This is a genomic window from Mycobacteroides chelonae, from assembly GCF_016767715.1.
In the GTDB taxonomy this organism is placed as follows: domain Bacteria; phylum Actinomycetota; class Actinomycetes; order Mycobacteriales; family Mycobacteriaceae; genus Mycobacterium; species Mycobacterium gwanakae.
Genome location: NZ_CP050145.1, coordinates 4,906,602 through 4,963,312, shown reverse-complemented (window position 1 = coordinate 4,963,312; position 56,711 = coordinate 4,906,602). Strand labels below are relative to the sequence as shown.

Below are 56,711 nucleotides of genomic sequence, written 5' to 3'. Positions count from 1 at the left end.
CCGCGGCATACGCGGCGCCCAGCACTCGCGTGATGTGCGAGAGGGTCAACGAAGTCGGCGATTGCGAGGAACTCCCTCCCAACCAGCAGGACAGCGGAGACAACTGTGTACTGGTCAACGCGTTGGGCGCTTGTGAAGACAAGCAGGAAGTCGACGACCCTCCGCACACGATGGATAGATAGCGCAGATCGCTACTGGGCCGAATGGCGCTTGTTGTGGTGCTGAGGCTATTTTTCTGAGGTGATTTCCTCAGCTGCTGGTGTCCTCGCGCGACGGATCGCTCCCCTGCTGGCCGTGATGTGTCTGGGCCTTTTCGTGGGTCCGGTGGCGCGGGCGGACAACCCGTTGGACGGTCAAGGGTTCTACGTCAACCCGAACTCGGCGGCGATGCGTGCCGCGCAGAGCGCCGGGAGCCCCGAGTTGACGGCCATCGCCAACACGCCGCAGGCGTACTGGATGGACAATGTGTCGACTCCCAGCGTGGACGCGAAGTACATCAGCGCGGCGCAGGCCTCCGGCGCCACCCCGGTGCTGGCCCTCTACGCAATCCCCCACCGCGACTGTGGCAGTTTCGCCGCCGGCGGTTTCGGATCCGCCGATGCCTATCGGGGATGGATCGATGGCGTCGCATCGGCCGTGGGATCGGGGCCAGCGGTAATCATCCTCGAACCGGACGCCCTGGCCATGGCGGACTGCCTGTCTCCCGGCCAACGCCAGGAACGCTTCGAGCTGATGCGCTATGCCGTCGACACGCTGACCCGTAATCCGGCCACGGCCCTCTATGTCGACGGTGGTCACTCGCGGTGGGTGAGTGCCGACGTGATGGCGGCCAGACTCAACGATGTCGGCGTCGGAAAGGCCCGAGGCTTCAGCCTCAATACCGCGAACTTCTTCACCACGGATGAGGAAATCGGTTACGGCGACGCGATTTCGGGAATGACGAACGGCGCGCATTACGTGATCGATACCTCGCGTAATGGAGCGGGGCCGACCGCGGATGCCCTCTACTGGTGTAATCCCAGCGGCCGCGCATTGGGCACTCCGCCCACGACGGCCACCGCGAGCCCGAACGTCGATGCCTACCTGTGGGTCAAGCGTCCCGGGGAATCTGACGGTTCATGTGACCGCGGGGATCCTCGGGCCGGCACCTTCGTCAATCAGTTCGCGATCGACCTGGCGCGCAACGCCGGCCGGTAGGGGTCGCGAACTATCGACGTATGGGAGGCGCTCGAGTGACGGACGGGCAGCTTTCGCTTATCGACGTGTTGGCCGCCCGGTTGGCTACCGGTAGTCGCCCCGGTAATCGCCAGGACGGCCACCGTGTCGCGTTGGCGATCGAAGGCGGTGGTAACCGATCGGCCTACTCCGCCGGTATGTGCATCGCACTCGATGAGCTCGGCCTGACCAGTTGTTTCGACTCGGTCTACGGCACTTCGGGCGGCGCCCTGAACGGGGCTTGGCTGCTGACGGGGGAGGCGCAGCGGTGGCTGCCGTCGTGGGCGTGGCCAGAAGTGGCCGCTGCGAAGGTGAATGATCCGGCGCGGCTGCTGCGCGGCGGCCCGGTAGTTGATCTCAAGGCACTGGTCGGTAACGTCTACACCTCAATCACACCAATGAATTTCGATGCAATACTTGGCAATTCGATCACGTTTCACCCGATCGCCACCGATGCGCGGACCGGTGCGGCATGTGACTTGGCTCCATACGTCGTAGGCCAAGCGTCGTTGCAGACAGCGTTACGAGCGAGTGCGTGCCTGCCGCTGTTAGCAGGCCCGCCAGTGCAACTCGCGGGCCGTGCATTCGTCGACGGCGGCGTTGCCGAGGCAATTCCCTGGCCCTCGGCTGTCGCTCAGGGTGCCACGCATGTACTGGTGTTACGCACCCTGCGCGAGGACCAGACGGCATCCGTGGCCGGGCTCGAACTTCTCGCGTTGATGCCGTACTACCTGCGGCACGCGCGCGGTGCCGGTCGGAGCCACCTCAGTCGGCACCTCGTGTACCGGCGCGCTGACAACGCCCGGGCGCGAGGCGTGGAGTTTGTTCAGGTGCGTCCCCCTGTTGGCGCGCATGATGTGTCGGGGCTATCTCGGGACCTTGCCGCTATCGCGAGCGCCATCGAGATCGGGCGGGTCGCCCTCCGGGGCGTCATCGACGAAATGCGCTTGCAGGCGCAGCTGTGATCGATAAAGCACCCCGCTTGATCTCACGAATCTGATTGCGGCCCAGCTGGAGTGATCAGGTCGTCTCACTGCAACGCGGGCACAGTCGTGTGGACCTGGCTCTCGGATAATTGTTCGATCAGGAAATCGCGTATGGCTGTTTCGGTTTCGGCGGCATGGGTGATCATGGGCCAGTGGCCCGCCTTTTCCAAGAGGAGTATCCGTGCCGAAGGAAATGCAGCGAGCTGTTGATGAGCGTGCTTGACCGGCAGGAAGTGATCACGACGGCCCCAGATCACCAGCGCCGGTATGTCTTTCGTCTGTAGCAGGTAAGCGAGAGCGTCGCCGAACTCTGCGATGTGACGCGACGCACGGTACAGACGCAACACCGCATCGCGTGTACCCGCATCGAAGTCTTTGGCCATATGCGCAAGGAAATCAGCGGGCAACCGCACCGGCCAGGGCTTGAACGAGTAGGCGTGCTGGACAACAAGTTTGAATACTCGTGGCACAGTCAGGCGCATCGCTAGTTCACCCATTGGCCGCCTGACCCACTGCTGCGCGGGCCAGTGCCAGCGGTGTTCGACGATGGCTCCGGTGTTCATCAGCGTGACCGAAGCGACCTTATCCAGATGGGCGGCGGCCCAGGTCAGGCCCCAGAGCCCGCCGAAGTCGTGCAGGACGAGGTGAACATTGGTGATTCCAAGGTGGGCGAGGATGCCATCGAGATGTGTCGCATGTCCGACAGCGTTCTGTGGAAAGTCGCGGGGCTTGTCGGCTTGTCCGAAGCCGGGCATGTCGGGAGCGACGGCACGTACGTGCTCGCCGACCGCTCCCAGTAGTCCGCGAAAGTCGTGCGATGAGCCGGGGTTTCCGTGAATGAAGACCACCGCTGTAGACCCCTGCGCCGGCCCCGCAAGCAACAGCGGAGAGCGCACTCCGTCGATGATCACCTCGCCGGTTCGTATGTCCGACACATTGCCTCCTGGTCGCTTCGGTCGGGGCCATCTGTAATCAGCACCCATTTCATGAACATAACATATACTAGATACCATAATCTATATACTGTTGACGTTCCACGGGTGATCAAATGAAGGGCGGCTGATGGTCGGCGCAAAATCTGCGCAGAAGACAAGCAGGGGCGGGACCAAGGAGCGGATGCTGCAGACCGCCGTGGAACTCATGGCCGAGCGCAGCGCCGCCGGCGTCACGATCGACGAAGTGGTTACTCGCAGCGGTGCCCCACGCGGGTCGGTCTACTACTACTTTCCGGAGGGGCGCGCGCAGCTGATAGCGGAAGCTTTAGAGCGGGCCGGCCAGATCACCAACGCGATGATTGCCGAGGCGTTCTCCGAAGGGCCAGCTCGCGGGATCCAGCTCTACGTGAAGTACTGGACAAACATCTTGCAGCACAAAGATTTCGGTGCCGGTTGTCCCATCGCGTCGGCGGCGATCGGCGGCGGAGAGATTGACAGCAGCCTTATCCCACAAGCCGACACCGTCTTTCGTGCCTGGCAAGAACTCATTACGTCGGGCCTGGTTGGCATCGGTATCACGCAGGCCCGCGCGGGGGGACTGGCCACACTGATCGTCACCTCGATCGAGGGTGGCCTGATCCTGGCGCGCGCCAATCGCGACACCGCGCCACTGGAGCGAGTGCAAGGAGAGCTGGAACGGATACTCGAGCAGGCACTCAACGAGAAGTGGTGACGGCTGCTGCTAGATTTTGCTGCTCAGCGGGCGTATTTCCTTTCTTTGCCTAACAAGGGCAGTGGCCCGTATCGACAAAATCCACAGTCATCCAGTACCGCGTGGGCAAGAGCAACCTCTTCCGTGTGCGGCTCCGGTGGCGCATGCCGGTGGATGAGTAGCGCGTGCGGGATCTGGCGGCGATCCGGACGAACTACTTGTGCGGGTCGCTCTCCGGAGGGGTTCCACAGCCGAACGGCGGGATGAGATTCTGCTGGGCAACTGCTAGAACAGCGCAAACGCGCTGGAACTGTTGCAGGAGTGGGTAACTAAGCCATGCGGTGAGTTCGGTGTCGGCGGCATCGATGAACCTGACGCACGGCTGTGGGTGGCACTGATGAGCGTTGTACTGAGGGGTGTCGCTAGCCAGCGCTATCTACCGCACATGCTTGTTGTGGTGGCCGCCAGCGACGACGAGATGCTCGCGTGGACGACCCCGTTTTGAGGGCGCTTATCTCCCCCGAAAACACCTCCCGAAGTGCGGATATTTGGGGTGCGCATGAGATCAGTTAGCGGGCCAGATCTGCTGCTGTTTTCGTTATCAAACCGTGGGGAACGCGTTATCGAAACGGCAAGCGCGCCCGCTACTTCGGCCGTTGACACGTCCTTACGATCACATCGTTCATGACGAAGTGGTCATCCCAGAGGGGTCGGTCGATGAGGGCAATTCTTCACATTGTTGTAGCGGTGTCCGTCGTCGGCGCGACACTGGCTGGGCACCCGGATGGTGTTGACACCACAGCTGTCAGCCGGCCGCTCGAATGGGATATCAGGTCGATCGCGCCCGCGCCGGATAAGGCAGTAGGCATCGCGCACCCCGTGGTGGTGACCTTCAATGGTCCGATTGCCGATCGCCCGGCAGCCGAGCGAAGTCTGAGTATCACATCGACGCCGGCCATGACGGGAAAGTACGAATGGCTCGATAGCAATGTCGTGCAATGGATCCCCGATCGTTTCTGGCCGTCGCACAGCACCGTGAAGCTCATGGTGGGCGGTAGGCCTGCGGAGATCTCGACAGGCCCTGCCCTTATCGGTATCGCCAGTATCTCTCGGCACACGTTCACCGTGTCCTATGAGGGAGTGTGGAGAAGGCCATCGGACGGGATATCAGGATTGCCTGCGCCGCATCATCTTCCGCGCCTGGGGGAAGAAGGGGTGTTCCCGGCTTCAATGGGCCGCCCGGAGTATCCGACGCCCATCGGCACCTACGCGGTCCTGGGAAAGGAGCGCTCCGTGCTGATGGATTCCAGTAGTGTCGGAATCCCGGTCACCGCCGCCGATGGCTACAAGATCGATGTGGAGTACGCCGTCCGCTTTACCAGTCGCGGTCTGTTCGTGCACGCGGCTCCGTGGGCCGTACCGGCAATGGGCTACGAGAATGTCAGCCACGGCTGCATCAGCCTGAGCCCGGCGGCCGCCGAGTGGTACTTCGACAATGTCAATGTCGGCGATCCGGTGGTCGTGCAGGAGTAGCAGCTTGCTCTTGTGGAATCTGCCGCAGTACAACCGATGTAGTGCGCGCGATGACCTTGGCGCCGCCTTCCTCACGACATGAAAAAGCCCGTATTCCCTTACTGGTAAAGGAATACGGGCGATTGCTGGTAAGCCCGAGCGCTCAGCCTTGCGGACCGGCGGGGGTCGGAACACCCGGCGTCGGCGCGCCCGGGACCGTGGAACCGACCGGGACGCCCTTTCCGGCCACGGGGCCTGCGGCCAGGGCACCATCAAGGGGCGCGGCCGCAGGGACCACGGCAGGTGCGGCCGGAACTACCGGTGCGGCCGGAACTACCGGTGCGGCCGGAACCACTGGCGCCGCAGGAACAATCGGTGCGGCCGGGATGATGGGCGCTGCCGGTACGACAGGTGCCGCAACAGGGCCCGGCAGTATCGGCACCCCGGCCACGGGCGCGGCGCCTGCGGCGGGGGCACCGACTAACGCACCCTTGCCGGAGCCTCCGGGGCCGTCTTCAACCGCGTGGTGCGCGCTCCCGGATGACTCTGCGACTGCGGATGGCGCCCATACGAACGCGGCCGCACATAAACCAGCGCTGGCAATTACCTGAATAGCCATTCGATCAAAGATGATGATCGCCACCGACCCGACTCCCTAGCTTGAGCGTGTAAATCACGCTGGTGAAATTCGATGGCTGAACTTTATAACGCTCCAAAATTGACGTCCAGCTGACGTTCAGGTTGGTTATGAAGTTGATGCGGAATATGAACTGTGGCTGTGACCTAACGGGCGCACGGCGGTAATCAGTTGCCTCCCAGATGTCCGGCTAATCGCCATGTCAGAAGGCGCATACCGATGAGGCCGAGGGTATTTTCAGGCGAGATGGAACTGTGACGGAATGGTATTCGATATGAGTCGGTAGTCACGTAAAAGCCCAGGTATCTGAATAAATGAAGATCACTCGGTTTATGGGGGCGAATGTGATTAATTAGCAATGCCTAAGAATGGCGCACGAACTGAACCAGAAATGCGAATTTCTACTCTGGAATTCAAAATACGTTCGTGACTCAAATAGTCTTGGTTTTCTATGCTTTCCCGGCCGCACCCCGGCGCGCCACTTCCCGGCGTGCGCCGTCGACGAGGCTCGACATTGATTTACGCAGGACCCACACCATCGCGGTATCGGGTACCGGAATCAGTGGGGTGGACTCCATGGAATAGCGCACGGCCGTTCCCTGCGGGTGGTCGGTGAGGGTGATGGTTCCGATGTGCGAGCGCACCGGCAGTCCACCGACGACGCGATACTGAATGCGTTCCCCGGCAACAAGTTCGAGGATCTCTTCCTTGACGCCGACCGGGCCTACACCGATTCGGTGAATCGCCCCCACACCCTGCCGTTCGGTGGTACCAGGCCGGACCAGCGTGACTGTGAAGGGCAGAAATTCGTTGTACCCTTCGCGGTCGGCGAACAATTCATACACAGTCGTTCGGGGTGCCTCGAAGATTGTTTCCTCGATGTACTGCGCCATGTGATGTCCTTTCCTATCCGTCAAAATCATGGGGTCGTTATGAGCGTTTGCGGGTTCGCAAGACATGCGAACCCAACCGGGAGAACCCCTTGACGCGCACGCCGCGCAGGTGACGGAGAACGAACTCGTCGTCGTCTCCCAGTGCCGCCGCGGCGGCGTCGTCGAGAAGGATCGTTCCGGGCCGGGCCACGCCGGTCAGTCGTGCGGCGACGTTGACCACGGTGCCGTAGAGATCGCCGAAGCGTACGAGCACCTGTCCGTAGGCCAGGCCCACCCGGATCTGCGGCATATCCGGAATGTCCTGTGCTGCTGCAATAATCGCTGCATTCATGGCAACGGCGATGCGCGCGCCGGCCCCGGCGCTCGCGGCGGCGAACATGACTTCGTCGCCGACGTTCTTGATCACCCAGCCGCCGTGGGTGGTGACTGCCTCGGTGAGTGCGGTCTCGAAGGTCTCGAGCAGATTGGTCAGTTCGTCGAGGTCCAGATGGCGGGAGAGGCGGGTATAGCCAACCATGTCGGCGAAACCAACAAGCAATTGTCTTGTGGTGCTACCAGATTCATTCGACCGAGTGAGTGCTGCAGCCAAATGTCGCTGCCAGGCATAGTCCTGCAAGTCAGTCAGTGTGGAGATTGTGCGTGTAACCGCGTCGACGCTTGACCCGGTTGTGAACGCGTCGCCATCGTTGGCAATGCGATCTTCGACCTCGCGGGTCAGTAGGTCTGCCTGCCATTCGGCCAGCCGCGCCATGGCCTGGCCGAGGGTGCGGGCCGCGGTGACCTGGCTCTGCTCGTTGGCTGCGGTAGCCGTTCCCAATGCGGCGAAGGTGCGGATCGCGGCGACGTCGGCATCGGTGAACACGACCTCGTCGTCGCTTTCCGCTGCGGCGAAGCCCAGTGCCACCCATAGCTTGCGGGCGCGTTCGACCGGGACGCCGGACAGCTCGGACACCTGAGACCGGGTGTACTTGCGGGGGCCACCGAGGAGCGACTGCTCGATCGCGGCGTCCACCACCTCGTTGAGCTCGCGAGACTCGGCCATCTCGCCAGTACAACACACCTACAACCCGGTGTCGGCAGAACCCTGTGAGCCGCAGGCAGTGTCAGGAACCTTGACTTGATTCAGAGAAACCCCGAGTATCTCCAGGGAGATTCCTCGATGGCGGGGCAAAGGGACGGTGCGATGAACTGGAACTTCTTGGGGCACAACTGGCACCTCTTCGGGTACCTGGCGATTCTCGCTTTTGTGGCCCTGCTGACCTTCGCGACGTGCATGTTCGTGTACATCACTCGCTTGAGGAAGCAGGTGTCGTCACCACTGGCGGACCGGATCGGTGGCTATCCATTGGTCTTGAGGAAGGTACGCAAACGGGAGCCGATGTCGCCCGATGAGCTCACCTTTGCACGGCAGGCCATCGCCGATCGCGGATCGTTGTGGGCCTTATCCATTCCGGCGACCATCTTCAGCCTGGGCTGCTTCTATGTGCTCGGCAGCCTGGAGCAGCTACATGGAGCCACCCCCTCCGAGCGGACGTTCCTCGGGGTCATTCCGATGATCTCGTCGATCAACATCACGGCGCAGGTGCTGCGGATGCGGCGGCTGAAGGGGCGGCTGCCGCGCGCGTCGTGATGCCGATCTGACGGATTGTCGGGGCCGGCGAAAGTTGCCGCTCGCATTCCCAGGTTTGGCTGATAGCATTTCCGACCGTACTTATGTCAGCTTCATTGACATGCACGCGGCGCGAGGTCCGGGAGGGTGGTCGGGTGAGCCGACGTTCGGTTGGCAGGACGTTCCTGGCACGCGCCTGGATGCCGCTCGTCGCCGTCATTGCGCTGGGAGTGGCCGGTGGCTCGATGCTGAAGGTGCACGAACTGTCCGCTCCCGGACCGGTGCTCACCGTCAATCCGCCGCAGGCGCCACCGGAGTTCACGCCCAAGACGCTCACCTACGAGGTCTTCGGCACGGTCGGGAATGGCGGGATGCTGAGTTATGTCGATATCGATGGTCATCCGCACCAGGTGGACGTGACTGCGCTGCCGTGGTCACACACGGAGACGACGACTCTCACCGTGGTTTCGGGCAGCATTTCGGTACAGGTGCGTGGGGGGCAGGTCGGTTGCCGGATACGGGTGAATGACGTTGTCCGCGACGAGATGTCCGATGACCATGCCGACGCGAACGTCATGTGCAGGGTGAAGTCCGCATGAGCGAGCACCGGGTGAAGAGGCCCTTCGTTCCCAGGATGGTTCGCATCCTGGCGGTGCCGATCATCGTCTTCTGGGCCATTGTCGCGGTGACGACGAATACGTTCGTGCCGCACGTGGAAGACGTTGCCGCCGAGCTCGCCGGTCCGATGATCCCGCACTACGCGCCGTCGCAGCGGGCGATGCTGCAAATCGGGGAGAAGTTTCACGAGTCGACGTCCACCAGCCTGACCATGCTTGTGCTGGAGGCCGATCGGCCACTCGGCGCCGCTGATCACGACTATTACGACGAGTTGGTGCGCCGGCTCAAGAACGACACCGAGCATGTGCAGTACGTGATGGACACCTGGGGAAAGCCGATCACGGCAGCCGGGGCTCAGAGTCTCGATGGCAAGTCCGCGTTCGTATTGCTACGTCTGGCCGGCGATATCGGCCAGATGCAGGCGAACAAGTCCGTTGACGCGGTCAAGGACCTGATCGATAAGGACACTCCGCCACCGGGACTCAAGGTCTATGTCAGCGGTGCGGCACCGCTGGCCTCGGACACGTTGAGCGTCGCGAACTCGAGCCTGAACAACATCACGATCGTCACGATCTTCCTCATCATCTTCATGCTGCTCATGGTGTACCGGTCGGTCACCACGATGCTGGTGCCGTTGTTCGGAGTTCTGGTCGAGATGCTGGTCGCCAGAGGAGTTGTCGCGACCCTCGGACATTTCGGATATATCGAGCTGTCCTCATTCGCCGTCAATATCGTCATTTCGCTGACGCTGGGCGCGGGCACCGACTACGGCATCTTCTTGCTGGGGCGCTATCACGAAGCGCGCAACGCGGGATTGAGCCGGGAGGACGCGTTCTATGCGGCGTACCGCGGCGTTTCTCATGTCATCATCGGCTCGGGTCTGACGATCGCGGGCGCTGGTCTATGCCTGAGCTTCGCTCGCCTCAACTACTTCCACACGATGGGCCCGGCGGTCGCCATCGGCATGCTCTTGACCATCGCAGCAGCGCTCACCCTCGGGCCGGCAATGCTGCATCTGGGCAGCCTGTTCGGGCTCTTCGATCCCAAGCAGAAGGCCAAGGCGCATCTGTATCGGCGTATCGGGGCCAGTGTGGTGCGTTGGCCCAAGCCGATCCTTGTGGCAAGTGCGGCAGCGGTTCTCGTGGGCGCGGTCTTCGTGCCCACCTATCAGGTGAGCTATGACGATCGGGCCTATCAGCCGTCCGACGCCCCCGCGAAGGAAGGTTTTGCGGCGGCAGACCGGCATTTCCCGCCGAGCAAGTTGTTCACCGAGATGCTCATGGTCGAATCGGATCACGACATGCGTAACTCGGCCGATTTCATCTCGTTGGACCGGGTCTCCAAGAGCCTGGTGCGGCTTCCCGGCGTTGCGATGGTGCAGAGCATCACCAGGCCGATGGGACGAGCGCTCGAACATGCTTCTTTGCCTTACCTGTTCACCACTCAGGGGAGCGGGAACGGTCAGCAACTGCCCTTCACGAAGGCTCAGAACGCCAACACCGACAAGCAGGCCCAGATCATGGCGCACTCGGTGGCGGTCTTGCGACAGACCATCGACCTGACGCAAAAGCTCGCGGATGAAATGCACAACACCGTCGTGACGATGGAGGATATGCAGCAAGTCACCAAGGACATGAACGAGAAGGTCTCGAACCTCGACGACTTCATGCGGCCGCTGCGCAACTACTTCTATTGGGAACCGCATTGTTTCGACATCCCCGTATGCCTGTCGTTCCGATCGCTGTTCGACATGCTGGACAGCATCGACAAGTTGGCCGCCGACATCAAGGATGCGGTGGGCTCCCTTGAGGTCGTCGACCAGTTGTTGCCGCAGATGGTTTCGCTGTTGAAGCTCACCGCCAACGATCAGGAAGCGCTACAAGCCCTCATCGTCAACACCTACGGCCAGACGAATCTGCAGTCCACCGCCACGGACCAGACGTTCGACGACATGATCAATGTCGGTAACGACTTCGACGCGTCCCGTAGCGACGACTTCTTCTACATACCGCACGAAGCCTTCGACAATGAGGACATCAAAACCGGTATGGCGCTGATGATGTCACCGGATGGCAAAGCGGCCCGGTTCATCGTCACGCACATGGGCAATGCCATGGGGCCGGAAGGAATTGAACACGTCAACGAGTTCCCCGATGCCATTACGACGGCGCTGAAGGAAACCTCGTTGGCGGGGTCAAAGGTCTACATCGGCGGAGCGGGGTCGAATAACAAGGACATCAAGGAGTACGCCGCATCGGATCTGCTCATCGCGGCGATCGCGGCCTTCACGCTGATCTTCTTGATCATGATGGTCATCACCCGAAGCCTGGTGGCGCCGTTCGTCATCATCGGCACGGTGGCCTTCTCGTTCGCGGGCGCGTTCGGGCTTTCGGTACTCATTTGGCAGCATCTCGTCGGTCTGCCCTTGCACTGGCTGATCCTGCCGCTGACGTTCATCATCTTGGTGGCAGTGGGATCGGACTACAACCTGCTGCTGATCGCCCGGCTCAAAGAAGAGACCTATGCCGGATTGAACACCGGACTCATCCGTGCGCTGGGAAGTACGGGAGGCGTTGTCACCTCGGCGGGTTTGGTGTTCGCCTTCACGATGCTGGCGATGCTTTCCAGTGATTTGCGAACCATCGGCCAGGTGGGCACCACCGTGTGCATCGGGCTGCTGCTCGACACGCTGATCGTGCGCTCCTTCATCGTCCCGGCCCTCGTTCGGCTACTGGGGACGTGGTTCTGGTGGCCAACGCGGGTGCTTTCGCGTCCGCGCCGGGAGCCGGTGCGTTCCTGAGCCGCGCACGCAAACGGGCCCGGCGCCGCCAATGCCAGGTGCTCAGGCCGGTGAGTCCGAGCAGTAGTGGAGCCATGCCGAGAACGAACCAGATCGAGCGCCAGTAGCCGTTTACGGCAAGGCCGAAATGTGCGGCGGGCCCGGCCCATTCGTCGGCGATGGCGTTCGATGCGGTGGCAGGTTTGTCGCGGAGAATCTGTACGCGGCCGGCGTCGTGGGCGTCTACCCCGACGGAGCGATTGCCGTGGTAGTTGAGGCTGTGCGCCCGCAAATCCGGTTCGCCGGGATCCAGGAGATCAACGGTGTAGAACGCGTTGTCGTCATCCGGGAGCCCGATCCAGGTCACCTCGGACCCCGGGAACTGGCGCGCGGCGGCGTCCATGGCGCGTTCCACGGTGATGTTCTGGCCGCCGGGGCCTCCCGTGAACGTGCGCTCGGAGGCGTGCCCTCCGGTGAGGGAGTACCAGAGGGTGGTCAGCCCGGGGGCCTCGAATTGCATTCCGGTCAGCCCCCATACGATCAACGGTGCCGTGGCGACGATGCCGATCATGGCGTGCAGGTCGAAATCACGGGCGAACCGCCCGGAGGCCCATCGCACACGTAAGGCGTTGCGTAACTTTCGAATCGCCTTCCACCAGATGTACGGCGCGGGAACCACCAGGAGGAGCAGGATAAGGGCCGCCAGGGCGAGTAGTGTGGACCCCCAGGACATTCCGGCGAAGGCGTTGAGCTGCGCCAGCGGGGAAGGCTGAGTCAGGATAGGCAGATAGCCGCTGTAGCCCTCGCAGGTGAACCCGCAGTCGTGCATGTTGACCAGGAATCCCAGTACTCCCGCGCCGAGATCGATTCGGCCGTTGAGGAGGCCGGTGCCCGCGTCGACGAAGAATGTGTCATGTGTGCCGGAGGCGTTGAGTAGATACACACCGTCCTTGAGAGAAGCGCTCGTAAGCTGGATTTCGGGGTAGTGCGATTGGACCTCGGTGATCGCCCGCGCGAATCCGACCGGTTCGGCTGCGGATGTGGTGCGGAAGATCTCGGGGTTCAGTGCCCGGACCAGCTCCGGCTGGTACACGAGTACGGCGCCGCTGGTGCTGATGATCACCACGAGGAGTCCACCGATGAGGCCGATCCAGCGGTGAGTGAGAACCAAGGCGCGCCGGAACGTCAGGGACACACGCCGGCGTCGGGGTGTGGCCACCTTCTCCTCCATAACGCGCACCGACCGCTGTCCGGGAAGTAAGGCTAGTGGTAATGAACGAGCAATGGGGCGCTACCTTACTGGCGAGCGAACCGCATTGTGCGCTAAGCGCTTCCGATGTCCGTGATGACGCCGCTGAGCGCGTCGTAGGAACGGATCAGCAGATCGCGTAGCTCGGCGCGGTCGACGATGCTGTCGATCAGCCACGCCATGCACATGTCGACGATGTAGACGACCCAGGCGCGCGCGATCATGCGTTGGGCGGGCGTGGGCGTCCCCGAAACGATCCTCTTGAGCGTGTGTTCCGTTACCACCGCACGGTTGCTGTCCAGGATCTCCCGGACCGCCGGGTCGGTGCTGGCCAGTCCGCGGGTCATCGCGATGTACGCGTGCGGATGCTGCTCGATGTGGTCGAGGTAGGCGTCGAGCGAGGTAAGGAACTGCTCGTACGGCGGTAGTACGGGGTCGACCGTGATCGCCCGCAGAAATGACTCGGAATCGCGGCGGACAATCTCGCCGACGGAGGTCTTCTTGTTGCCGAAGTAGTGGTAGATCAGGGCGGACGATACGCCCGCTTCTTGGGCGACGTGCTCGATCCAGACCTCGTCATAGGGGCGGGTGGCGAAGAGTACCGAGCCCACCCGCAGCAGTTCGTCGCGGCGGGCTGCCACGGAAAGACGAGTTCGGGGAGTCGTTGACATCAGTTGGGCCACAGGATAGCGGGGCCCAGGTGCTTTCCGGGATTTTGCGCCGGCCCTACGGTGCGATTCTCGGACTCGTGGTGAATCGCGGGTTGGAGCGCCGATTCGGCCCGCACGTCACCGGTTAGGCCTGCGCAGGATGGTGACGGACTCATCGATCTTTTTGAATGATGCGAAGGTTTCCGTCGGTACACCGAATATCGCGGCGAGGACATCGGGCGGCAGCTTGCTGATCGACGCGCCAATGCCGATGTCATCCTTGCCTTCCGCGGTGCTGGCGTTGAACACGATCAGCAGCTTGAGGTCCTCGGTGCCCTTGTTCTCGAAATAGTGCAGCGATCCTTGAGGCGCGAAGACGACATCGCCGACGTGCGCGTCGAAGGTTTCACTGTGTCCCTCCGGGTCCAGCAATGTCCACTTCGCCACACCGCTGGTGATGACGTTGATCTCCCAGGCACTGGGATGCCAGTGGGGTTCCCGTATTCCGCCGGGTTGCAAGGTCACCATGACGATGCTGGCCTGCTGCCCGGTGAGGATAGGGAAATTGCCCTCGTGAGCCTGCCGCAGATCGCCCCCGTCGAAGGTCTGCGGCGCCAGCGCGCCAAGGTGAAACAGGTGCGGTTGTGCGGTGTTCAGCTCGGCGGGGAGGCGGGGATCGCCGAAGCGGGCGGCGTCATCGGTCACGGTCTGATCCTTTACGTCGTCACGGGAGCGGGGAGAAGACAGAGCCCGGTCGGCCCCCGCGCCGGCGACGGCTGCGACCCCCGCCACTCCGGCACCGCCGAGGACGGTGCGTCGATTGATCGGCTTCATAACGTCAAGGTAGGACCACCCGACTAATTATGAAAGGCGATAGAAGCGATTAATTCAAACGGAATTGGTGATTAATTGGGGCGCTGGGCCAAGATGGCTCCGCCGAGCCAGCGCCTGAGAAAGCTGCGCAGTTCGTCGCGGGAACGCGTGGCTTCATTGGGGGAGACGAAGAACGACAACATGATTCGTAGGGCGAACTCGACGAGTCCGCGTTTGGCATCGTCGTCGTACCCATACTGATCCCATTCGACGTCGAATCGGCCGAGCATGCGAAGACCGAACGCCTGTGCCTCGTCCGAGGTCATATCGCTGGTGTGTGAGTGTGCGTACGGTTCGGACATCATGATGGCCAAATGTGGTGTGCGAGTGACCTCTTCCAAGGTGTAGAGCACACCCTCGGTGAGTGCTTCGGCGGGATCGGTGATGCCGCGCACGACTCCCGTCAGCCGGTCCAGGAAGCTGTCCACCGACGCGATGGAGGCCGCGTGCATGAGTGCGTCAGCCGTCGGGAAGTACCGGTAGACCGTCTGCCGGATGACGCCAATCTCAGCCGCGACGTCGGCCAGGCTTACCGCTGAACCTGTCTCGCCGATCAGCTTCACGGCTGCGGCCACTATCCGATCGGATGCCTCGACGTCGCTGTTCGGTGGTTGACCGTCCCATCCCCGTCTACGCGCCATCGTGAAGTTCCCTGGCCGCCGGCATCTACGCAGCATATCGACCGTTGACACCACCTGCTCGATCCAGTAATCATACAGAACAACAAATAAGTGTCTGATTGTATGTTCTAAGCGAGGTGCCTTTCATGACGGAACTCATCGTGCGCAAGTTGCGGTTTGCGTTCGCCGACCATCACGTTCCGTTCCTGTGGAACGAGTCCAACCCGGCCTTTTCGAGCATGGCCAACGCGGTCTCCTTCCTGGCGATCGCATTCGAGAAGATGATCGGGCAGATGATTCCCGAGGCCATGCCGCTGATTGCCGATCCGGCGATCGCCGAGGAGGCCGAGGCCTTCGTTCGGCAAGAGGGACAGCACTCCATGGGGCATCGCCAGCACGCCAAGGGTCTGATCAAGAGTTACCCGGGCCTCAAGGAGACCCTGGATGAGGTAGTCGCCGCCTTCGACGAACTGACCGCGAACAAGCCGCTGAAGTATCGGTTGGCGTACACCGCCGACCTGGAGGCGACGTTCACCCCGGTCTTCAAACTGATGCTGGATCACGACGACACCCTGTTCGCGCCGGGCGATGATCGCGTCGCCTCGCTGTTCCTGTGGCACTTCGTCGAAGAGGTGGAACATCGCAGCTCGGCGCTGATCATCTATGACGCGGTGGCCGACGATCCCTGGTACCGCATGCGCGTGGCGCCGTCGATCTTCAGGCATGTCTGGTCGGTGTTGCGCATCGCCTGCGAGGGCTTCAACAAGCATGTCCCTCTCGAGGATCGTAAGGTGGACGCGCTGTCGATGTTCGGCATGCAGGCGCGGAAGAAGTCTCTGCTGCAACGGCTTCCGTTTGTAAACGCACCGTATGACGGACCCATCGAGAACGCGTTCAGTAGCTTGCCGGTGCGTGAGGTGATGGTTGCGATGTCGGGTGCGGTGCGCAGTCAGATCCCGGGGCACAATCCAGCGCACGAGAAGTTGCCGGCCCTGGCCGACGAATGGTTCGCGCGATATGAGGCCGGTTATGAAGTCACACAGTGGTACACGGCTGATCCGGCGGCACAGGTGGGAGTCTGAACATGTCTGATCTGTGTGCCCCCACATTCGCCGATCTGGCAGCGCGCCTGGGATTCTCGTGCGACACCGCGGGAGGGATCATCGCCATCCGTAGTCCGTTCTCACTGGAGAACTGGACGCTGCCGGTCCTGGAGCTGACCGTAATCGCTGGGGCGGTGTTGGCGCTGGTCTACGCGATCATTCGGCTCCGCCGCCACAACGATCCAACAAACATCGTCGTGTGGTTCGGAGCGATCGCATACCTGCTGATCATCGAACCGCCGCTGTACTTCCCCGGGCCGTTCGGTATCAGCGAGCACGTGGACACGATGTTCGCGCACAACGTTTTTACTGTCGACTTCTTGTGGGGCCGGTTGCCCCTGTACATCATCGCCATCTACCCGATGATGGCCACCGTGGCCTTCGAGATCGTCAGGACACTGGGCGTCTTCCGCCGCTACGGCGTCCTGATCGGAGCAGCCTGCGTCGGTACGGTGCACCACGCGTTCTATGAGATCTTCGACCACCTCGGCCCGCAATTGCGCTGGTGGGAATGGACTCTGGACAATCCGCTGAACAAGCCATTCTTCGACTCGGTCCCGATGGGCAGCGTGGTCGTCTTTGCCGCACTGTGGCCGATGTCGCTGGCGTTCTGCGCCCAGTTGTTCGTGGGTCGGCATGTGGACGCCGGACGATCCTTCACGGGCAGTCAGATCATCTGGCGCACGGTGGTTATCGGCGTGCTGGCATCGATCGGTACCGCGGTCTTACCGCTACCGGCAACCATCGCCGGTGCGGTATCGGGCAGCACCACCGTGGTGGGTGTCGTCTATGTCCTGGAGCTGATCGCCGTCGTGGCAGTGGCGGTGCCTGTGCTGATCAGACAGTGGCGCGGTGTTCGGCGCGACGGCGCGGACGGTTACACCACGCATCCGGCCATCCTGATCTATGCGGGGTTCTACCTGGTGGTGATGACGGTGCTGTGGGTGACGGCGCTGCCCGGCTACTTCGGGGCGGACCATGGCGTGACCGGCGCCGGCGATCCGATCGGCAGTCTTTGGTATGCCGCGATTTGTTTGGGCACCGCGGCGGCGAGCACAATCGCCGCCTGGACTGTCGCCGCACCTGCCCGCCGAGATGGATTGGCGCAGCGGACGCGCACAGTAGCGATTGGCGCCGGCGAATCCTAGAGCCAGTCGGGACAATTCCGCGGCGCACATTGTCCAAACTGGCTATCGCATTCCGGCGGTCAGGGGCTCCAGACTCGGTGGATGCGGATGGCATCGACGCGCCGGAATGCTTTCGGGCGGTTTGGGACACGGCCGTGACACGACCAAAGTTTCGCGGCCTGGAGCCGGGTTTGGATGAATTGGAGTGGCAGGTCAAAGCGGTCTGTCGTGGAATGTCGACGGATATCTTCTACTACGCCGAAACTCGGCGTGGAGCCTTGCGAAAGCAATACGAGGTGCAGGCGAAGCAGATCTGCAACGAGTGTCCGGTACGCAGGCCGTGCGCGGCATACGCCATGAGAACCGATGAACCACACGGTGTTTGGGGTGCGATGACAACGCGGGAGCGTCGAGTGGCCATGACACGCTCGCGACGCAAAGCCACCACGGCGGAGCGTGCTACATCTTGATCGACGGCAGCAGCCGCGTCAGATTCCAGAGTTGATTACGCCGGGCCGACAGGCTGGTAATCAGGAGCCCGCCCAGTGCGATGCAGAGCAGTGTGATCACCGACTGCCACAACCTGCCATCGATGCCGCCCAGAATCAGCTGGCGTAGTCCGTCGACGCCATACGTCATCGGATCGTATTTGTGCAGCACTTGGAAGGGTCTCGAGGTGGTTTCCACCGGATACATGCCGCCGGCGCTGACCAGCTGCAACATGAGTAGGGCCATGAGCAGCACCCGCCCGACGGCCGGACCCACCAGCGCGTTGATGGCCTGGGTAGCGGCAACGAACGCGAATGAGACCAGCACCATAAACGCGAGCATCGCGACGGGGTGCGCGGCGTGCATTCCGAGCGCGAATCGCACCACGCAGTACAGGATGATCGCCTGGAAGATTCCGATGGTGGCGGCGGGCAGATAGCTGGAGAGGGCCACCCGAATCGGCAGAACCTCCGCCGCAATCGCACGAGTCTGCAAGGGCCGCAATATCATCCACAGCACCAATGCGCCGAAGAACAACGCCAGCGTGACGAAGAACGGCGCCATGCCGGTTCCGAAGTTGGGCGCGGCGTTCTCATGCGAGGTCTCCAGATGCACCGGACCGCCGATGGTGTCGGCGATGGCGTCCTTCTGCTGGGCACTCCAGTTGGGCACCTGCTTGGCGCCTTCGGCGAGCTTGGTCGCCAGTTCGGCCGAGCCGGAACGCAGCTGTGCGGTACCCGATTTCAGTTGTTGCGCACCGTCGTCCATTTGGGCGATACCACCGGACAGTTGCGCGTTCCCGGTGGCCAGCTGCTGCGCGCCGTTACGCAGCTGGGTGAGCTTGTTGGTGAGCTCCTGGCCCTTGCCGCCGACCTGATCGAGCGCAGACTTCAGCGGGCTGCCGGGTCCGCGCAGCGTCTCGGTCATTGCGATCGACGCGTTCTCCGCGTCGGTCAGTTGCTGGCGAACCTGGGGTGTGAACTGATGCGCGCGTAACTGATCCTGTATCCCGCGCAACGTGTTCGCCGCCGGGTCCTGGCGTCCGGCCAGCTGGTCGATCACCGGGCTGAGTGCGTTGGCGGCGCTGTCCTGCGCCTTGGCGATGCCCTCGATCTGATCGTTGGCCTGCCGGAGCGCGTCGGTGCCCTGCTGAAGCTTGTCGGTGCTGCCGCCGATGTTCGCGACCGCCTTGCTGACGGTCAGCAGGGGATCGGTTGCCTGGTTGATGCCGTCGGAGAGCTGCTTGGCGCCGGTGGCCAGTTGTGCTGATCCGGGTCGGGCCGTGTGCAGCCCGTTGGCGAGCTGCCCGGCACCGTCGTCGACCTTGGCCGCGCCGTCTGCGAGTTTCTGGGCGCCGTCGGCGGCCTGCTGGATACCCGCGCCGGAGGAGACCACGACGGACAGAACCTGATTGACGGCCTGGCCGGATATGCGGGTCGAGACGGCATTGAGCACTTGGTCGATTGCGGTGCGGCCGATGCTCGAGGAGATGTAATTGTTGGCATCGTTGTAGACGGCGACCAGATTGGCCTGCTTCGGCTGACCGGTCAGTGGCGAGGCGATGGCCTCACTGAAATCGGGCGGTAGCTCCAACATGAAGTAGTACTTGCCGTGGTCAACTCCGGCACGCGCCTCATCGAGATTCAGGACGTGCCAGTCCATGCTGCCGTCAGCGGTGAGGCTCTTGGAGATCTCCTCGCCGATGTTCACCTGCTGGCCGGAAACAGTGGCGCCCTTGTCGGCGTTGACGAGGGCCACGGGCATCTTATTGACGTGACCGAAGGGGTCCCAGTAGGCCCACAGATACAGCGCGCCGTATACCAGCGGCAGCAGCATGAGGACCACGATCGCGGCGCGGGTCATTCGGCTGCGGCCGAAACGCTTTATTTCTGAACCAAATGCGAGTCCAGCGAGCATGGGCTAGTCCCTCCCGGTGAGGATGCGATGGTCGTGCAAGTCGTGGATGGGCGCGTCGATACCCAGGGGGTTGGTCACCCCGACAACGATGGTGCGGTTCGCGGCGAGCGCACCGAGTCGTTCGACGGCCGTGGCTCGGCGGGAGTTGTCGCGGACCTGTTCCAGGTCGCCGATGACCAGGATGGGCCGGTCGGAGAGCAGCGCCAGCGTGATCCGCAGCAGGAACAGGTCGAGGTCAGACAGTTCGACGATGTACGTGCCCGCCGAAGGGGTGGGAAGCTCACCGAATACTTCGGCCAGTTTGTCGCGTCCGGTGTCGGCAGGGACCCGCGAGAACCACGGTGCCAGCCAGCGCACCTGCTCGGCGAGAACGGTCTGCACCGTCACGGTCTCTTCGAGCTCATCGATATCGGCGAAAGCAGCGATGGCACAGTGTCGGCGGATCGCCCGCGGATCGCTGTCACCCATCACGGTGACCGTGCCGTGGCTGGGCTTGAGTCGCCCGGCCAGCGCCAGTAGCAGTGTGTGCTGTCCGGGTCCACCGGGCATCTGAATGGCGTGGAACCCCGAGGTGAGTTCCAGGTCGATATCGGAGAAGAGCGGTCCATGTTCACCGTCCACGCCCAGTCCCGTGGTGGTGATCAGGGCCGAAGCACTCTCCGGGGGAGCGTCCTCTCCCGGGTCCCCAGGTAGCGCGGTATCCGATTCATCCGATGTGGTGTCCGGCTCGTCCTGTGCGTTCACGGGTTGCTCGTTTCAGATCGCTGACTGGCACGTCCATTCGATCAAACATCAGGTTGCCCGGGGAAATCAGTGTGATCTCGAATATTCGTGTGGCCGTGAGTGACATTCGCGGGCTCCTGCGGGCTACCCGATCAGCCGTGCTCGGGGCGATAGGGATCGCCGTCGAACCGTTCGAGGGTGACGAATTCCTCGATGGCGTTGCGTCGCAGCCTGGTCAGCTGCTTGATCGGCTTGCCGATGGGTAACACCGCGGCCACCGCATACGTTTCGGGAATACCCAATAGCTCACGTACTTTCGGCTCCTGTGCGACTGCCATGGTGGTGAGCGTTCCGCCGAAGCCTTCTGCTCGCGCGGCCAGCAGGATGTTCCATGCCAGCGGGTAGACCGATGCTCCGCTGATGACTCCGACGCGATTGAGCTCCTGATCCGTCGCGGCGACAAGCCGCAGGTCTACGCACACGACGAGGACGACTGACGCGGTGCGCAGCGTTTCGGCTACCGACGCGGGAACGGTGGTCGCATCGATGGTTTCCTGATCAACCTGCGTGGGGGTTACCGGATTCCACGGCGATTCGCCCGCCATGATCTGCGCGAAGTAGCGGCGTGCTCCCGGCTGCGCCGCCTCGACGAGGCCTTCACGGGTCCGCTGGTCCCGGACCACGATGACGTGACCGGCCTGCCGGTTGCCTCCGCTAGGTGCGAACCGCGCGTTATCCAGGATGCGATCTAATACCTTGTCAGGCAGGGGTTCTCCGGTGAACTCACGTGCCGCGAACGTGGTGCGCATGACGTCGTAAAGTTCCATGGCGTCACTCTAGTCAGCGCGTGGCGGACTCAGCCGCCGCTTGATCTCGTTCTGGAACGACGCGAGGACGCCGCGCACGGCGGATTCGGTGACGGTAACCGGCGTGAGCACGGATTCCGCGAGCCCGACGATTCGCTCGATGCGCGTCATGACGTTCTCCATGCGCTCGACGACGAGCATCATGCGCGGTGTGAGCTCGCCGATGACGCCAAGTGTGTCGTTCATGTCGATGAGAACGGCTGACATGTCGGTGAGCACGGTGTCGAGCTGCTCGACGGTGACGTCCGCGTTGAGTGCCGCGCGGGCCAGTTTCTGGATCCGCTCACGCCCGCTGCGGGAAGCGGACGAGCCCTTCTCTGGGGTGTCGTCGAGCACCACGCGGTCAGTATTACAGCTCGGTGTGCTCAGTCGTGCTGATGTTCCAGCAGATCCGCCTGATTGATCTTGAATCTCGGCATGAGTAACCATCGGAGGGTCTGCGCGCGTGCACGGTCGATGAGCTCACCGGAATGCGAGAAGTCGATCGGTGAGATACGGACGGGACACAGCGGCGGAACCACCCGCAGGTCGACGGTCCCCTCGAATCGGGCCACGTCCACGGCCAGGCGTTGGTTGATGGCCAGCGTGGTGGCGTGCAATGCCATGGCCAGCGCGCCTTTCGGAGCTTCGCGAAGAGCACATGAGTATCCGGTGGGCAGCACCCAGATCTCGTCGGCGCCTAGCGAAACAGCGTGGGAGAGAGGGGTGTTGTTCACGACGCCGCCGTCGATGTAGTCCCGCCCGTCGATAGTCACCGGCGGCAGCACGGCGGGGATAGCGGCACTGGCGGCAATCGCGTCGATCGGATTTCCGCGCGACAGCAGAATGTCTTTGCCGGTGAGCACGTCCGTCGCGACTACGTGCAAGGGAATGGGCGCGTCCTCGAGCCGGTGAAACTCCAGGTTTTCTCGCAATAACCGGCGCAGGCCCGAATCCGAAACCAGGCTGCGCCGGCGACCGACAAACCCCAGGAACCCCGTGTACAGGTTGGTGGGAAAGACGTCACCGCGTGAGAGTGAACGCCACAGATCGGCGAGTGCGTTCACGCCGGCCATCTCGGAGCGAGCGGCCAGCCAGCCGCCGTTCAGGGCGCCCACGGACGTGCCGACGATCAGGTCGGGAGTGACGCCCGCCTCCGTCAGCGCCTGCAGCATGCCGACTTGTATCGACCCGAGGCTGGCGCCACCGGACAACACAAACGCTGTTGTCATGGTCCAACACTAACGATCCGCCGGAGCGCCGGGCCGTCGCATGGCCATTCTGGACAGGTGTCTGGTTTTCGGCAATAGTGGGTGCGGTAGGTCGCATATATGGCCTCGGCCACAAGCATTTAGAGGCTGGACACTTGTCTATTTGGAGGTTGGCGTGAACGGTGATCGTGTTCTGGTGACCGGCGCGTTCGGCCTGGTGGGGTCCGCTGTTGTGGATGTCCTCGCGGCACGGGGTTACGCCGTGGCCGCCACTGATCTGCGCACACCGGCGAACCTGCGGGGCGCGGAGCGTCTGCCATCCGGAGTGCAGGTGCACTGGGCTGATCTGACATCCGTCGCCGAGGTCACGGCATTGATCGAATCCGTAGGGCCCGCGGCGGTTGTTCACCTCGCGGCTCTGATTCCGCCGTTCTGTTACGCGAATCGGGCGTTGGCGCAGGCAGTCAACGTCGAGGCGACGGGGCATCTGGTGGCCGCCGCCGCGGGGCTCGCATCGGCACCGCGCTTCATTCTGGCCTCCAGCGTCGCGGTATACGGCACCCGAAACCCGCATCGTGACAGGGGGCTGCTCACCGCTCAGACGCCGGTCAACCCGAGTGATCTCTACGGCGCCAACAAGGTTGCCGCCGAGAAGCTGGTGACTTCGTCGGCACTTGAATGGGTTGTGCTACGGCTCGGCGGAGTCTTGACGTCGGCGCCTCGGTGGAGCATTGATCCCAACTTGCTGCGGTTTGAAGCGGTGCTTCCGTCGGACGGCCGGATCCAGACCGTCGATGTGCGCGATGTTGCACAGGCCTTTTGCGCCGCGGTATCGACGAGCCAGGTACGCGAGGTCTTCCTGATCGGCGGCGACAGCTCTCATCGCACCACGCAGTCAGCCGTTGCATCCGAAACGGCGGCCGCGATGGGGCTTGTCGGCGGCGTTCCGGCGGGACGCCCGGGCGATCCCGGCGATGATCGGAGCTGGTTCGTCACCGATTGGATGGATACCGAACGTTCTCAACAAGTCCTTGACTTCCAGCGACATTCGCTACCCGTGATGCATGCTGAGACGAGTGCCGCGGTGGGGTGGCGGCGCGCACCCTTGCGATTGGTAGCGCCCATAGTGTGGGCCGCGCTGAAATCCCAGTCGCCGTACCGCGGGATGGGTGGGCATTTCGCCGATCCATGGCGTGCGATCGATCGGTGCTGGGGCGATCCGCAATACTGAAACCATGCGAAAGGTCGACGGATGAGTGGCATTGAGCGGGTCGTGACCCGCGGAACCTTCGAACTCGATGGTGGCAGTTGGGAAGTCGACAACAACATCTGGATCGTTGGCGAGGGCGACGATGTGGTGGTCTTCGACGCCGCCCATTCGGCGGAGCCGATCATCGAGGCGGTCGCCGGGCGCAATGTTGTGGCGGTGGTGTGTACCCATGGCCACAACGACCACATCACCGTCGCTCCTGAGTTGAGTCACACGCTGGACGCGCCGGTGCTTTTACATCCGGCTGACGACGTGCTGTGGCGAATGACTCATCCGGACAGGGATTTCCGTGCGGTAGAGGACGACATGGTGCTTGCCGTCGGCGGACTGGAACTGCATGCCCTGCACACGCCGGGTCATTCGCCGGGCTCGGTATGTTGGTATGCACCCGAGCTGCGGGCCGTGTTCTCGGGCGACACCCTGTTCCAGGGCGGGCCGGGCGCCACCGGGCGGTCGTTCTCCGATTTCCCGACGATCTTGCGGTCCATTTCTGGGCGTCTTGGTCCACTTCCCGCCGATACGGTGGTCTACACCGGTCATGGCGATACGACCACCATCGGTGACGAGATCGTGCACTACGACGATTGGGTGGCGCGCGGGCACTAGCGTGCGGTGGTCCGGAACCGGTCGCGGTAGGCCTTCGGTGAGACTCCCAGCTCGCTGACGAATACCCGCCGCAGCGTCTCCGGGCTGCCAAACCCAGCGATTCGTGCGGCTTCGGCGACGGTGCTGCCTGCATCCAAGGCGCCGCGGGCCGCATCGATTCGGGCGAGTTCCACGTATCGCGCTGGCGTAGTGCTTAATTCGGTGTGGAAGAGCCGGGTGAGCTGGCGGGTGCTCAGCGCCGCCCGCGCGGCTAACTTGTTGACACTGTGATCGTCGGCAGGGTCGGCGGCGATAGCGTCGGTTACCGGACGCAGCGCCGAGCCCGCAGGCGGCGCCGACTCCACGAAGACCGAGAACTGGGACTGTCCGCCCGCGCGTTTGAGATAGACGACCAGTGACCGCGCCACCTCGCGCACGATGTCTGATCCGTAGTCGTCCTCGACGAGCGCCAGCGCCAGGTCGATACCCGCGGACACCCCGGCCGAGGTGTAAACGTGTGCATCCCTGACGAAGATCGCGTCAGGCTCGACGGTGATGTTCGGAAACGCCCGCTGCAGCAACCCGGTATGACGCCAATGCGTGGTGGCGCGACGATGGTCGAGGACACCGGCCGGTGCGAGCAGGAAGGCGCCCGTACAGATGGACGCGATACGCCGGCACCGCGCGGATATTCGGGCCAGGGCATCCACGAGTGCGGGATCCACTGGGCGCCCGACCAGCACATCCCCGCCCGCCACCAATACGGTGTCCGTGGACTCGATGGAGTCGATTGTCGCGGTCACCGAGAACGGTGACCCGATGGATGTCGCCACGTCCTGCCCGTCGACCGAGGCCACCACCAGCCGGTAGTTCGCGCCGAATCGGCTGGCCTCGGCGAACACCTCGGCGGGACCGGCCAGGTCCAGCAGCTTCATGCCGTCGAACACGACGATGGTGATGAGCCGCTCATCGGGCATGACCACAGGATCGCAGATGCGCGGCTGCGCAGATGTCTGTATCTGTGGGATCGACGGCGGCTGTGCATCTCCCACTGTCGAGTGTCTGCGCCAGAAACTCGTAGGTGACCGAGTTCGGCCGGACTAGTTCCGCCAGACATCCGGACTAGTTCCGCCAGACATGAGGAGATGCCATGACCGAGATTGCCGGAGTCGAGATCCCGGATACCCCGCTGGTTCGCGAGATCACCGAGTACATCCGCGACACGGAGGACGACCTGCTGTTTCACCACTCCCGTCGGGTGTATCTGCTGGGTGCGTTGCAGGGGCAGCGTCGCGGTGTGAAACCTGATCCGGAGATGCTGTACGCCGGCGCGATGTTCCATGACATCGGCCTTACCGAGAGGTTCCGGGACTCGCAGCTGCGCTTCGAGGTGGACGGCGCGAACGCGGCCCGCGACTTCCTGACCGAACGAGGGGTGGGTGCCCAGGAGGCACAGAACGTGTGGCTGGCGATCGCGCTGCACACCACGCCCGGGATTACCGAGTTCTTGAGCCCGGAGGTGGCCCTCGTTACGGCCGGGGTTGAAACCGACGTGGTCGGCATCGCGCGGGATGCGCTGTCTGCCAAAGATTTAGATGCGGTAACCGCCGCGCATCCGCGGCCCGACTTCAAGAACAGGATTCTGAACGCCTTCTTCGAGGGCAATCGGCACCGGCCGGACAGTACGTTCGGCAACATGAATGCCGATGTGCTTGCGTATTTCGATCCGTCCTTCGTGCGGGCGGATCTGGTGGAGCTGATCCGGGCCAATAGCTGGCCGGAATAGGTAAAGCGTTCTAGAAGGGTGGCGGATCCTGAGCGGTGAGCGCGGCCAGTGCTGCCTCGCGTTGTAATCGTTCCTGGCGGTTGAGGTTGCGCTCCACCTGGCGCCGACGGTCGCGTTCCTGTTTTCGGGTGCGCAGGCGGGTAAGGGCGGGGAAGAGGAAGCGGCTGGCAGGAGTGGTGACATAGATGTGCCCCGTCGGGGCCTTCCAGTGCACAGTGCCGTCGGGGTCCTGGATCTCGGCCCAGCCGCCGAAGGTCTTGAGGAGATGGTGTTTGCGGCACAACGCTTTCAGATTGGTGCCGGTGGTGGGACCACCGGTGGCCCACGGCACGGTGTGGTCGGTGTCCGTCCGGTCGGCGGCGCACTCGCAGCCGGGGAATCGGCAGAGCTGGTCGCGGGATCGCACGAAAGCCACAAGCCCTTCGGATGGGCGGTATCTGGTGCTGTGGGAATCGCCAAGCGTCCGAGTGCGGGCGCCGGAGGCCACGGTGCGCGCCTGCTCGGCGGCAAGCATCCCGAAGCCTGGGACATGGGCGGGTACATCGTCTAGACCGTCGAGGGTGGATTGGTTGACGACCACGTTGACGACGACCGCGACATCGGCGATATCGCGTCCAGCACAGGCCGGACGTCCACAGGTACAACGCATCTGATCAAGACCCCGCGTCAGCGCACCGACCGCATCGGCACGGCGTTGGGCTTTCGTGCGTGGATCTGCTGGGCACACGGTGTCGGCCAGAAGATCGAGTCGTTTGTCCAGCGCGACGGCGTGGGTGGCCTGCAGGGTGCCCCAGATCTCGGCGACGGGTTCCCCGGTGTCGGCTGGGCGGATTTCGATATGCCGTCCCTCCTTGGCAGATCTGTTGCGCCGCACGGCGTCCTGATCAAAGTGAAGCACCAACGCATCGAGTGCCGCACTGATGCGTTTGTGGGACCAGCGCGCCCAGCGGGGCAGGGCGCGCACAATCGCGGTATCCACCTGCGTCACCGTGGCGTCGTTGTCGACGAGCTCGGTCCGGTTGATGATCAGTGCGACGGTCCTGAAGTCAAGATCACCGGCGGCGAAGCGTTCAGCGACTGCTGTGAGGCGGTGCCGCAGAACCTGGGCGTACCGCATCTGGCTGGAGGCCAATGCCTGGGTGATGCCCTGAGCCGCCGCAATTTCGGCGGCAATTCTATCCCAGCGATCCAGGGGGTGATGGTCACGCACATCAGCCTTGTTGAGGTCAGCGTGCCGGTCGACGAGCACGCCGATGGCATGTAACCGCCGGGCACATGCCTGCGTCTCGGCACGCTGTGCCGAGGTGATCACATCGATCAGATCGGCGTCTCCCAATGAGTCGAACACACTTTCGATTCTAGGGGAATCTGTTGAGCCGCACCGCGTGCTGTGCCCTGGTTGTGGACAAACTACGGATTGTGGATAACCCAGGGGCTCCTCTAGTGCGACCGTGGGTCCGTCAGGATCTCAACCAGGGCAGGCCCAGGATGGCTGAGTGCCTCGGCGATCGCCGAATTCAGCTCGGACGCATCGCTCACGCGCCTGCCATACGCTCCACAGTCGCGGGCGAACTCCGCGAACGACGGATTGTGTAGCGACGTCTGCCACACGGCGTATTCGGAGCTGCGTTGTTCCTCGCTGATCTTGGCCAGCTCGCCGTTGTTGAGCAGGATATGGGTGATATTCATGTCGTACTTCACGGCAGTGGTGAAGTCGGCGAGGTACTGGCCGAAACCGCCGTCACCGGTCACCGCGACGATGGGCCGATCCGGGGCCGCTGCCCAGGCGCCCATGGCGGCGGGAAAACCGAAGCCGATGGAGCCGAGATATCCCGACATGAGCACCGCCTGTGCGGTGGGCTCGAAATAGCGGCCGAACGAGTACGCATGATTGCCCACATCGACTGTCAGCACTGCATTTTCGGGCACCAAACCGTTGAGCGCATGGAAGACGGCAGCAGCAGACACTCGTCCATGTGCGGGGGCGGCGGCCCGGCGCGTCTTTTCGGTGCGCCATACCGACCAGCGCTCCGCGAGCTCGGGACGTTGGTCGACTAGCGCCGGGTTTGTCCGGAGCCCATCGGACATGGCGGCGGCCGTCACACCAACGTCACCGAGCACGGGTGCCGTGACCGGTCGAAAGCGGCCGAGCGCCAGTGGGTCGGTGTCGACCTGAATGGTCGGCTTGTAGGGCGAGATACCCGTGTGATTCGAGAACGACGCGCCGAATACCAAGAGCAGATCGGTCTTGTTCATCATCCAAGACGCAACCGGTGTACCCGAGCGGCCCAGCACCCCGCCGGCGAGCGGATGACGGTCGGAGATCTGGCCCTTGGCCTTGAAGGTGGTGAGGATCGGGGCGTTCAGCCGCTCGGCCAGCGCGGTGATGGCTGCCATGTCGAATTTCGCACCGGCGCCCACCACGATCACTGGGCGCATGGCCGATTCGATGAGGCGCAGCGCCGTGTCGAGCGCCGCCGCAGGTGGGCCCACCCGCAGATCCGGCATGCGGCCCCGCGGCCCGGTGGCCGGTTCGTCGGGCGCGGGGAGTACCTGGACCTCGTCGGGGAGCACGAGATGGCCGACACCGCGCTCCAGGATGGCGTGCTTGAGCGCCATCGTCATCAGTTCGGCGTGGTCCGAGCCTGCCCGCACCATCGCCGAATACACGGACACGTCGGCGAAGGCCGCCAGCAAATCGATGTCCTGGAAGGCGCCCTTACCGGCCACCGATGAATCCACGTTGCCCGAGATGGCCAGCACCGGTGCGCGATCGGCCTTCGCGTCGTACAGCCCCGTCAACAGATTCGTCGAACCCGGGCCGGCGATACCGAAACACGCGGCGGGGCGTCCGGTCAGCTTCCCGTATGCCGAGGCGGCGAAGGCCGCCGCGCCCTCGTGCCTGATGCCGAAGTACCGCAATTTGCCGTCGCCTTCGGCGCGGTGCATCGCCTCGGCGACACCGAGATTCGAGTGCCCGACCATACCGAAGACGGTGTCGACACCCCAGTTGGTCATGGTCTCAATCAGCACGTCGCTGACCGTGCGGACATGAGGGGCCGGCGGCGGAGTGCCCACGTACACGCCGTCCTCGCGCACGTCCACGGGATAGGTCTGCACATCGAAGTCGGGTCCACCGGCTGCCTCGCCGGTGAACGGGTCGAAGTCGAATCCATGCCAGGGACAACGAATCTTGTCGTTCTCCAAGGTGCCTTGGCCCAGCGGACCGCCCTGGTGGGGGCACCGGTTGTCGATGGCACCGAAACGGCCGTGCAGTTTGGTCAAGGCCACGGACTTCAGGCCCACCGGGCAGACCGTCACCTCACCCTCATCCAGCGCATCCTGATCAGCCGCCTTGTGCCAGACCAGTTCCTGTTCGCTCACAGTGGTATCGCTCCTGCGTAGGGGACTGCGCTGAGGTATGCGAAGTCGCGGTCGAATGTGACGAGATCGTCGAGCTCCAGGTCGGCGAGACGGCGATGCCCGCACGCCCTGGCCAGTATCGTCATCAGCTCGACGGTGGACTGCAGGAATCGCTGCAATCGCGCGGCCGCAAGATCGATGGGCAGACGATCACGCAGCGCTGGATTCTGGGTGGCAATGCCGACAGGGCAGGTGTTGGTGTTGCAGGCGCGCATGCCGACACAGCCGATGGCTTGCAGTGCGGCGTTGGACAAACCAATGGCGTCGGCGCCCAGCGCCAGCGCCTTGACCATATCGGCCGGGGTGCGGATGCCGCCGGTCACCGCCAAAGTCACCTCCCGTGCACCGGAGCGATCGAGATGTCGACGCGCGCGAGCCAGAGCCGGAATGGTCGGTACGGAGATGTTGTCGCGAAAGAGAATTGGTGCAGCGCCGGTGCCACCCCCGCGACCGTCGAGAATGATGTAGTCGACGCCGATGGTGAGCGCCGCGTCGATATCGCGCTCGATGTGCTGTGCGCTCATCTTGTAGCCGACCGGGATTCCCCCCGACAACTCGCGCACCTCGTTCGCGCAGTCACGGAACTGGTCCAGGGATGTCCAATCGGGAAAGCGAGACGGTGAGATCGCGGGAGTGCCCGGTGCGAGACCACGGACCTCGGCGATCTTCCCGACGACCTTGTTGCCGGGCAGATGCCCGCCGGTACCGGTCTTGGCACCCTGGCCGCCCTTGAAATGAAAAGCCTGCACCTTCTTGACGTGCTCGAAGCTCCATCCGAATCTGGCGGAGGCCAGCTCGTAGAAGTATCGCGAATTGTGTTGCTGTTCTTCGGGGAGCATGCCTCCTTCACCCGAACAGATTCCCGTTCCGGCGAGATCGGCGCCTGCGGCCAACGCGATCTTGGCCTCTTGCGAGAGTGCCCCGAAGCTCATATCACTGACAAACAAGGGGATGTCGAGGGACAGCGGGCGCCGGGCGCCCGGACCGATCACCGTGCGGGTGTCGACGGGTTCGTCGTCCAGCACGGGCAGACGAGCCAGCTGGCCGGTCACCAGCTGAATCGAATCCCACGAGGGCAGCTTGTCGCGCGGAACCCCCATCGCCGCCATCGTCCCGTGATGCCCGACCCTGTCGAGCCCGTGGGCGGCGAGCTCGTGGATCTGGGTGACGAAGGGCTCCTCCGCGGTATCAGAAGGTTTGATCCACGCGCCCTGATAGCCGTCGTCCTCGTACGACACCGGATGTACCTTCGCGAATGCCGAGACAGCCGATTCATCCACGTAGACAGTGCCGTTGGAGACCCAGGCGGGAAATTTCGTCAGTGCCACCGAAGGATTGACCGGTGAGATACCGCTGTCCACTTCGTAACGCCAGCCGTGGACCCCGCAGACCAGGAGGTCACCTTCGAGGTGGCCGTCGGCCATTAGGGCACCGCGGTGTGCGCAGCGGCCGTACAGCGCCGAAACATCCTCGTCCTGGCGAATCAGAACGATGTCCACGCCGCTCACTCGGGTGGCATGGGGCGCCCCCTCGGGGAGCGCCGACAACTCTGCCACCTGCAGTGCCGCCGTGGGCAGGGTAGTCATGGGTGCACTATGCGTCACCGTGGACATGGGCGCATCAGTCATATGACTGGTGCGGCGCGCGGGCCCAGCTACGTGATCAGGTCACGCAGCTCGTGCCGTCGGCTGATCCCCAGCTTGGGGTAGACGTGATACAGGTGAGATGCGATGGTGCGCGGTGAGAGGTTGAGCTGATCGCCGATCTGGCGGTTGGTCATGCCAGACGCCACGAGCCTGACAATCTGCTGTTCTTGCGCGGTCAGCGATTCGAAGCCTGCGGTGGTGCGGGCAGATTTCGAGACGACGCCCGCGGCACGCAATTCGGCACGGGCGAGTGCCGCCAGCGCCTCGGCACCCTGGCGCTCGAAAACCGCCAGGGCCGTCGATAGGAGGGGACGCGCCTCAGCGGGACGACGGGCTCGGCGCAACCACTCTCCGTAGTGCAGCCGGGCGCGAGCGCCTTCAAGTGGCCACTGATCTCCGCTGGAATCGTCTACCGCGAGCCGAAAGTAGTCCTCCGCGTTCGCGGTTGAGGACACCAGCGCCATTGCCTGGTGATGCAGCAGCCGGATTCGTGTGGGTGACGCGGGGTCCAGTTGCCTTCCGATGGCTTCGATCAACGGCCGAACCTCCTCGGCGCGGCCGCTGCGCGCAGCCGCCCAGGCCAGTTCGGCTACCCCGCGGTGCGATACGACGAAGTGCGTGGGCGTCCCGTCGGAATGAAACTGCGCGCGGAAGTATTGATACGCGCCGTCGAAGTCGTTGTGGAGGATCGCCGTCCACCCCCATGCGCGCGTGAGCGCGGTGCGTGTCGCTCCTGACGTCGTATCCAACGAGGAGGTGTCGATACTGCGCAACGCCGCTGTCGCGGCGGTGACGTCACCGCGATATGCGAGTAGCTGCGCACGACACACGGCGGTTTCGCTGTGCAGCAGTGCGAGATCGTCGAGCTCGTACAGGTCCGCGGTGGCGGCAAGGAGTTCCCCGAGTTGATTCCAGCGGCCCGTGTCCAGCAGTGCCCAGGCGAGGGGTGCCAGTGCATAGGTGAAGCCCCGCATGCCGCCACTGCCTTTGAGGGATTCAACCGCCTCCGAGAGATGGCGAACAGCAAGGTCGGAGTCGTCGGTGGAGGCTGCCATGAGGCCCACGACGAGATGCCGAAAGGGTTCCAGGATCGGCGCCTGCGGTGTCAGCCAGCACCGGTCGAAGGATGTCGGCCTGGCGTGCCCTGCAGAGGCGGTATCTGCGTACATGCCGATGTAGGTGCGCTGCAGGGCGGCAGCACCCTCCGGGAATGTGAAGAATTCGGCCGACGTCTCCTCCTGTTCGGTGTCATCGAAGGGAAGGCGGGGAAGCCACTTCTGGAGCGCTTCGCGATGTCCGATATCCCCGGAATAGTAGGAGGCCGAGGCGCCCAGGTGAGCCAGCGTGAGGGCCAGCCGGCCCTCCGGAGGCGTTGCTCCCTCCATACAGCGGCGAACCAGTTCGAAGGCCTCGGTCGCCTGTGCTGATTGCAGCCTGATGGAAGCTCGGGTGAGGGAGGCGTAACCGAGAATATCGGGTTGATTGGTTAACCGAGAAGCCTTGTCGCAGAGTGTGAGTGCCCAGGCGGTGTCGCCACCGAAGTTCGCGGCCGCCGCGGCCCGGGCGTACCGGCGCGCACCGTCGTCATCATGTGGACTCAACTCTGCGGCACGCTGCAGCGCACGTGTGACCTCCAGGTAGCCGCCGCGCTCCTGGGCCAGTTGCGCGGACTGTTCCAGTGCTGATGCGATGGCCTCATCTGGCCCGCCCGCTGCTTCAGCCAGATGCCAGGCGCGGCAGGCATTGTCGAGTAGTGGAGATCGTCCGAAGGCGAGATGGGCGTCCCGTTGTTCGGTCAGGGTTAAATCGGTATAGGCGAGAGCCCGAAGCAGTGGATGGCAGAACTTGATCAACCTATCCGGGGTGATACTCAGTAGCCCAGCGTTCTCGGCGTCGTTCCAGACGGATAGGTCGGTACCGTGGCCGGCCACATCGGTGATGATGTCCACGGTTTCGTATCCCGAACCGGATGCGCTGTACAACAACAGTTTTCGGGTGATCTTATCAAGTGCCGCCAGCTCTATGGAGAAGATTAAATGCGCACCGCGGTATCCGGCCATGTTGTTTCCGCGGAACACCGTGGCGCCGGAAAGACCGTAGAAGCGTGCCCCTTCGATCAGCGCCAACGGGTTTCCGTCCGCCCACCGGATGATTTCACCGCGAACGCCACGCTCGGGGGGCGGCATTTGTGTGTCGAGGAGATCACTCGCTTCGCGGTCACTCAGTGCCGGTACGTCGATAACGGTGATGACCGAGTCGAGGCCAGGCAGCCCATCTCGGTGTCGGCCCGTCATGATCACCGACACCGGAGTGTGGATGAGCCTGCGGGACACGGAGATCAGTACTTCACGTGAATCGCGGTCGAGTAGGTCGACGTCGTCGAGTGCGAGAAGGAGCGGGCGTTCACGGGCTACGGATTCCAGTAAGGCAAGGAGCGCATGCCGGATGATGACTGGACTGGGTGATGAGGGTGTGTTGTTGATCCCGAGGATGTCACTGAGGGTGTCACGCAGCAGCCTGGGCAGCGCGTTGACGTGCTTGTTCAAAGGGCAGATGAGTTCGGCCAGGGACGTGTAGGCGTGCAACAGATCGGGTTGGCTCCCGGCGGCGAAGAGCACCCGGACTCCGGCGTTCGCGGCAGCTGAGGTGGCATCCCGCAGCAGCGCTGACTTACCAATCCCGGCCTCTCCGAGCAGGAGTACCACGTTGGGCGCGTTGTCTGTCGTGGTCGCGACGCGCCTGACTACGTCGCGCAGCTCGTCGCGCCCGACGAACGTAGGAGGGGAAGGAGCAGCGGTCATGGCGTTTGCGATGGTAGCGCCACGACCGCGTGGCAGCAGGGGCTGAGACTTACCGGCGGCGCAGACGCGCGCCCAGGTTCGTCTTGGCCAGGTCGATGAGCTCGTCGCCGCGGCCCGACAACAGGGTTCTCGTTGCCCACAGGGAGAAGCCTGCGACCTGCGCGGCGGTGATGGTCGGTGGAATCGACAGCTCTTGGCGGGCGGTGAGCACTTCCACGAGGGCCGGGCCGTCGTGACTGAAGGCGTCCGACAACGCGGCGTCGAGTTGGTCCGGGCGCTCCACACGGACACCGTGAATCCCGAGTGCCCTTGCGAGGTCGGCAAAGACGGGGTTGTCCAGGGCCGTGCCGTAGTTCACGATTCCGGCGGCCTTCATTTCCAGCTCTACGAAGCTGAGCGCGCCATTGTTGAACACCACCATCTTGATGGGCAGCTGAGACTGGGTCAATGTGATGAGGTCTCCCAGCATCATCGCGAGGCCGCCGTCGCCGGAGAGCGTGACGACTTGGCGGCCGCGGTGTGACGCCTGGGCGCCGATTCCCTGGGGTACCGCATTGGCCATGCTGCCGTGGTTGAACGAACCGAGCAGGCGTCGTCTGCCATTCATGGACAGGTAGCGCGCGGCCCAGATGACCGGTGTGCCGACATCGGCGATGAATACCGCGTCTTCGTCGGCCAGCTCGTCGATCCTGCGCGCTACCAGCTCCGGCCGCACGGGCGTCTGATTGCGATCGTCCACCGCCAGCCGGTCGAGTTGAGCACGCGTACGCGTGTAGTTCCCTTTCGCGCGCTCCAGATGCTTGCTGTCGGAATGCGGAACAAGTGTCGAATTAAGTTGCTGCAAGGTGTCTTTCACCGAACCGATGAGTGGGACATCCACCCGGACACGACGGCCGATGTGTTCACCGCGGATATCGACCTGAATCACGGTCGCCTTCGGTGGGTAGAACTGTCGATACGGGAAATCCGTCCCGAGCATCAGTAGCACGTCGGTGTCCTCGAGTGCGTCGTACCCGGAACGGAATCCCAACAGGCCCGTCATGCCGACATCGAATGGGTTGTCGTACTCGACGAATTCCTTGCCGCGCAACGTGTGCACGATCGGGGCCTGCAGCGTGCGGGCTACCGCCAGCAGCTCGGCATGGGCGCCCTCACAACCGGCTCCGGCGAGGATCGTGACCGCGCTGGACCCGTTCAGTACGCGCACCGCTCGCTCTAGGGACTCGGGGTCCGGCAGACGGGTCCCGATGCCGGCGACGATGGGCGCCGAGGGCGGTGCCACATCTGTCTTGGCGCTGAGGACGTCTCCGGGGATCGTCAGGACGGCAACACCCCGCTGATCCAGCGCGGCCCGGATGGCGGTGTCCAAGACGTAGGGCAGCTGTTCAACGCTGCTCACCAGCTCGCTGTACACACTGCATTCGGCGAACAGATTCTGTGGATGCGTTTCCTGGAAGTAGCCGCTGCCGATTTCGGCGCTGGGAATGTGCGATGCGATTGCCAGGACGGGAACGCGGCTGCGGTGTGCGTCAAAAAGCCCGTTGATGAGATGCAGATTGCCCGGACCACAGCTGGCGGCACACACCGCAAGAGTGCCGGTCAGTGCGGCTTCGGCTCCTGCGGCGAATGCGGCCGCCTCCTCGTGGCGCACGTGAACCCACTCCACGGTGCCATCGCGGCGCAGAGCTTCGGTGAAGCCATTCAACGAGTCGCCGGGAAGGCCATAAATACGTTGAACACCAGCGACTTTCACGGTATCGACGATGAGTTGCGAGACTGTGCGGGCCATGGTGCCCTCCAAGGGGATGAGGCGTGCTGGACGGTCAGGGACGGTTGACACTCTTCATTGGATGCTAGCGGCGGTCGCGATGGTCGGCCATCAGTCATTCGACTGGTGGACGGGATGGCAACGGCTAGTTCGTGTTCGCGTATGTATCGAGAGCCTCAGCGGCGCAACGGCGCCCGACCTCGATGACCTCGGAGGCGCGATGAAAGTCCAGACTGCGACTGACACTGCGCGGCACCTCGATGAGAACATCAGGCGGGTGTGCCGCGAGCTGCATGCGGGCAAGGGAGGACTGCATGACCTCGATGGTGCGGTTCATCACCTCGAAGCTCGTCAGTTTCGCGGCGGGATCCGGTTGGCCAGCGGCCTCGGTGCCATCGGTTTCGAACAGCGCCGAGGTGCTGCGCAGCAGCCGGTTCAACCACTCCGTCGTCACGCGCGGCTCACGGGGCTCGGGGTCCAGCGGCGGCGCCGGGGCGCGTACTTCTTCGCCTCCGCTGAGGCTTACCGCCACTCGCAGCTCGGCGTGCACCCCGGCCAGCGGGGCCACCGCCATCAGATCGAGAACACCGCCGTCGGCCAGCACTCTGCCGTCGAGTACATGTGGAGAGATCATTCCGGGAATCGCGATGGATGCGCGAATGGCCGACGCCAATGAGCCGCGCTGTAGCCACACCGACTTTCCGGCGATCAAGTCGGTCGCGACCGCGGTGAACGGGATAGGCAGGTCTTCGATCGCGACGTCGCCGAGTAGTTCGCGCACGACGTCCAGAATCTTCTCCGCACGGAAGAAGCCGGGGCTGGTCCAGGTCGGATCCAACAGCCGCAATACCGCGCGCTGCGTTAACGAGGTCGCCCACGAGGTGAATCCGTCGAGCGCACCGGCTGCTTCCAGCCCGCCGACCAGCGCACCCATCGATGACCCCGAGATCCCGGAGATCTCGAAGCCACGCTCGCGCAGTTCCTGGATCACACCGATATGCGCGTAACCCCGGGCCCCGCCCGCGCCTAGCGCCAGCGCGATCTTGGTGCCGGGTGCGCCGGTGCTCGCCTCGTCAGTCATCCACTCAATCTTGGCAAGAGCGAAGCGAGGTATCCAGGTGAGGTGTGCGACACCCGCTATTGGCGAGCGTGTGGATCGGAGGCGTTGAGCGTCGCGACGACGTGGTCATAGTCACCGCGTGCCTCGCCGTAGCGTAGGAACTTCACCCGCTCTACCTGAATCTCGTTGGCGTCGGGCTGCGTCTCCAGCAGGGTGATCACCTCGTCGACGAAGTCCTTCAGGGGCATTGCGAAGTCGCTCTCTTGCTGGCCCGGCATGAGATCTGTGCGAACCGCGGGTGGCTGGAGTTCCTTGACCGACACGGTGGTATCCGCGAGCTGCAGCCGGAGCGTCTCACTGAGCATGTGGATGGCAGCCTTGGATGCGTTGTAGCTGGGGGTGACCTTCAGCGGTGCGAAGGCCAATCCGGACGACACTGTGATGACGGTGGCTTCCGGTCGGGCCTGTAGGTGCTCGATGAAGTTGGCGATCAACCGAATCGTGCCAAGCACGTTCGTGGTGATGATCTCCTCGGCCGACTGAAGAAAAGACTCAGGGTGGTGCCAGTCCTCGACGCGCATGATGCCCGCCATCGCAATGAGGACGTTCACGTCGGGATGCTCGGTGAGTACCTGCTGGGCGGCGGTGCGGATGCTCGCCGGATCGGAGATGTCGATCTGCACTGCCGAGATGCCGGGGTGCTCGGCGCGGATTCGCTCAAGCAGCTCGGTGCGGCGGCCGCCGACGACCACGGTATTGCCTTTGGCCTGCAAGGCTATGGCCAGTTCCAAGCCGATCCCACTGGTGGCTCCGGGGATGAACACCGTATTGCCCGTCATCTTCATGCGCGACCTCCGATCGATTATATGTACGTGTCGTACATATCGATAATGTACGGTACGTACACATAGTTGGCAAGGGTACGGAGGCGATGGTGGCCCAGGCGGAACGGGACGCGGTGAGGCGGCCGCGACGAGGGCGTCGCCCGGCTGACGAGGTGCGCGAGGAAGTGCTGCAGGCGGCGGGTGAGTTGCTCTTCGCCGATGGCATGAGCGGATTCACCATCGAGAAGGTCGCTGCTCTTTCGGGTGCGAGCAAGATGACGATCTACAAGTGGTGGCCGTCGAAGGGCGCCCTCGCGCTCGATGGCTACTTCCGAAAGGTTGAACCGGAATTGGGGTTCCCCGATACCGGGGAGATCGAGCGCGACCTCCGCGTGCAGCTGCGCGCGTTCCTCGGCGTCATCCGTGACACGGTCGGGGGCGGAATCATCGGGGAGCTTATAGGTCAGGCGCAGCTCGATCCTGACCTGAAAGCGGCCTTTCTGCAACGGTATTCGGGTCCGCGGCGCGCACTTGCGGTAGCGGCGCTGCGCCGCGCGCAGGAACGCGGCCAGCTTGATGCGGCCACGGACCCGGAAGTCGTCGTGGACCAACTGTGGGGCGCTTGCTACCACCGGCTGTTGGTACCGGATCAGCCGCTCACGGCGGACTTTGTGGATGCCTTGCTCGCCAATGTGCTTTGGGGGATCAAATCCAGATGAATCTAGGTGCGGGAATAAGCCCGACAGATCGGGGGTTTTGACGCAACATGTCACGTCAGTTCAGCGAAGTAGAGCGTCAGGATTTTCTTGCGGCCAAGCACATCGCTGTGCTGTCGGTTGCCGCCAACGAGCGCCCGCCGGCCAGTGTGCCGATCTGGTACGACTACGTCCCCGGTGGAAACATCCGTATCAGCACGAGTGCGGGAAATCGCAAGGCACGGCTTATCCAGGAGGCCGGGGCGGTGACGCTGACGGTTCAGCAGGAAGAGCTGCCCTATCAGTACGTCGTCGTCGAGGGCACTGTCGTGGAGGCTGCTGAGCCGGCCCCGGTGGCGGCGCGCGAGGAAATCGCCATCCGCTACCTCGGTGAGGAGGGCGGCCGGGAGTTTGTACGCAGCTACGACGGCAGCGAGAACGTACTGTTCACGATCCGTCCCGACCGCTGGTTCACCGCAGATTTCTCGGGCGATATCTGAGCCGCGAAAGGTAGGCGCGAGGCGCCGCGCTCACGCCAAGGCTAGGAACAGTTTCTCGAGTTCGGCCTCGGTCATGGGCGCGGTGTCTCCGTTGCGATCGGCGGTGATGCATTCCCGCAGCCCGGTGGCGACGATCTTGAATCCTGCGCGGTCGAGGGCACGCGATACGGCAGCCAGCTGAGTCACCACGTCTTTGCAGTCGCGTCCGTTCTCGATCATGTTGATGACGCCGTTGAGCTGACCTTGTGCCCGGCGCAGTCTGCTGAGGATCGCGGTGATGCTGTCTTGATCGTCGATCATGTCTCTACCTTTCGGGGGCGCCTAGCTACTGGCAGTATACCCTCCTGGGTATAGGGTAGGTGCGTATTCTCAGCGGCCACCAGAACCATGGGCCGAGTAACCCGGCTATGGACGGGGTCATCAGTGAGCGCACGATGAGTGTGTCGAACAGCAGACCTAGGCCGATCGTGCTTCCGGCCTGGCCGATCGAGCTCAAATCGCTTGCAGCCATGGACATCATGGTGAATGCGAACACCAGCCCCGCGGACGTGACGACTCCGCCGGTTTCTCCCATTGAACGGATGATGCCAGTCTTGAGTCCCGCGCCGATCTCCTCCTGGAATCGGGATACGAGCAGTAGGTTGTAGTCGGAGCCGACAGCTAGCAGGATGATCAATCCGAAGACCGGCGCGATCCAGTTGAGCTCGAGGCCGAAAATGTGCTGCCACACCAGCACCGACAGCCCGAACGCGGCGCCGAGCGACAGCAGTACGGTGCCGACGATGACCAGTGAGGCGACCAGTGCCCGTGTGATGATCATCATCACGGCGAAAATCAGTGTCATGGCGGCGATTCCGACGATCAATAGGTCATAGCGAGAGCCGGATTGGATGTCGCGGTAGATCGCGGCGGTGCCGGTGAGGTAGAACTCGGCGCCGGTCAGAGAGGTTCCCTTGACGGCTTGATGGGCGGCCTCCAGCTCGGAGATGACTGAGGAGATTCCTGCGGGGGTGGCCGGGTCCTTGTCGTGGGTGATGATGAAGCGCGCGGCTGTGCCGTCGGGGGACAGGAACAGCTTCAGCCCGCGCTGAAAGTCCTTATTCTGGAATGCTTCTGGTGGAAGATAGAAATAATCGCCGCTCCGGGAGGCGTCGAAGGCCTGTCCCATCGCGCTGGCGGTGTCGGTCATCTGCGCCATCTGTGTCACCAGGTTCGAGAAGCTGCTGTGCATGGTCAGCAGGCTCGCGCGCATGGACTTGGCCACGGCGATGATCGGGGGAAATTGGGCCGCCATGTGCGGAATGATTGCGTCGGCGTTTCCGACGTCTGCGGTCAGTGTGCGCATCGTGTCGCTGAACGTGTCGACGCCATCGATGGCGTCGAACACCGAACGTATGGCAGAGCATGCGGGGATATCGAAACAGTGCTGATCCCAGTAGAGATAGTTGCGCAGCGGTCGTATCACGTCGTCGAAGTCGGCCAGATGGTCCCGAATCTCGTTAAGTGTTGCTGTCGCATCTGTCATGTCCGCGCTCATGCGGTGCGTTGTGTCGCTCATCTGGCTCAGCAGGGATCGCATGCGCTCCATGGAGCCGATCATGGAGCCGAGATCCTCACTCATGGTGAGCATGTCGGCCGCGCGGTCCCTCATGAACTGAAGATTCTGCTGGATCGGAATCGACTGGGCGCTGATCTGGAAAGGGATGGAGGTGTGCTCAATCGGGCCCCCCAAGGGGCGGGTGATGCTTTGTACCATGGCGATTCCGGGTGAACGGAACACGTCTTTGGCGATCTTGTCAAGAATGATCATGTCGCCGGAGTTGCGCATATCGTGATCGCTCTCGATCATCAGAATATCGGGATTCATTGTGGCGGCGGTGAAATGGCGTTCAGCGGCCGCGTAGCCGACGTTCGAAGGCAGGTCGGCCGGTATGTAGAACCGGTCGTTGTAGCTGACCTTCATGGTCGGCATGATCGCGATACCGATGATCGCTATGCCCAGTGAGGCGGCGAGCACCGCGCCGGGCCAGCGCACGGTGGCGGTGCCGATACGCCGCCACCGCCTAACTTTCACGGCTCGTTTGGGTTCCAGCAGCCCGAACCTGGTTGCGAGGACGACGACGGCGGGCGCCGCGGTGAGGGCGCCTGCGACAACCACCAGCAGCCCCAGTGCAGAGGGGATGCCGAGGGCCTTGAAGTACGACAGTCGCGCGAGATGCAGACACAGCGTTGCACCGGCGATGGTCAGACCAGATCCCAGGATGATGTGGGCGGTTCCCCGGAACATGGTGTAGTACGCGGTTTCTTGATCCTGGCCGGCTTGGCGCGCTTCCTGATAGCGGCCGATGAGAAAGATGGCGTAGTCGGTTCCCGCGGCGATCGCCAACGAGGACAACATGGCCACCACGAATGTCGAGAATCCCAGGAGGTCGTAGTTACCGAGAATCGCGACAACACCTCTGGCGGTGCCCATCTCGAAGCCAACCATGACCAGAACCAGCAGCATCGTGCTGACGGAGCGGTACGTGATGAGGAGCATGATCATGATGACTGCGCCGGTCACGCCCATCATGATCAGCATGCTTTTGTCGGCGGCCTCATTCATGTCGGTGGTCAGCGCCGCCGGGCCGGTGACGTAAACCTTGAGGCCCGGCGGTGGCGGGGAGCTGTCCACGATTGTGCGGACCGCTGTCACCGACTTGTTGCCGAGCGTGCTGCCCTGGTCGCCAGCCAGATTGAGCTGTACATACGCGGCGTGACCGTCGCGGCTCTGAACACCGGAAGCCGTCAACGGGTCGCCCCACACGTCCTGAACGTGCTGAACGTGGCCAGTGTCTGTCCGCAGTGCGCGTACCAGGTTGTCGTAGTAGTGGTGTGCCGATGCGTCGAGCGGATTGTCGCTTTCCAGCACGATCATGGCCATGCTGTCGGAGTCAGATTCGTGGTACTTCTCACCGATGTGCCTAGCCGCCATCATCGCCGGCGCGTCACGCGGCGACATCGTCACCGCGTGATCTCTTGCCACCGATTCAATGGGTGGCACAAGCAGGTTCACCGCCACGGTCAGTAGTAGCCAGGCCAGCACAATGGGGATGGCGAATCTGCGAACAAATCGCATGAAGGCAGGACGTTCTTGAGCAGGAGGGTTCATGCTGCTTTCACCAGACAGGAGATCTGGGCGTGGTGCCCGTCAGCAGACTGATCGTCTTCGATTCGGCCGTTCACTGTGATCCGGCACCCAATCGCGGCGCTATTGCCTTGCGCCACAACACTGGCAATAACCGCGGGCACGGTGGTTTCGATTGTGTAGGTCAGGGCAAAGTGGTGAAATCGGCGGACTGTGGTTGCGCGTTCTTGTCGAGGTAGCTCACCGCACCCGTGGTGTCGGTGGGACCGTAGATCTCGTATCGCACGTGTTTGATCGCCGAGGGCGCGAGTGGCTGTGCGCTGCTGCCGGTGGCCGAGAATATGGGTTCGGAGCCGAACGCTCCTCGCAGGTGATTCACGGCGATTGCGCCGACACCGACCGCACATGCAACCACCGCCGCAACCCACGCGCGCCGCATCACGGCAACTGTTGCTGTGCGCACCTTCTGGCCACCTTTCTGTTGTAGATCAAGTGCTTTCGGCGCCAACGTGTGCCCTGTTCGCTCGCGTCTACTCTACAAATACCATACCCCCTATGGTATATAGCCCGGAATCTCATACCGGCTTATATACCGTAGGGGGTATGGTATAAACGGAATGAGAACGAGTTTGTGAGCCGTGATGGGAGACGCCGAATGTCCACAGGCAGTGGTTCTGCGCAAGCCGACACGTTCGACGTGAGGGTGTGGCTCGACCCGGTGTGCCCGTTCTCCTGGAATACCGCGCGATGGCTGAACACACTCGCGGACCAGTCGGGCCTGTCGATCGATTGGCAGCTGATGAACCTCGCGGTCTTGAATGAGGGCAGGGAGCTCCCGCCCGCACAACAAGCACGTATGGAGGACTCGCGACAGGTGGGTCGGCTGATGGCCGGCGTCCATCGTGAGTTGGGTCAGCAGGGCCTGCACACCGCGTACTTCAGCTTCGGTGAACTGTATTTCGATGAGTCGATGCCCGTCGACGCATATCTGGTGGACCGGGTACTGGCGGCGGTCGCACCCCACGGGGTGTCACGTGAAGCGCTATCGGACAGTTCCCTCGATGCACTGGTCCGTTCCTCGCATGAGTCCGGGCAGCAGGCGTTGGGAGACGTCGGCGGCAGCCCGCTGTTGCAGATCAACGGCCGCACGTTCTTCGGCCCTGTGTTGACGGCATTGCCGGAGCACGGCAACGCGCGTGCGCTTTTTGACGCGGTCACCGTGCTGGCGGGTGTGCCGGAGTTCACCCAGTTGCAGCGCCCGCGCCCGGCGCATTAAGCCCAGGCGTGGTCGCCACGTCTTACGTCCGTGAAAACAAAGCGCCCGCTTAGGGGCCTGTTCAGGAAGAGGGATCGCAGAACATGAAGAAGAAGGTTGTCATCCTGGGTGCCGGAATCGGCGGTCTGAGCGTGGTCAACGAATTCCGTCAGTCGCAGGTGCCACTGGGCGACCTCGACATCACCATCGTGGATGAGGACTTCGCGCACTTTCTGGGATTTACCTTGCCGTGGGTCATGAGGGGCTGGCGCGACGCGGCAAGTGTGCCGATACGGCCCAGCTCCGAGGCGCTGTCGGGGATAACCACGGTCACCGGTTCCGTCATCGGCATCGATCCCATTGCCCGCACCGTCACCCTTTCCGACGCATCGGCTCTGGACTTTGACGCGCTCATCATCGCCACCGGTGCGCGCAACGCCCTCGACAAGATTCCGGGCTTGAGTGAAGCAGCAGCACGAGGTGAGGCGGTGCACTACTACGGCGTCGACGCGGCCGGTGATGCCCGGCGCGCGATGGAAGGCTTCTCGGGGAGCAAGATCGTCTTCCTGGTGACCTCACAGCCTTACCGTTGTCCGGTGGCTCCGTATGAGGGCGCCCTACTGGCCTCGGACTTCTTGAACGACAAGAACATGCGATCGGATGTCGACATCAGCGTGTACACCCCGGAGAAGCACCCGATGCCCTCGGCCGGCCCTTACGCGGGACCTCAGCTGGTGCAGTTACTCAAGGACAACGGCATCACCTTCCACGGTGAACACACCACAGAACGCGTTGACCCGGACGGAAAGGTTGTCGTGTTCGCCGACGGCACCACAGTGAGCTTCGACCTGTTGGTGTTCGTACCGCCTCACGAGCCGTCCGTGACCATCGACGGGCCGGAATGGATCGGCGTCGATGCGCAGACCATGCAAACGCCCTATGAGGGCATTTGGGCTATCGGTGACACCGTATCGGTGACATCCCCCTCCGGCAGGCCACTGCCGAAGGCGGCCATCTTTGCCAAGAACGGTGCAAAAGCGGCTGCCCAAAATGTGCTGCACTATCTCGAGAGGTCCGACCGTACCGCAGCACTTTCTGGACTGGGGTACTGCTACCTCGATACCGGGCAACATCGTGCGGCACAAGGCAAAGGCGACTTCTTCACACTGCCGCATCCGGAGATCACCCTCACCGAGCCTTCCGCCGGTCAGCATCGTGACAAACAAGAAGAGGAAGCGCAATGGCGCAACATGTGGGAGTCACGTTCCGGCGCTTGATATCTCAGCCGCTGTTGCGCAGTGCGGTGGCCAGACCGCTCATCGTGAGCAGTATGCCGCGCTGCACCAGCTCGTCCTGATCGCCGGATCGGTACCGGCGCAGCAGTTCCACCTGTAGGTGGTTGAGCGGCTCCAGGTAGGGAAAGCGGTTGAACACCGAACGTGCCAGCGCCGGGTTGTCGGCAAGCAGATCCTCATGCCCGGTGATCAATTGATGCATGGCAATGGTTCTGTCGTGCTCGGCCACGATCTTGTCGAACACCCGGTGCCGCAGTGCTTCATCGTCAACGAGTTCGGCATAGCGGGCCGCTAATCCCATGTCTGACTTGGCCAGCACCTGGGCCATGTTGGACAGGACCGTCTGAAAGAACGGCCACCGACGGTAGAGCTGTTGCAGCACCTCGAGTCGTCCGTCGCCTTCGGCGATCCACTGTTCGATCGCCGCGCCCGTGCCGTACCAGCCGGGCAGCATCACCCGCGACTGGCTCCAGGCCAAAACCCAGGGTATGGCGCGTAGGTCGGCGATCGATGTGGTGGGCTTCCGGGAGGTTGGGCGACTGCCGATGTTCAGCGCGCCTATTTCGTTGACCGGCGTCGATGCCTTGAAATATTCGACGAAGCCGGGTGTTTCGTGCACCAGCTCGCGGTAGGTGCTTTGGGCGCGCGCGGCAAGGTCATCGAGTATTTCGTATGCCGCGCCCGCCGCCTCTCCCAATCCTTCGACATCGAGCAGCGTCGACTCCAAGGTTGCGGCCAACAGCGTCTCGAGGTTGCGATGGGCCGCGCGTGGTTCGGCGTACTTGGCGGCGATCACCTCGCCCTGCTCGGTGATACGAAGTGATCCGGATACCGCCCCGGGCGGTTGGGCCAGAATGGCGTCGTAACTCGGACCGCCACCGCGGCCTACGGTGCCGCCGCGGCCGTGGAAGAGCCGCAATCGGATTCCGTTCCTGCGGGCAGATTCCACCAGGTCCAGTTCGGCGCGATACAGGGCCCAGTTGGCAGCCAAGTAGCCGCCGTCCTTATTGGAGTCCGAGTACCCGAGCATGACCTCTTGGCTTTCGCCTCGAGCTGCCACCAGTGCCCGGTAAAGCGGAAGCTCCAGGGCTGCTTCGAGAATGGCGGATCCACGCTGTAGGTCGTCAATCGTCTCGAACAGCGGCACAATGCCCACCGGACAGAACGGTCGTGGCCGTGACGCGTCCAGCAATCCTGCTTCCTTCAGGAGGATTGCCGCTTCCAGCATGTCCGAAACCGACTGGCACATCGAGATGATGTAGTTGGGCACCGCCCTGGGGCCATAGGTCTGAACCGCTCGCGCGGCGGCTGCGACGATGTCGAGTTCCTTGCGGGCAAGTTCGGAGAGCTCGGCGCCCTCGCCGATCAAGGGGCGGCGGGTACGTAGCTCGGTGACAAGTACCTCGATGCGCTGTGGCTCCGAGAGCGATCGGTAGTCGGAATGCACACCGGCCCAGGCAAGCAACTCGGAAACCACCTCTTCGTGGACATCCGAATTCTGCCGCATGTCCAGCCCACTGAGATGAAAACCGAAGACATGAACGGACTCTCGCAGCGTACGCAGTCGATCATCCGCCAGCACCACGCTGCCGTGCGCGCGCAACGAAGCGTCCACGATGTCGAGGTCTCGCAGTAGTTCGTCCGGCGTGCGGTACGGAATCAGGTCGAGATCCAGACCGTGCTCGGGCAGCTGGTCAAGGATGTTCGCGGCCGTCGCGGTGAGGCGCGCGTGGATGGCGCGTAGTGCGCGACGGTAAGGCTCGTCTGCCCGGTCGGTTTCGCTGCCCTGCTCGGCCAATGCGATCAGATCGGCGGAGACTGTGACCAGGCGGACGGATAGGGATAACTCCTGCTCCAGTGCCACCAATTGTTCGAAGTAGTAGGCGATGGCCGTCTGTGCGGCACTACTTGTCGCAAGATGCACTACCTCGGCGGTGACGTTCGGATTTCCGTCCCGGTCTCCACCGATCCACGATCCGGGCCGCAGAATCGGCTCGCTGAGCAACTCGGCATCCGGCCACCGGCGGCGTAGCGCCGTGCGGATCTCGGCGTTGATCTCAGGTATCACCTCGAAGAACGAGGCCTGGTAGTAGCGCAGCCCCACGGCGATTTCGTCTTGAATCTTCAACCGGGACAACCGGATCAATGCCGTCTGCCACAGTGTGAGAATGTGCCGCTGAAGTTCGTGCTCGATATCCCGGCCGGTTTCGGTCTGCGACAGTCCCTGCATGCGCAGCCGCATGAGCTCGGTGATGCGATGCTGGGTGTCGAACACGGTACGTCGGCGGGTCTCCGTCGGGTGAGCGGTAATAACCGGCGACACCAGCGCGCCGGTGAGAGCGTGTGCTACGCGATCCGAAGTAAGTTGTGCGGCATCGAGTTTGAGGTACGTCGCGGCGAGGCTACTGTCCTGTGGCGGCGCGCCCGCGGCGACGTGCACGGCCCGCCGGCGCTCTCGATGGATATCCTCGGCCACATTGGCCAGCAGCGCGAAATGGGTGAAAGCCCGAATCACGGGGATAGCTCGGTGGATGTCGACGCCGTCGAACAGCTGTGCCAGTTCGGCGCGATCGATCTCTGATCGGCGCACCCTGAACGACTCCACTCGCGCCCGCTCCACGAGCTCGAAGACTTCGTCGCCGCACTGCTCACGCACCGTAAGACCCAAGATGGTGCCCAGCAGCCGGATGTCTTCACGCATCGGCTCGGTGGCCTCGCGACCCACCTGTGTCCGGGTGACGGCGCCTATCGGTGCAAGATCCGTAACCTCAGCCATGGATCGAGTATCCGTGGCAACGCCGCCGCTCGCACGATGAGCGCCGATGATGAGACGAGATCGGCAGCTGAGCTACCAGACCCTGATCCAGTCGACGAGCATCTCCGCGGGGTAGGTGCCGCCGCGCGGATCACCACCGCCGGATCCGGCCACGGCCAGGTTCAGCACCGCGAAGGCCTTGTGCCCGGGATTGTTGAACGGCCAGTCCGCCAGGGAGTTGGCCGGGACATCGAAGTACGGCGCCGCCCCGTCGGTGTAGTCCCGCCAGAAGCGAATCCCCTTGTCGTCCCACTGGGTGCGCCAGGTGTGCCAGCCGCTGTCCAGGGTCAGATTGTGGGTCTTCCATTCCGAGCCGTTTGCCTTGGCGTGCACCGTAGTTGCGGCCGGCCAGCTGCCGTTGCCGTACCACTCGACGATGTCGATTTCACCGTCCTGGTCGCTGCCGAGCCAGAACGCGGGCCACGCGCCCGGAGTCAGGCAGTTGAACTTGATACGCGCTTCCCAGGTGTAGCCGATACCAAGTTCGGTGGTGCTGTAGATCTTGCCGCCGTAGTAGGTGTTGCCTTCCTTGGCGGCCTTGATGACCAGATTCGAGTTGCCGTCGATGTAGACATTCTTGCGATCGTCGCGGTACTGGCCGACGTTCTCGGGGAGCTCCCAAAACGTCGGGTCCTTCATGGACTCGCGAGCTTTCGAAACAGCCCATTTGGACCCGTCGGGCGCCGACCCGGCCGGGCCGTCGAACTCGTCGACGAAGACGTACTTGCCGGTGGGGGGTGCCGCTGGCGGCCGGTTAGGCGGGTTCTGTGGTGCGGGTTGCGCCCACGCCTGCGGCATAGAAGCCGCTGCTGCCAACATGCCAAGCCCTGAGAACGCCATCATCCGGCGCCGATCCATATTCACCATCGACGCCGACGATAACAGGATTCGCTCGGCGCGGTCCGGGTCTGCGGGACGGCTGCTAGCGGCTGGCGCGCAGCGACTCGCGACCGGGCGACAGCATGGCCGCGTCCACTCCGCGACGGGCCAGATCTTGTGGAACCGGGCACTGTGCGGCCAGCGCGGCCCCAACCCGCGCGAGCGCCGGGGCCATCTGGATGCCATAGCCACCTTGAGCCGCGTACCAGAAAAAGCCCTCGATATCCGGGTCTTCTCCGACAACCGGCGTGCGATCGGGGGTGAAGGACCGCAACCCCGCCCATGCGGAATTCACGGTCCGGATACCGAGGGTGGTGGCCTCGTTGATCATCCCGATCGCCCGCGCCATCTCCAGCTCGTCCGGTCGGGGGTCGCCGGGCGCCTGGAGTGTCTCGTCGGCGGGCGAGCACAGGAACTGGGCGCCGTCGGGTTTGAAATAGAAGGTGTCTGACGTGTCCAGTGTCATAGGAATCGAGCCGGCAGACCTCTCCTGCGGCGTGGACACCATGAATGCGGTACGCCGAAGCGGCATGATCCCCACCGGCTGCGCGCCCATCACGTGCGCAAGTTCATCGCACCAGGCGCCGGCGGCATTCACGACGGTTTCCGCTTCAAATTGCCGTCCGGATGAGTCCCTCAGGACCCACCTGCCCTGATGACGGGTGCCACTCACGATGGGCGCCGACTTGACGATGCTTCCGCCGCGGCGGCGCAGCCCGCGCACGTAGCCCTGGTGCAGCCCGTGAACGTCCAGCTCCATCGGAGTCATATCGATGGTCGCCAAGCGGGTGTGTCCGGGACGCAGGTACGGGTTGATCTCCTCGGCAACCGCGCCGTCGACCAACTCCGTATGACAGCCCTGGAGCAGGGCCTGGCCATGTAGTTCACGCAGCGTCTCCGCATGCGCGTCATCGGCGATGATCAGCAGCGGTAAGGATGTGGCGAGCGGAGCTTCGAAGCCCTCGCGTGGTTCGGTGAAGAAGTCGCGGCTTGCCGCCGTCAACATCCGGATGATCGGATTTCCGTAGTTCTCGATGAAGGTGGCCGCAGACCTTCCGGTGGTGTGAAACGCCAGCGTCGATTCGCGTTCCAACAATGCGACGGTTTGATCTTCAGCCAACTCATAGGCAATCGACGCACCCGACATCCCGCCTCCGACGACAATGGTGTCGACAGACAATTCGGTATCGATGGACTGGCTCACATGTCCGAGGGTAGGTCGTCACGACCGCCGTATGGTCGGTCTGAGACGCAGCAACACACAGAGTGGAGAGGTCGGATGACGATCACGCTGCCCGACAACTGGGCGGACGCTTTGGGGGATTTGGCCGACTTCTACCGCGACCTGCATCAGCACCCGGAACTCTCTTTTCAGGAACACCGGACCGCGGCGAAGATCCAGGAGGCGCTTGCGCCGCTCGGGCTGGAGGTGACATCGGGCGTCGGCGGCACTGGAGTTGTGGCCGTGCTGCGCAACGGATCCGGTCCGGTGGTGTGGCTGCGAGCCGACTTCGACGCACTCCCGGTGCAGGAGCAGACCGGCCTTCCCTACGCGAGCACCGTCCGCGCCACCAACCCGGACGGCAGGGATGTTCCCGTCATGCACGCGTGCGGGCACGATATGCACGTCACCGCACTGGTGGGAGCCCTTCGGCTACTGAATGAACTCAAGACCGCGTGGTCGGGAACGGTGGTCGCGGTTTTTCAACCCGCCGAGGAGGTGGGCGGGGGTGCGAAGGCGATGATCGCCGACGGCATCCTCGATCGGTTCCCCAAGCCCGAGGTCGTTCTCGGTCAACACGTCGGCCCGTTGCCGGCCGGGATGATTGCATACAAGACGGGCACGGCACTGGCCGCCTCGGACTCGCTCAAGATGCAACTGTTCGGGCGGGGTGGCCATGGCTCGCAACCGGAATCGACCGTCGATCCGGTGGTGATGGCCTCGAATGTGGTGCAGCGTCTCCAGACCATCGTGTCGCGCGAGCTGTCACCTTTCGAACCCGCCGTGGTGACCGTCGGTTACCTGCACGCGGGGGCAAAGGACAACATCATCCCCGACGATGCAGAACTCGGCATCAATGTCCGTACCTTCAACGAGGAGGTGCGGCGCAAGACGCTGGCGTCGATCACGCGGATCGCTCAGGCCGAGTCGACGGCTTCAGGTGCTGACAAGGAACCGGCGGTGACGCCGCTGCACACCTTCCCGATCACCGTCGTCGACAACGCGGCGATGCAGGCGATTGCCGCGGTGTTCCGTGAGCATTTCGGTGCCGCGCGGGTGATCGAGTCTCCGAATCCGCTGGCAGGCAGTGAGGATGTGGGATTTTTCGGCACCGAAGCCGGTGTCCCCACCGCGTTCTGGTTCTGGGGTGGGTACGAGCAACAGCGTTTCGAGGACGCCGCGGCGGCCGGGAAGCCGGTGCCGTCCAACCATTCTCCGGAGTTCGCGCCGGTGTTGGAGCCGACGCTCAGCACCGGGGTTGAGGCGCTCACCGTGGCGGCGTTATCGCGGTTGACCGCTACGGCGTGATCAGGCCCAGCATCCGTGCGCGCTCCAGAATGATCCGGGCGCGATTGAGCCGGGGTAGGTCGCTGCCGTCCTGTGGCTTTCCCCCGTGGCTGTTGAACTGCTCTACGAAGTCCTGAGCCCACAAAACGTCGTCATCGGAGGGGCTCAAACCCCTGTTGATGGTGTCGGCATCGGATGAGTGCAGCGCCAGCTTTCCTGTCATACCCATGCGGCGAGTCAGCGCGACTCCCTCGGCCAGCTCGGCCGGGTCGCGCGTTGGTCCGTCGATCGGTCCCGGAATGTGTGCGGCGCGCGAGGCCACCACAAGCTGGGATCTGCTGTACGCCAGGGCTAGTGGGTCTGGATCGACACCGATATCGAGCGTGTAGTCATTGACGCCGAAGGCGATACGAAAGCAGGGGCGAGCCGCCGCGATGTCGTGTACGCGGGACAGACCCCGCGCGGTCTCAATCAGAGCGATCACAGGAGTTTCGCCACCGAGGCGGTTGGCGGTGTCCCACATGTGATTGCCACCCTCGGTCTTGGCCAGCACCACACCCTTGAGGCCCTGGGCCTCCGCGAGTGTTCGACAGTCGGCCGACCAGAAATCACTGGAAGCATCGTTCACGCGCACCCAGGCGCGCCCGCCTGAGTTGAGATATGCCAGCACGCGTGCGCGTGCCGACTCTTTCTCATTCGGTGCGACGGCGTCCTCCAGGTCCAAGATCACCTCGTCGGCATGTGTGGATGCGACCGCAGCACCGAGGTCGGGCTCCCTGGAAGGATTGACCAGAAGCCATGAGCGCGAGACCTTCGAGTTCACTGCCACCTCACCAGTATTTCGCAGAGCGACGCCGCTACCGCGGGATGCGATCTAGCCAAGCCGATTCTCCATCAACGGGTTGATTGTCGATGACAACCATGGGCACACCGGATTTGGGAAAGGCGCGCAGCAGCGGCAGATTGTTCGACGCGATGGCACGGGCGTCAAAGGGCACTGGCAGCCCGACCCTGATCAGATCCTGTGCGCTCTGGGGCGCATCGACCCGGGCGGCCAGCCCAGCCAGCTGGTCGTTGCTCAGGTCCGTGTCACCTTCCTCCTCGGGCTGCTGGTCCTTGGCGTAGAACTCTCGGATGAAGCGCCAGGTGATATCGCTTGACCGGGACTGATCGGCGACCACGAAGCTGGCATAGATCGCACGGCTGTCGTATGTGCCGCTGGCAGAGTACTTATCGAGGAAGTCCACGAACCTGAGGTTGACGTGCAGCTTGCCGGACTCGATGCGCCGCCCGATCTCCTCGCCCTGACTCTGAACCATCTTCCCGCTGTACGGGCACAACGGGTCTAGGTAGAGATCGATCTGCCCCGGGGCAGCCGGGTCGCCGAGGGACAACACATCCCCGGCGGGCGACGCATCGGCCGCGTGTGCCAGTCCGGCGTTGGGGCCAAGGACCAGTACCGCGGTCAATAGACCGATGATCGTTGCGAAGCGCTTCACTGCATGCATCGGTCCATCATCGCTCAGCCGGCTACACCTTCCGGTTCTCGGACTTGATCAGCCAGGCCAGCTTCTCCAAGCCGTCGATGAGCTGGTGCAGGATGTCGGCGGTGGTGGGGTCCTCGTCATCCACCGCGTCGTGTACTGCGCGCAGCGTCTTCACCGTGGCATAGATGCGGGTGGTGATCAGGTCGACGACATCACCGGTGCTGCGTTCATAGGGCGGAAACTCCGGCAGTGTCGTGCTCGCCGCGACAGTGTCGGATCGGCCGTCGGGCAGCGCATCGAGCGCGCGCATGCGCTCGGCGACGGTGTCGCTCGATTCGCGGGCGAAGTCGACCAATTCGTCGAGCTGCAGGTGCAGATCGCGAAAATTGCTGCCCACAACGTTCCAGTGCGCCTGCTTACCCTGCAGATGCAGTTCGATCAGGTCGACCAGGACCTGTTGCAGACTCGCGCTCAGTGTGGCGGAGGCCTGAAAGTTGGTGACGTCGGATTCGGGGGTACGGGTTGTGTTCGGCATGTCAGGTGCAACCTGGTCTAATTTGGATCTATTCCAGATTAGATGTGCTACACGTCGATGCGCGAACCGATGATGACCGTGCGGTGGCGTGGCAAGCCGAAGTATTCGGCGGCGTCCGCGGTGATGTGGGATGTCGCGATGAACAAGCTCTTACGCCAGCGCGCCATGGTGGGCGCCTGGCCCTTGATCAACTCGAGCTTGGACAGGAAGTAGGTGGCCTCGTCGAGGTCAATGCGGCCCTCGGTGTCGGATGCGTCGAGCAGTCCCAGCGCATGCGGCACGTTCGGCGTCTCCATGTACCCGAAACGAGCGGTCACGTGGACGATTCCGTCCTTGATGTATCCGAGGTGATCGATCGTCGTGCGATCGGAATCTGCCACACGGGGTATTGGCTGTGTCTCGATGGACAGGATGACCACGTGTTCGTGCAGCACGTGGTTGTGTTCGACGTTGGCGCGCATGGCCAAGGGCGCCGTGTCCTTACCCCTATTGAGGAATACGGCCGTGCCCGGCACGCGTACCACCTGCGGAGGCTCGTTGTGGAGGGCGTCGACGAACTCACGCAACGCGCCCTCTTCCTCCTCGCGTGCGGGAGTCACGATGGCACGCCCCCGTTGCCACGTGGTCATCACGGTGAACGCCTTCAGCGCGATGAGCAGAGGCAGCCACGCACCGTGCACCAGCTTGGTCATGTTCGCCGCCAGGAACAGTAGATCGACCGCCAACAGCGATCCCGCGCCAATAACCACGAGCCACAGTGGCGTGTTCCAGCGGATACGGGCGACGTAGAAGAACAGCAGGGTGGTGATGGTGATGGTGCCCGTCACCGCCATGCCGAAGGCATACGCCAGCGCCGCGGAGCCTCGGAAGGCGAAAACCAGAGTCAGCACCGAGACCATGAGCACCCAGTTGATCCACGGCACGTAGATCTGGCCGATCGTCGATTCGGAGGTGTGGTCGATGCGCAGGCGCGGTAGGTAGCCGAGTTGGGCCGCCTGCGAGGCGACTGAGTATGCGCCGGTGATTACCGCCTGCGATGCGATGACCGTCGCCGCGGTGGCCAGCAGAACCATCGGCAGTCGGGCCCAGTCCGGAGTCAGCAGGAAGAAGGGCGCGCTGATGGCGGATTCGTCGCCGAGCAGAAGGGCACCCTGGCCGAAGTAGCTCAGGGTGAGAGCGGGCAGTGCCAAGCCGAGCCAGCCGTAGGTGATGGCTTTGCGCCCGAAGTGGCCCATATCGGCGTACAGGGCCTCGGCCCCGGTGACCGAAAGCACCACGGCAGCAAGGGCGAAGAAGGCGATGTGAAAGTGCCCGATCATGAAGCCGACCGCGTAAGTAGGTGAGAGAGCCTTGAGGATCTCCGGGTGTTTGGCGATGCCGGTGAGCCCGCAAGCGCCGATCGCGGTGAACCACGCGATCATGACCGGACCGAAGAATCGCCCGACCGCCGCGGTGCCGTGCCGTTGCACCATGAACAGTCCCACGATGATCACCGCGGTGATAGGTACGATCCACGCCTCCAGATCCGGCTGGACGACCTTTACCCCCTCGATCGCCGAAAGTACCGAGATGGCAGGGGTGATCATGCTGTCGCCGAAAAACAGTGCGGCGCCGAAGAGTCCGGCACCGGCCAGCGCCAGAGCGCTGCGACGACCTTGCTTTCCGCTCCACCGCGTCAACAGCGTGATGAGTGCCATGATGCCGCCCTCGCCGTCGTTGTCGGCGCGCATGACCAGCGTGACGTAGGTGAGTGTGACGATGAGCATCACCGACCAGAAGATCAGCGACACAATGCCGTACACGTTGTTGGCGTTGAGCGGCACCGGATGGGGATCAGCGGGGTTGAACACCGTCTGGATGGTGTAGATGGGGCTGGTACCGATATCGCCGAACACCACCCCCAAAGCGCCCACGACGACCCCCAGACGCACGGTCTGCGTGAGGCTCCCGGGACTGTGTGATGACGTGGTCGCGGAGTCTTGTTGCACGGTGCGGTTCTCGTTTCTGCTGCGCCCACCGGGCCATGCGGTGTGGCCGGTGCTGTGGCAGCCAGATATTAGCTCGATCCCGGGGCGCCGGCCCTCTGATAGGCGACCGTCAGCTCGGCGCCACTGCCCGCATACGGCGCGATGTCGATATGGGTGATCAGTCCGTCGCGGATATCCATTCGGATGATGGCGAAGGGGTGGCCGCCTGGCGCGATGACGGCACCCGGCCTTCCGTCGACGAAAAGCGTTGTCGCCACGGCGATGCGATCGACGAAGGTGCGCGTTTCCTCGGCGACGGCTCGGGCGCCCTGCACGAGTGTCGCTGCGTCGCTGGGGATGAGTGAGCGGTCGACCGTGCGGACCACATCGGGTGCCATCAGCGTGATCAGGCGCTCGATGTTGCCGCCGCGGGCGGCCGACAGGAAGGCATCGACGATCGCCGATTGGTTTGGAACGTCGCGGGTCTGCACCGGGTCCGCGGTATCGAGGCGCAGTCGCGCCCGGCTGGCGAGCTTCTTAGCGGAGGCGGCAGTGGTATCAAGCGCTGCGGCGATGTCCTCGAACGGTACGGAAAACAGGTCGTGTAGGACGTAGGCCACCCGCTGTTTGGGGGACAATTCGCCGAGCACCACGAGTAGTGCACGCGAAACCTGCTCGCGCTTCAGGAAGTCCTCGTCGGCGCCGAGCTGCGTGCCCGGGAGGTGTTCGGCAGTCAGGGGAATCTCCCCATGCCGCTCGCGCACCCGTAACTGATCGAGGCAGAGCCGGGCCGTGACCGTGGTGAGCCACGCGTCGAGACTGTCCACCGCGTTGAGGTCGGCCGATTGTGCCCGGATCCACGCAGCCTGTACGGCGTCCTCGGCATCGTGGTGTGAACCCAGGATCCGGTGCGCCACGGACAGCAGCCGTGGCCGTGCGGCCTGGAATCTTTCCGTGAGATCCACGAGAGGTCACCTTTCCGTCATGCCGGTCGTCAAAAGGGGTGAGGTCAACGAAACCGACTAGAGAGGAGGCACAGATGAGCGTACAGATGGTCCGCTTCAGCACAGATGCCGAACGGGTGCACGAGGTTGAGGATGCGATCGCGGCGTTGTTCACGGCGGTGAGCGCGGCGGCCCCCACGGGCATGACCTACACGGCAGGCAGGGTCGGAGATGGCCCCGACTTCGTATTCCTGCTGCAGCTCGCCGAGGGGGTCGACAATCCACTCCTGGGCATCCCGGATGCGCTCGACTTCCGCGGCAGGCTCGCCGGATGGGCGACTGAAATCATTGCCCCCCAACCTTTCACCGTGTTGGGAAGGTATGAGGGCTGATGTCGGTTCTCGGAATTGGGCTGTGGGTGACGACGGTCCTCTGCGTTATCGCCAATGGAATCGAGGTGGTGGCCAAGGCCGTAAAGGCACAGTTCGTGGTGCAGAACTCCGGTGAGGTGGGATTGGCCCCGCGCTGGATTCCCTATCTCGCGGTGATCGAAGGAGCCGGGGTGGCCGGCCTGATCATCGGGCTGGCCGGAGTGCGCCCGATTGGCCTTGCCGCGGCAATCGGGTTGGTGGCCTTCTTCATTGGCGCTGTGGGTGCACACATTCGCAGCAATGTGTTGCACAACATCGCCTTCCCCGGTGTGTTCCTGGCACTTGCGGTGGGGTCGCTGGCCTACTTCGCGCTACCGGTCTAGGGCCTGCGGCGCGTAGGTCTGTAGGTATGCGGTGACCATGCGTCGCAGCTCATCAATGGTGGCTTCATCTCCGGTTGGAGAGC

General features: G+C 63.3%; 53 protein-coding genes and 1 pseudogene (2 of these 54 cut by a window edge). 21 read left to right on the top strand and 33 right to left on the bottom strand.

Annotation, left to right across the window (positions count from 1 at the left end; all coding sequences use genetic code 11):
* The 3 genes from HBA99_RS24220 to HBA99_RS24210 all read left to right on the top strand — a co-directional run.
* Positions 1-182 carry the 3' portion of a hypothetical protein gene (locus tag HBA99_RS24220; protein WP_227457801.1) on the top strand. Its footprint begins 76 nt before the window's first position, so the window shows 182 of its 258 coding nt (coding positions 77-258); its start codon lies off the left edge, out of view; the stop codon is at positions 180-182.
* Between the two features lie 115 nt (positions 183-297).
* Positions 298-1,197 (top strand): glycoside hydrolase family 6 protein, encoded by a 900-nt coding sequence (locus HBA99_RS24215; protein WP_057967006.1) that lies wholly within the window; start codon positions 298-300, stop codon positions 1,195-1,197.
* A 20-nt stretch (positions 1,198-1,217) separates the two neighbouring features.
* Positions 1,218-2,180: a patatin-like phospholipase family protein gene (locus HBA99_RS24210; RefSeq protein ID WP_070951802.1), complete on the top strand. Its 963-nt coding sequence runs from the start codon at positions 1,218-1,220 to the stop codon at positions 2,178-2,180.
* A gap of 65 nt (positions 2,181-2,245) precedes the next feature.
* Here the strand turns inward: HBA99_RS24210 and HBA99_RS24205 are convergent, their stop codons facing one another.
* On the bottom strand, positions 2,246-3,136 hold the full coding sequence (locus HBA99_RS24205; protein ID WP_070951803.1) for an alpha/beta fold hydrolase: 891 nt from the start codon (positions 3,134-3,136) through the stop codon (positions 2,246-2,248).
* 181 nt (positions 3,137-3,317) lie between these two features.
* Between HBA99_RS24205 and HBA99_RS24200 the strand changes: the two genes are divergently transcribed.
* Together HBA99_RS24200 and HBA99_RS24195 are read left to right on the top strand one after the other, a co-directional pair.
* Positions 3,318-3,869, top strand: a complete 552-nt coding sequence (locus tag HBA99_RS24200) for a TetR/AcrR family transcriptional regulator (RefSeq protein ID WP_165615239.1) — start codon at positions 3,318-3,320, stop codon at positions 3,867-3,869.
* Positions 3,870-4,583: 714 nt separating this feature from the next.
* Entirely contained in the window at positions 4,584-5,381 is a 798-nt protein-coding gene (locus HBA99_RS24195) for a L,D-transpeptidase (protein ID WP_030097607.1), read from the top strand.
* 142 nt (positions 5,382-5,523) lie between these two features.
* Here HBA99_RS24195 and HBA99_RS24190 read toward each other — a convergent pair whose 3' ends face one another.
* The 3 genes from HBA99_RS24190 to HBA99_RS24180 form a co-directional block, all read right to left on the bottom strand.
* On the bottom strand, positions 5,524-5,979 hold the full coding sequence (locus HBA99_RS24190; protein ID WP_070952389.1) for a hypothetical protein: 456 nt from the start codon (positions 5,977-5,979) through the stop codon (positions 5,524-5,526).
* A 467-nt stretch (positions 5,980-6,446) separates the two neighbouring features.
* Positions 6,447-6,890, bottom strand: a complete 444-nt coding sequence (locus tag HBA99_RS24185; protein ID WP_070951805.1) for an SRPBCC family protein — start codon at positions 6,888-6,890, stop codon at positions 6,447-6,449.
* Positions 6,891-6,927: 37 nt separating this feature from the next.
* Entirely contained in the window at positions 6,928-7,932 is a 1,005-nt protein-coding gene (locus HBA99_RS24180; RefSeq protein WP_070951806.1) for an adenylate/guanylate cyclase domain-containing protein, read from the bottom strand.
* A gap of 141 nt (positions 7,933-8,073) precedes the next feature.
* On the opposite strand from HBA99_RS24180, the gene HBA99_RS24175 reads away from it, so the two are divergent.
* The 3 genes from HBA99_RS24175 to HBA99_RS24165 all read left to right on the top strand — a co-directional run bounded on the left by HBA99_RS24175 (position 8,074) and on the right by HBA99_RS24165 (position 11,917).
* Positions 8,074-8,520 carry a hypothetical protein gene (locus tag HBA99_RS24175; RefSeq protein WP_070951807.1) on the top strand — a complete coding sequence of 149 codons (447 nt, stop codon included), beginning with the start codon at positions 8,074-8,076 and terminating at the stop codon, positions 8,518-8,520.
* 179 nt (positions 8,521-8,699) lie between these two features.
* A complete protein-coding gene (locus HBA99_RS24170) occupies positions 8,700-9,098 on the top strand; it encodes an MmpS family transport accessory protein (RefSeq protein ID WP_030097602.1) in 399 nt (132 codons plus the stop codon).
* 35 nt (positions 9,099-9,133) lie between these two features.
* A complete protein-coding gene (locus tag HBA99_RS24165) occupies positions 9,134-11,917 on the top strand; it encodes an MMPL/RND family transporter (protein WP_070931989.1) in 2,784 nt (927 codons plus the stop codon).
* Here the strand turns inward: HBA99_RS24165 and HBA99_RS24160 are convergent.
* The 4 genes from HBA99_RS24160 to HBA99_RS24145 all read right to left on the bottom strand — a co-directional run bounded on the left by HBA99_RS24160 (position 11,823) and on the right by HBA99_RS24145 (position 15,309).
* Positions 11,823-13,091, bottom strand: coding sequence for a PepSY-associated TM helix domain-containing protein (locus tag HBA99_RS24160; protein ID WP_070932453.1), 1,269 nt, complete (start codon positions 13,089-13,091; stop codon positions 11,823-11,825). The genes HBA99_RS24165 and HBA99_RS24160 overlap by 95 nt on opposite strands.
* 128 nt (positions 13,092-13,219) lie before the next feature.
* A complete protein-coding gene (locus HBA99_RS24155; protein WP_070931991.1) occupies positions 13,220-13,816 on the bottom strand; it encodes a TetR/AcrR family transcriptional regulator in 597 nt (198 codons plus the stop codon).
* Positions 13,817-13,933: 117 nt separating this feature from the next.
* Entirely contained in the window at positions 13,934-14,629 is a 696-nt protein-coding gene (locus tag HBA99_RS24150; protein ID WP_030097598.1) for a cupin domain-containing protein, read from the bottom strand.
* Positions 14,630-14,700: 71 nt separating this feature from the next.
* Complete coding sequence (locus tag HBA99_RS24145; RefSeq protein WP_070931993.1) at positions 14,701-15,309, bottom strand: TetR/AcrR family transcriptional regulator; 609 nt, start codon at positions 15,307-15,309, stop codon at positions 14,701-14,703.
* A 125-nt stretch (positions 15,310-15,434) separates the two neighbouring features.
* Between HBA99_RS24145 and HBA99_RS24140 the strand changes: the two genes are divergently transcribed.
* The 3 genes from HBA99_RS24140 to HBA99_RS25060 are packed head-to-tail and all read left to right on the top strand — an operon-like array spanning position 15,435 to position 17,988.
* Entirely contained in the window at positions 15,435-16,370 is a 936-nt protein-coding gene (locus HBA99_RS24140; protein ID WP_057964599.1) for a metal-dependent hydrolase, read from the top strand.
* 2 nt (positions 16,371-16,372) lie between these two features.
* Positions 16,373-17,539, top strand: a complete 1,167-nt coding sequence (locus tag HBA99_RS24135) for a hypothetical protein (RefSeq protein WP_070950415.1) — start codon at positions 16,373-16,375, stop codon at positions 17,537-17,539.
* 38 nt (positions 17,540-17,577) lie between these two features.
* Positions 17,578-17,988: a WhiB family transcriptional regulator gene (locus tag HBA99_RS25060; RefSeq protein WP_081347733.1), complete on the top strand. Its 411-nt coding sequence runs from the start codon at positions 17,578-17,580 to the stop codon at positions 17,986-17,988.
* Here the strand turns inward: HBA99_RS25060 and HBA99_RS24125 are convergent.
* The 5 genes from HBA99_RS24125 to HBA99_RS24105 form a co-directional block, all read right to left on the bottom strand.
* Positions 17,978-19,924, bottom strand: coding sequence for a YhgE/Pip domain-containing protein (locus HBA99_RS24125; protein ID WP_070931997.1), 1,947 nt, complete (start codon positions 19,922-19,924; stop codon positions 17,978-17,980). The genes HBA99_RS25060 and HBA99_RS24125 overlap by 11 nt on opposite strands.
* Before the next feature lie 3 nt (positions 19,925-19,927).
* On the bottom strand, positions 19,928-20,668 hold the full coding sequence (locus HBA99_RS24120; RefSeq protein ID WP_070951808.1) for a hypothetical protein: 741 nt from the start codon (positions 20,666-20,668) through the stop codon (positions 19,928-19,930).
* A 131-nt stretch (positions 20,669-20,799) separates the two neighbouring features.
* Positions 20,800-21,474, bottom strand: a complete 675-nt coding sequence (locus HBA99_RS24115; protein WP_070931999.1) for a nitroreductase family protein — start codon at positions 21,472-21,474, stop codon at positions 20,800-20,802.
* Positions 21,475-21,483: 9 nt separating this feature from the next.
* Positions 21,484-21,852 carry an ATPase gene (locus HBA99_RS24110; RefSeq protein ID WP_234798067.1) on the bottom strand — a complete coding sequence of 123 codons (369 nt, stop codon included), beginning with the start codon at positions 21,850-21,852 and terminating at the stop codon, positions 21,484-21,486.
* 26 nt (positions 21,853-21,878) lie between these two features.
* On the bottom strand, positions 21,879-22,724 hold the full coding sequence (locus tag HBA99_RS24105) for a patatin-like phospholipase family protein (protein WP_057964604.1): 846 nt from the start codon (positions 22,722-22,724) through the stop codon (positions 21,879-21,881).
* Positions 22,725-22,878: 154 nt separating this feature from the next.
* Between HBA99_RS24105 and HBA99_RS24100 the strand changes: the two genes are divergently transcribed.
* Complete coding sequence (locus tag HBA99_RS24100; protein WP_070951809.1) at positions 22,879-23,934, top strand: NAD-dependent epimerase/dehydratase family protein; 1,056 nt, start codon at positions 22,879-22,881, stop codon at positions 23,932-23,934.
* 21 nt (positions 23,935-23,955) lie between these two features.
* Positions 23,956-24,579, top strand: coding sequence for an MBL fold metallo-hydrolase (locus HBA99_RS24095; RefSeq protein WP_030097589.1), 624 nt, complete (start codon positions 23,956-23,958; stop codon positions 24,577-24,579).
* On the opposite strand, the gene HBA99_RS24090 is transcribed toward HBA99_RS24095, so the two are convergent.
* Complete coding sequence (locus tag HBA99_RS24090) at positions 24,576-25,535, bottom strand: GlxA family transcriptional regulator (RefSeq protein ID WP_070952391.1); 960 nt, start codon at positions 25,533-25,535, stop codon at positions 24,576-24,578. The two genes, HBA99_RS24095 and HBA99_RS24090, sit on opposite strands and share 4 nt — an antisense overlap.
* A gap of 173 nt (positions 25,536-25,708) precedes the next feature.
* On the opposite strand from HBA99_RS24090, the gene HBA99_RS24085 reads away from it, so the two are divergent.
* Positions 25,709-26,344 carry an HD domain-containing protein gene (locus tag HBA99_RS24085; protein ID WP_057967616.1) on the top strand — a complete coding sequence of 212 codons (636 nt, stop codon included), beginning with the start codon at positions 25,709-25,711 and terminating at the stop codon, positions 26,342-26,344.
* A 10-nt stretch (positions 26,345-26,354) separates the two neighbouring features.
* Here HBA99_RS24085 and HBA99_RS24080 read toward each other — a convergent pair whose 3' ends face one another.
* From HBA99_RS24080 to HBA99_RS24050, 7 genes are all read right to left on the bottom strand, one after another.
* Positions 26,355-27,692: an HNH endonuclease signature motif containing protein gene (locus tag HBA99_RS24080; RefSeq protein ID WP_070932006.1), complete on the bottom strand. Its 1,338-nt coding sequence runs from the start codon at positions 27,690-27,692 to the stop codon at positions 26,355-26,357.
* Positions 27,693-27,784: 92 nt separating this feature from the next.
* On the bottom strand, positions 27,785-29,728 hold the full coding sequence (locus HBA99_RS24075; RefSeq protein ID WP_070951810.1) for a thiamine pyrophosphate-dependent enzyme: 1,944 nt from the start codon (positions 29,726-29,728) through the stop codon (positions 27,785-27,787).
* The gene (locus HBA99_RS24070) at positions 29,725-31,353 is read right to left on the bottom strand and encodes a glutamate synthase-related protein (protein WP_070951811.1); all 1,629 of its coding nucleotides are present in this window, start codon (positions 31,351-31,353) and stop codon (positions 29,725-29,727) included. The genes HBA99_RS24075 and HBA99_RS24070 overlap by 4 nt, the downstream gene beginning before the upstream one ends.
* Before the next feature lie 68 nt (positions 31,354-31,421).
* Positions 31,422-34,214, bottom strand: a complete 2,793-nt coding sequence (locus tag HBA99_RS24065) for a helix-turn-helix transcriptional regulator (protein ID WP_070951812.1) — start codon at positions 34,212-34,214, stop codon at positions 31,422-31,424.
* Between the two features lie 49 nt (positions 34,215-34,263).
* A complete protein-coding gene (gene poxB, locus HBA99_RS24060) occupies positions 34,264-36,003 on the bottom strand; it encodes a ubiquinone-dependent pyruvate dehydrogenase (protein ID WP_070951813.1) in 1,740 nt (579 codons plus the stop codon).
* Between the two features lie 124 nt (positions 36,004-36,127).
* A complete protein-coding gene (locus HBA99_RS24055; protein WP_030097581.1) occupies positions 36,128-37,063 on the bottom strand; it encodes a patatin-like phospholipase family protein in 936 nt (311 codons plus the stop codon).
* A 56-nt stretch (positions 37,064-37,119) separates the two neighbouring features.
* Positions 37,120-37,887 carry an SDR family oxidoreductase gene (locus HBA99_RS24050; RefSeq protein ID WP_030097580.1) on the bottom strand — a complete coding sequence of 256 codons (768 nt, stop codon included), beginning with the start codon at positions 37,885-37,887 and terminating at the stop codon, positions 37,120-37,122.
* Positions 37,888-38,039: 152 nt separating this feature from the next.
* Between HBA99_RS24050 and HBA99_RS24045 the strand changes: the two genes are divergently transcribed.
* On the top strand, positions 38,040-38,585 hold the full coding sequence (locus HBA99_RS24045) for a TetR/AcrR family transcriptional regulator (RefSeq protein ID WP_227457885.1): 546 nt from the start codon (positions 38,040-38,042) through the stop codon (positions 38,583-38,585).
* A gap of 47 nt (positions 38,586-38,632) precedes the next feature.
* Positions 38,633-39,061: a pyridoxamine 5'-phosphate oxidase family protein gene (locus HBA99_RS24040; protein ID WP_030097578.1), complete on the top strand. Its 429-nt coding sequence runs from the start codon at positions 38,633-38,635 to the stop codon at positions 39,059-39,061.
* Between the two features lie 30 nt (positions 39,062-39,091).
* Here the strand turns inward: HBA99_RS24040 and HBA99_RS24035 are convergent, their stop codons facing one another.
* The 3 genes and pseudogenes from HBA99_RS24035 to HBA99_RS24025 all read right to left on the bottom strand — a co-directional run bounded on the left by HBA99_RS24035 (position 39,092) and on the right by HBA99_RS24025 (position 42,627).
* Positions 39,092-39,361 carry a metal-sensitive transcriptional regulator gene (locus HBA99_RS24035; protein WP_030097577.1) on the bottom strand — a complete coding sequence of 90 codons (270 nt, stop codon included), beginning with the start codon at positions 39,359-39,361 and terminating at the stop codon, positions 39,092-39,094.
* A gap of 25 nt (positions 39,362-39,386) precedes the next feature.
* Complete coding sequence (locus HBA99_RS24030) at positions 39,387-42,179, bottom strand: MMPL/RND family transporter (protein ID WP_199252990.1); 2,793 nt, start codon at positions 42,177-42,179, stop codon at positions 39,387-39,389.
* Positions 42,180-42,208: 29 nt separating this feature from the next.
* Positions 42,209-42,627, bottom strand: a pseudogene (locus HBA99_RS24025) (MmpS family transport accessory protein).
* 216 nt (positions 42,628-42,843) lie between these two features.
* On the opposite strand from HBA99_RS24025, the gene HBA99_RS24020 reads away from it, so the two are divergent.
* Both HBA99_RS24020 and HBA99_RS24015 read left to right on the top strand, forming a co-directional pair.
* Positions 42,844-43,464, top strand: a complete 621-nt coding sequence (locus tag HBA99_RS24020) for a mycothiol-dependent nitroreductase Rv2466c family protein (protein ID WP_070951815.1) — start codon at positions 42,844-42,846, stop codon at positions 43,462-43,464.
* Positions 43,465-43,547: 83 nt separating this feature from the next.
* Positions 43,548-44,720, top strand: coding sequence for an NAD(P)/FAD-dependent oxidoreductase (locus tag HBA99_RS24015; RefSeq protein WP_070919679.1), 1,173 nt, complete (start codon positions 43,548-43,550; stop codon positions 44,718-44,720).
* A 4-nt stretch (positions 44,721-44,724) separates the two neighbouring features.
* Here the strand turns inward: HBA99_RS24015 and ppc are convergent, their stop codons facing one another.
* The 3 genes from ppc to HBA99_RS24000 form a co-directional block, all read right to left on the bottom strand.
* Positions 44,725-47,514, bottom strand: a complete 2,790-nt coding sequence (gene ppc, locus HBA99_RS24010) for a phosphoenolpyruvate carboxylase (RefSeq protein WP_070951816.1) — start codon at positions 47,512-47,514, stop codon at positions 44,725-44,727.
* Between the two features lie 72 nt (positions 47,515-47,586).
* The gene (locus HBA99_RS24005) at positions 47,587-48,420 is read right to left on the bottom strand and encodes a glycoside hydrolase family 16 protein (protein ID WP_030097571.1); all 834 of its coding nucleotides are present in this window, start codon (positions 48,418-48,420) and stop codon (positions 47,587-47,589) included.
* A 55-nt stretch (positions 48,421-48,475) separates the two neighbouring features.
* On the bottom strand, positions 48,476-49,636 hold the full coding sequence (locus tag HBA99_RS24000; protein WP_070951817.1) for an NAD(P)/FAD-dependent oxidoreductase: 1,161 nt from the start codon (positions 49,634-49,636) through the stop codon (positions 48,476-48,478).
* A gap of 75 nt (positions 49,637-49,711) precedes the next feature.
* Between HBA99_RS24000 and HBA99_RS23995 the strand changes: the two genes are divergently transcribed.
* On the top strand, positions 49,712-50,962 hold the full coding sequence (locus tag HBA99_RS23995; RefSeq protein ID WP_070921278.1) for a M20 family metallopeptidase: 1,251 nt from the start codon (positions 49,712-49,714) through the stop codon (positions 50,960-50,962).
* Here HBA99_RS23995 and HBA99_RS23990 read toward each other — a convergent pair.
* From HBA99_RS23990 to HBA99_RS23970, 5 genes are all read right to left on the bottom strand, one after another.
* Entirely contained in the window at positions 50,952-51,764 is an 813-nt protein-coding gene (locus tag HBA99_RS23990; protein ID WP_030097568.1) for an HpcH/HpaI aldolase/citrate lyase family protein, read from the bottom strand. The genes HBA99_RS23995 and HBA99_RS23990 overlap by 11 nt on opposite strands.
* Before the next feature lie 34 nt (positions 51,765-51,798).
* Complete coding sequence (locus HBA99_RS23985) at positions 51,799-52,449, bottom strand: thioredoxin domain-containing protein (RefSeq protein ID WP_030097567.1); 651 nt, start codon at positions 52,447-52,449, stop codon at positions 51,799-51,801.
* Positions 52,450-52,471: 22 nt separating this feature from the next.
* Positions 52,472-52,963, bottom strand: a complete 492-nt coding sequence (locus HBA99_RS23980; protein ID WP_030097566.1) for a Dps family protein — start codon at positions 52,961-52,963, stop codon at positions 52,472-52,474.
* A 47-nt stretch (positions 52,964-53,010) separates the two neighbouring features.
* On the bottom strand, positions 53,011-54,951 hold the full coding sequence (locus HBA99_RS23975) for a potassium transporter Kup (RefSeq protein ID WP_070951818.1): 1,941 nt from the start codon (positions 54,949-54,951) through the stop codon (positions 53,011-53,013).
* Between the two features lie 68 nt (positions 54,952-55,019).
* Positions 55,020-55,895 (bottom strand): sigma-70 family RNA polymerase sigma factor, encoded by an 876-nt coding sequence (locus HBA99_RS23970; protein ID WP_070951819.1) that lies wholly within the window; start codon positions 55,893-55,895, stop codon positions 55,020-55,022.
* Positions 55,896-55,969: 74 nt separating this feature from the next.
* Between HBA99_RS23970 and HBA99_RS23965 the strand changes: the two genes are divergently transcribed.
* A complete protein-coding gene (locus HBA99_RS23965) occupies positions 55,970-56,266 on the top strand; it encodes a hypothetical protein (protein ID WP_070951820.1) in 297 nt (98 codons plus the stop codon).
* Positions 56,266-56,628: a DoxX family protein gene (locus tag HBA99_RS23960; protein ID WP_070951821.1), complete on the top strand. Its 363-nt coding sequence runs from the start codon at positions 56,266-56,268 to the stop codon at positions 56,626-56,628. The genes HBA99_RS23965 and HBA99_RS23960 overlap by 1 nt, the downstream gene beginning before the upstream one ends.
* Here the strand turns inward: HBA99_RS23960 and HBA99_RS23955 are convergent.
* Positions 56,617-56,711, bottom strand: the 3' end of a protein-coding gene (locus HBA99_RS23955) for a TetR/AcrR family transcriptional regulator (protein WP_070952392.1). The gene runs 538 nt beyond the window's last position; only the last 95 of its 633 coding nucleotides appear in the window; its start codon lies off the right edge, out of view — the gene reads right to left on this strand; its stop codon occupies positions 56,617-56,619. The genes HBA99_RS23960 and HBA99_RS23955 overlap by 12 nt on opposite strands.

What these genes read in the sequence shown, in the direction of transcription:
- HBA99_RS24190 (WP_070952389.1), bottom strand. Translation starts at nt 5,979, where the DNA reads ATGGCTATTCAGGTAATTGCCAGCGCTGGTTTATGTGCGGCCGCGTTC.
- HBA99_RS24105 (WP_057964604.1), bottom strand. Translation starts at nt 22,724, where the DNA reads ATGACAACAGCGTTTGTGTTGTCCGGTGGCGCCAGCCTCGGGTCGATA.
- HBA99_RS24070 (WP_070951811.1), bottom strand. Translation starts at nt 31,353, where the DNA reads ATGACTACCCTGCCCACGGCGGCACTGCAGGTGGCAGAGTTGTCGGCG.
- HBA99_RS24175 (WP_070951807.1), top strand. Translation starts at nt 8,074, where the DNA reads ATGAACTGGAACTTCTTGGGGCACAACTGGCACCTCTTCGGGTACCTG.
- HBA99_RS23980 (WP_030097566.1), bottom strand. Translation starts at nt 52,963, where the DNA reads ATGCCGAACACAACCCGTACCCCCGAATCCGACGTCACCAACTTTCAG.
- HBA99_RS24085 (WP_057967616.1), top strand. Translation starts at nt 25,709, where the DNA reads ATGACCGAGATTGCCGGAGTCGAGATCCCGGATACCCCGCTGGTTCGC.
- HBA99_RS24170 (WP_030097602.1), top strand. Translation starts at nt 8,700, where the DNA reads ATGCCGCTCGTCGCCGTCATTGCGCTGGGAGTGGCCGGTGGCTCGATG.
- poxB (WP_070951813.1), bottom strand. Translation starts at nt 36,003, where the DNA reads ATGGCCCGCACAGTCTCGCAACTCATCGTCGATACCGTGAAAGTCGCT.
- HBA99_RS24215 (WP_057967006.1), top strand. Translation starts at nt 298, where the DNA reads ATGTGTCTGGGCCTTTTCGTGGGTCCGGTGGCGCGGGCGGACAACCCG.
- HBA99_RS24150 (WP_030097598.1), bottom strand. Translation starts at nt 14,629, where the DNA reads ATGAAGCCGATCAATCGACGCACCGTCCTCGGCGGTGCCGGAGTGGCG.
- HBA99_RS24040 (WP_030097578.1), top strand. Translation starts at nt 38,633, where the DNA reads ATGTCACGTCAGTTCAGCGAAGTAGAGCGTCAGGATTTTCTTGCGGCC.
- ppc (WP_070951816.1), bottom strand. Translation starts at nt 47,514, where the DNA reads ATGGCTGAGGTTACGGATCTTGCACCGATAGGCGCCGTCACCCGGACA.
- HBA99_RS24145 (WP_070931993.1), bottom strand. Translation starts at nt 15,309, where the DNA reads ATGGCGCGTAGACGGGGATGGGACGGTCAACCACCGAACAGCGACGTC.
- HBA99_RS24180 (WP_070951806.1), bottom strand. Translation starts at nt 7,932, where the DNA reads ATGGCCGAGTCTCGCGAGCTCAACGAGGTGGTGGACGCCGCGATCGAG.
- HBA99_RS24155 (WP_070931991.1), bottom strand. Translation starts at nt 13,816, where the DNA reads ATGTCAACGACTCCCCGAACTCGTCTTTCCGTGGCAGCCCGCCGCGAC.
- HBA99_RS24135 (WP_070950415.1), top strand. Translation starts at nt 16,373, where the DNA reads ATGTCTGATCTGTGTGCCCCCACATTCGCCGATCTGGCAGCGCGCCTG.
- HBA99_RS24065 (WP_070951812.1), bottom strand. Translation starts at nt 34,214, where the DNA reads ATGACCGCTGCTCCTTCCCCTCCTACGTTCGTCGGGCGCGACGAGCTG.
- HBA99_RS24020 (WP_070951815.1), top strand. Translation starts at nt 42,844, where the DNA reads ATGTCCACAGGCAGTGGTTCTGCGCAAGCCGACACGTTCGACGTGAGG.
- HBA99_RS24090 (WP_070952391.1), bottom strand. Translation starts at nt 25,535, where the DNA reads ATGCCCGATGAGCGGCTCATCACCATCGTCGTGTTCGACGGCATGAAG.
- HBA99_RS23985 (WP_030097567.1), bottom strand. Translation starts at nt 52,449, where the DNA reads ATGCATGCAGTGAAGCGCTTCGCAACGATCATCGGTCTATTGACCGCG.
- HBA99_RS23965 (WP_070951820.1), top strand. Translation starts at nt 55,970, where the DNA reads ATGAGCGTACAGATGGTCCGCTTCAGCACAGATGCCGAACGGGTGCAC.
- HBA99_RS24210 (WP_070951802.1), top strand. Translation starts at nt 1,218, where the DNA reads ATGGGAGGCGCTCGAGTGACGGACGGGCAGCTTTCGCTTATCGACGTG.
- HBA99_RS24125 (WP_070931997.1), bottom strand. Translation starts at nt 19,924, where the DNA reads ATGCTCGCTGGACTCGCATTTGGTTCAGAAATAAAGCGTTTCGGCCGC.
- HBA99_RS24015 (WP_070919679.1), top strand. Translation starts at nt 43,548, where the DNA reads ATGAAGAAGAAGGTTGTCATCCTGGGTGCCGGAATCGGCGGTCTGAGC.
- HBA99_RS23995 (WP_070921278.1), top strand. Translation starts at nt 49,712, where the DNA reads ATGACGATCACGCTGCCCGACAACTGGGCGGACGCTTTGGGGGATTTG.
- HBA99_RS24140 (WP_057964599.1), top strand. Translation starts at nt 15,435, where the DNA reads ATGACGGAACTCATCGTGCGCAAGTTGCGGTTTGCGTTCGCCGACCAT.
- HBA99_RS24115 (WP_070931999.1), bottom strand. Translation starts at nt 21,474, where the DNA reads ATGGAACTTTACGACGTCATGCGCACCACGTTCGCGGCACGTGAGTTC.
- HBA99_RS24005 (WP_030097571.1), bottom strand. Translation starts at nt 48,420, where the DNA reads ATGGTGAATATGGATCGGCGCCGGATGATGGCGTTCTCAGGGCTTGGC.
- HBA99_RS24165 (WP_070931989.1), top strand. Translation starts at nt 9,134, where the DNA reads ATGGTTCGCATCCTGGCGGTGCCGATCATCGTCTTCTGGGCCATTGTC.
- HBA99_RS24050 (WP_030097580.1), bottom strand. Translation starts at nt 37,887, where the DNA reads ATGAAGATGACGGGCAATACGGTGTTCATCCCCGGAGCCACCAGTGGG.
- HBA99_RS24030 (WP_199252990.1), bottom strand. Translation starts at nt 42,179, where the DNA reads ATGCGATTTGTTCGCAGATTCGCCATCCCCATTGTGCTGGCCTGGCTA.
- HBA99_RS24035 (WP_030097577.1), bottom strand. Translation starts at nt 39,361, where the DNA reads ATGATCGACGATCAAGACAGCATCACCGCGATCCTCAGCAGACTGCGC.
- HBA99_RS24185 (WP_070951805.1), bottom strand. Translation starts at nt 6,890, where the DNA reads ATGGCGCAGTACATCGAGGAAACAATCTTCGAGGCACCCCGAACGACT.
- HBA99_RS23960 (WP_070951821.1), top strand. Translation starts at nt 56,266, where the DNA reads ATGTCGGTTCTCGGAATTGGGCTGTGGGTGACGACGGTCCTCTGCGTT.
- HBA99_RS24095 (WP_030097589.1), top strand. Translation starts at nt 23,956, where the DNA reads ATGAGTGGCATTGAGCGGGTCGTGACCCGCGGAACCTTCGAACTCGAT.
- HBA99_RS24055 (WP_030097581.1), bottom strand. Translation starts at nt 37,063, where the DNA reads ATGACTGACGAGGCGAGCACCGGCGCACCCGGCACCAAGATCGCGCTG.
- HBA99_RS24200 (WP_165615239.1), top strand. Translation starts at nt 3,318, where the DNA reads ATGCTGCAGACCGCCGTGGAACTCATGGCCGAGCGCAGCGCCGCCGGC.